This window comes from Gluconobacter sp. OJB (assembly GCF_039638275.1).
GTDB lineage: Bacteria > Pseudomonadota > Alphaproteobacteria > Acetobacterales > Acetobacteraceae > Gluconobacter > Gluconobacter cerevisiae.
Map to the genome: position 1 here is coordinate 2,634,476 of NZ_JBDIWH010000001.1, position 56,104 is coordinate 2,690,579.

61 protein-coding genes (2 of these 61 cut by a window edge) are annotated in these 56,104 nt (G+C 58.2%); 54 read left to right on the top strand and 7 right to left on the bottom strand.

Going from position 1 to position 56,104, the window contains the following annotated elements:
• From ABDK74_RS12245 to holA, 5 genes are all read left to right on the top strand, one after another.
• Window positions 1-83, top strand: partial view of a hypothetical protein gene (locus ABDK74_RS12245; RefSeq protein ID WP_346004014.1) — the 3' portion only. Its footprint begins 2,026 nt before the window's first position; the window shows 83 of its 2,109 coding nt (coding positions 2,027-2,109); the start codon falls outside the window, past its left edge; its stop codon occupies window positions 81-83.
• A gap of 132 nt (window positions 84-215) precedes the next feature.
• Window positions 216-734 (top strand): DUF3576 domain-containing protein, encoded by a 519-nt coding sequence (locus tag ABDK74_RS12250; RefSeq protein ID WP_346004015.1) that lies wholly within the window; start codon window positions 216-218, stop codon window positions 732-734.
• Between the two features lie 7 nt (window positions 735-741).
• The gene (leuS, locus tag ABDK74_RS12255) at window positions 742-3,339 is read left to right on the top strand and encodes a leucine--tRNA ligase (protein WP_346004016.1); all 2,598 of its coding nucleotides are present in this window, start codon (window positions 742-744) and stop codon (window positions 3,337-3,339) included.
• Entirely contained in the window at window positions 3,339-4,010 is a 672-nt protein-coding gene (locus tag ABDK74_RS12260) for a hypothetical protein (RefSeq protein WP_194255042.1), read from the top strand. Before leuS ends, ABDK74_RS12260 begins: the two co-directional genes overlap by 1 nt.
• Window positions 4,011-4,013: 3 nt before the next feature.
• The gene (holA, locus tag ABDK74_RS12265) at window positions 4,014-5,015 is read left to right on the top strand and encodes a DNA polymerase III subunit delta (protein WP_346004226.1); all 1,002 of its coding nucleotides are present in this window, start codon (window positions 4,014-4,016) and stop codon (window positions 5,013-5,015) included.
• 55 nt (window positions 5,016-5,070) lie between these two features.
• Here the strand turns inward: holA and ABDK74_RS12270 are convergent, their stop codons facing one another.
• Window positions 5,071-7,509: a TonB-dependent receptor plug domain-containing protein gene (locus ABDK74_RS12270; RefSeq protein WP_408874510.1), complete on the bottom strand. Its 2,439-nt coding sequence runs from the start codon at window positions 7,507-7,509 to the stop codon at window positions 5,071-5,073.
• A 257-nt stretch (window positions 7,510-7,766) separates the two neighbouring features.
• Here ABDK74_RS12270 and ABDK74_RS12275 point away from each other — a divergent pair, with 257 nt between their 5' ends.
• Window positions 7,767-8,963, top strand: a complete 1,197-nt coding sequence (locus ABDK74_RS12275; RefSeq protein ID WP_346004018.1) for an L-dopachrome tautomerase-related protein — start codon at window positions 7,767-7,769, stop codon at window positions 8,961-8,963.
• A gap of 75 nt (window positions 8,964-9,038) precedes the next feature.
• On the opposite strand, the gene ABDK74_RS12280 is transcribed toward ABDK74_RS12275, so the two are convergent.
• The 4 genes from ABDK74_RS12280 to minC form a co-directional block, all read right to left on the bottom strand.
• Window positions 9,039-9,398: a YidB family protein gene (locus ABDK74_RS12280; RefSeq protein WP_062027250.1), complete on the bottom strand. Its 360-nt coding sequence runs from the start codon at window positions 9,396-9,398 to the stop codon at window positions 9,039-9,041.
• Between the two features lie 54 nt (window positions 9,399-9,452).
• A complete protein-coding gene (gene minE / locus ABDK74_RS12285; protein ID WP_194254977.1) occupies window positions 9,453-9,734 on the bottom strand; it encodes a cell division topological specificity factor MinE in 282 nt (93 codons plus the stop codon).
• Window positions 9,735-9,738: 4 nt separating this feature from the next.
• Window positions 9,739-10,551, bottom strand: coding sequence for a septum site-determining protein MinD (gene minD / locus ABDK74_RS12290; RefSeq protein ID WP_346004019.1), 813 nt, complete (start codon window positions 10,549-10,551; stop codon window positions 9,739-9,741).
• Window positions 10,552-10,700: 149 nt separating this feature from the next.
• The gene (gene minC, locus ABDK74_RS12295; protein ID WP_346004020.1) at window positions 10,701-11,429 is read right to left on the bottom strand and encodes a septum site-determining protein MinC; all 729 of its coding nucleotides are present in this window, start codon (window positions 11,427-11,429) and stop codon (window positions 10,701-10,703) included.
• A gap of 77 nt (window positions 11,430-11,506) precedes the next feature.
• Here minC and ABDK74_RS12300 point away from each other — a divergent pair, with 77 nt between their 5' ends.
• The 48 genes from ABDK74_RS12300 (at window position 11,507) to ABDK74_RS12535 (ending at window position 53,884) form a co-directional block, all read left to right on the top strand.
• Window positions 11,507-12,175 (top strand): glutathione S-transferase family protein, encoded by a 669-nt coding sequence (locus ABDK74_RS12300; protein ID WP_099286929.1) that lies wholly within the window; start codon window positions 11,507-11,509, stop codon window positions 12,173-12,175.
• An 11-nt stretch (window positions 12,176-12,186) separates the two neighbouring features.
• Window positions 12,187-13,362, top strand: a complete 1,176-nt coding sequence (locus tag ABDK74_RS12305) for an aminoacetone oxidase family FAD-binding enzyme (RefSeq protein ID WP_346004227.1) — start codon at window positions 12,187-12,189, stop codon at window positions 13,360-13,362.
• 124 nt (window positions 13,363-13,486) lie between these two features.
• Window positions 13,487-13,732, top strand: a complete 246-nt coding sequence (locus tag ABDK74_RS12310; protein ID WP_062027258.1) for a hypothetical protein — start codon at window positions 13,487-13,489, stop codon at window positions 13,730-13,732.
• A 46-nt stretch (window positions 13,733-13,778) separates the two neighbouring features.
• Window positions 13,779-15,011, top strand: a complete 1,233-nt coding sequence (locus ABDK74_RS12315; protein WP_346004021.1) for a DNA recombination protein RmuC — start codon at window positions 13,779-13,781, stop codon at window positions 15,009-15,011.
• Window positions 15,012-15,072: 61 nt separating this feature from the next.
• Window positions 15,073-15,804 carry a response regulator transcription factor gene (locus ABDK74_RS12320; protein ID WP_346004022.1) on the top strand — a complete coding sequence of 244 codons (732 nt, stop codon included), beginning with the start codon at window positions 15,073-15,075 and terminating at the stop codon, window positions 15,802-15,804.
• Between the two features lie 16 nt (window positions 15,805-15,820).
• Window positions 15,821-17,221 (top strand): HAMP domain-containing sensor histidine kinase, encoded by a 1,401-nt coding sequence (locus ABDK74_RS12325; protein ID WP_346004228.1) that lies wholly within the window; start codon window positions 15,821-15,823, stop codon window positions 17,219-17,221.
• 170 nt (window positions 17,222-17,391) lie between these two features.
• Window positions 17,392-20,559 carry an efflux RND transporter permease subunit gene (locus tag ABDK74_RS12330; protein ID WP_346004229.1) on the top strand — a complete coding sequence of 1,056 codons (3,168 nt, stop codon included), beginning with the start codon at window positions 17,392-17,394 and terminating at the stop codon, window positions 20,557-20,559.
• A gap of 77 nt (window positions 20,560-20,636) precedes the next feature.
• Window positions 20,637-21,848 carry an efflux RND transporter periplasmic adaptor subunit gene (locus ABDK74_RS12335; RefSeq protein WP_346004230.1) on the top strand — a complete coding sequence of 404 codons (1,212 nt, stop codon included), beginning with the start codon at window positions 20,637-20,639 and terminating at the stop codon, window positions 21,846-21,848.
• Entirely contained in the window at window positions 21,848-23,503 is a 1,656-nt protein-coding gene (locus tag ABDK74_RS12340; protein WP_346004023.1) for an efflux transporter outer membrane subunit, read from the top strand. The genes ABDK74_RS12335 and ABDK74_RS12340 overlap by 1 nt, the downstream gene beginning before the upstream one ends.
• Window positions 23,504-23,603: 100 nt before the next feature.
• Complete coding sequence (gene rplK, locus ABDK74_RS12345) at window positions 23,604-24,038, top strand: 50S ribosomal protein L11 (RefSeq protein ID WP_346004024.1); 435 nt, start codon at window positions 23,604-23,606, stop codon at window positions 24,036-24,038.
• Between the two features lie 4 nt (window positions 24,039-24,042).
• Window positions 24,043-24,735, top strand: coding sequence for a 50S ribosomal protein L1 (gene rplA / locus ABDK74_RS12350; protein ID WP_211558504.1), 693 nt, complete (start codon window positions 24,043-24,045; stop codon window positions 24,733-24,735).
• Between the two features lie 305 nt (window positions 24,736-25,040).
• Window positions 25,041-25,565, top strand: a complete 525-nt coding sequence (rplJ, locus tag ABDK74_RS12355; protein ID WP_062029280.1) for a 50S ribosomal protein L10 — start codon at window positions 25,041-25,043, stop codon at window positions 25,563-25,565.
• Window positions 25,566-25,632: 67 nt separating this feature from the next.
• A complete protein-coding gene (rplL, locus tag ABDK74_RS12360) occupies window positions 25,633-26,007 on the top strand; it encodes a 50S ribosomal protein L7/L12 (protein WP_194254962.1) in 375 nt (124 codons plus the stop codon).
• A 240-nt stretch (window positions 26,008-26,247) separates the two neighbouring features.
• Window positions 26,248-30,420 (top strand): DNA-directed RNA polymerase subunit beta, encoded by a 4,173-nt coding sequence (gene rpoB, locus ABDK74_RS12365; protein WP_346004025.1) that lies wholly within the window; start codon window positions 26,248-26,250, stop codon window positions 30,418-30,420.
• 80 nt (window positions 30,421-30,500) lie between these two features.
• Complete coding sequence (rpoC, locus tag ABDK74_RS12370; protein WP_346004026.1) at window positions 30,501-34,820, top strand: DNA-directed RNA polymerase subunit beta'; 4,320 nt, start codon at window positions 30,501-30,503, stop codon at window positions 34,818-34,820.
• Window positions 34,821-35,198: 378 nt separating this feature from the next.
• The gene (gene rpsL, locus ABDK74_RS12375) at window positions 35,199-35,570 is read left to right on the top strand and encodes a 30S ribosomal protein S12 (RefSeq protein WP_011251969.1); all 372 of its coding nucleotides are present in this window, start codon (window positions 35,199-35,201) and stop codon (window positions 35,568-35,570) included.
• A gap of 12 nt (window positions 35,571-35,582) precedes the next feature.
• On the top strand, window positions 35,583-36,059 hold the full coding sequence (rpsG, locus tag ABDK74_RS12380; RefSeq protein ID WP_011251968.1) for a 30S ribosomal protein S7: 477 nt from the start codon (window positions 35,583-35,585) through the stop codon (window positions 36,057-36,059).
• Window positions 36,060-36,174: 115 nt separating this feature from the next.
• Window positions 36,175-37,365 (top strand): elongation factor Tu, encoded by a 1,191-nt coding sequence (tuf, locus tag ABDK74_RS12385; protein WP_194254957.1) that lies wholly within the window; start codon window positions 36,175-36,177, stop codon window positions 37,363-37,365.
• A 120-nt stretch (window positions 37,366-37,485) separates the two neighbouring features.
• The gene (gene rpsJ, locus ABDK74_RS12390) at window positions 37,486-37,794 is read left to right on the top strand and encodes a 30S ribosomal protein S10 (protein WP_007282720.1); all 309 of its coding nucleotides are present in this window, start codon (window positions 37,486-37,488) and stop codon (window positions 37,792-37,794) included.
• 10 nt (window positions 37,795-37,804) lie between these two features.
• Window positions 37,805-38,488 (top strand): 50S ribosomal protein L3, encoded by a 684-nt coding sequence (gene rplC / locus ABDK74_RS12395; RefSeq protein ID WP_041110841.1) that lies wholly within the window; start codon window positions 37,805-37,807, stop codon window positions 38,486-38,488.
• 11 nt (window positions 38,489-38,499) lie between these two features.
• Window positions 38,500-39,114 (top strand): 50S ribosomal protein L4, encoded by a 615-nt coding sequence (rplD, locus tag ABDK74_RS12400; protein ID WP_062029295.1) that lies wholly within the window; start codon window positions 38,500-38,502, stop codon window positions 39,112-39,114.
• 41 nt (window positions 39,115-39,155) lie between these two features.
• Window positions 39,156-39,452, top strand: coding sequence for a 50S ribosomal protein L23 (locus ABDK74_RS12405; RefSeq protein ID WP_194255033.1), 297 nt, complete (start codon window positions 39,156-39,158; stop codon window positions 39,450-39,452).
• Between the two features lie 16 nt (window positions 39,453-39,468).
• Window positions 39,469-40,299 (top strand): 50S ribosomal protein L2, encoded by an 831-nt coding sequence (gene rplB / locus ABDK74_RS12410; RefSeq protein WP_099286917.1) that lies wholly within the window; start codon window positions 39,469-39,471, stop codon window positions 40,297-40,299.
• 16 nt (window positions 40,300-40,315) lie between these two features.
• Complete coding sequence (gene rpsS, locus ABDK74_RS12415) at window positions 40,316-40,594, top strand: 30S ribosomal protein S19 (protein WP_011251962.1); 279 nt, start codon at window positions 40,316-40,318, stop codon at window positions 40,592-40,594.
• 2 nt (window positions 40,595-40,596) lie between these two features.
• The gene (gene rplV, locus ABDK74_RS12420) at window positions 40,597-41,025 is read left to right on the top strand and encodes a 50S ribosomal protein L22 (protein ID WP_346004027.1); all 429 of its coding nucleotides are present in this window, start codon (window positions 40,597-40,599) and stop codon (window positions 41,023-41,025) included.
• Between the two features lie 3 nt (window positions 41,026-41,028).
• Window positions 41,029-41,706: a 30S ribosomal protein S3 gene (gene rpsC, locus ABDK74_RS12425; protein ID WP_011251960.1), complete on the top strand. Its 678-nt coding sequence runs from the start codon at window positions 41,029-41,031 to the stop codon at window positions 41,704-41,706.
• A gap of 57 nt (window positions 41,707-41,763) precedes the next feature.
• Window positions 41,764-42,180 (top strand): 50S ribosomal protein L16, encoded by a 417-nt coding sequence (gene rplP, locus ABDK74_RS12430; protein WP_011251959.1) that lies wholly within the window; start codon window positions 41,764-41,766, stop codon window positions 42,178-42,180.
• Window positions 42,180-42,413 (top strand): 50S ribosomal protein L29, encoded by a 234-nt coding sequence (gene rpmC / locus ABDK74_RS12435; protein ID WP_062029304.1) that lies wholly within the window; start codon window positions 42,180-42,182, stop codon window positions 42,411-42,413. Before rplP ends, rpmC begins: the two co-directional genes overlap by 1 nt.
• A 13-nt stretch (window positions 42,414-42,426) precedes the next feature.
• Window positions 42,427-42,699, top strand: coding sequence for a 30S ribosomal protein S17 (gene rpsQ / locus ABDK74_RS12440; protein WP_062029305.1), 273 nt, complete (start codon window positions 42,427-42,429; stop codon window positions 42,697-42,699).
• Between the two features lie 12 nt (window positions 42,700-42,711).
• On the top strand, window positions 42,712-43,080 hold the full coding sequence (gene rplN / locus ABDK74_RS12445; protein WP_011251956.1) for a 50S ribosomal protein L14: 369 nt from the start codon (window positions 42,712-42,714) through the stop codon (window positions 43,078-43,080).
• Window positions 43,080-43,400 carry a 50S ribosomal protein L24 gene (gene rplX, locus ABDK74_RS12450; protein ID WP_086648726.1) on the top strand — a complete coding sequence of 107 codons (321 nt, stop codon included), beginning with the start codon at window positions 43,080-43,082 and terminating at the stop codon, window positions 43,398-43,400. The genes rplN and rplX overlap by 1 nt, the downstream gene beginning before the upstream one ends.
• A gap of 11 nt (window positions 43,401-43,411) precedes the next feature.
• Window positions 43,412-43,975 (top strand): 50S ribosomal protein L5, encoded by a 564-nt coding sequence (rplE, locus tag ABDK74_RS12455; RefSeq protein ID WP_194254954.1) that lies wholly within the window; start codon window positions 43,412-43,414, stop codon window positions 43,973-43,975.
• 132 nt (window positions 43,976-44,107) lie between these two features.
• Window positions 44,108-44,413 carry a 30S ribosomal protein S14 gene (rpsN, locus tag ABDK74_RS12460; RefSeq protein ID WP_194254952.1) on the top strand — a complete coding sequence of 102 codons (306 nt, stop codon included), beginning with the start codon at window positions 44,108-44,110 and terminating at the stop codon, window positions 44,411-44,413.
• A 12-nt stretch (window positions 44,414-44,425) separates the two neighbouring features.
• Window positions 44,426-44,824: a 30S ribosomal protein S8 gene (rpsH, locus tag ABDK74_RS12465; RefSeq protein WP_011251952.1), complete on the top strand. Its 399-nt coding sequence runs from the start codon at window positions 44,426-44,428 to the stop codon at window positions 44,822-44,824.
• 10 nt (window positions 44,825-44,834) lie between these two features.
• Window positions 44,835-45,371 carry a 50S ribosomal protein L6 gene (gene rplF, locus ABDK74_RS12470; protein ID WP_346004028.1) on the top strand — a complete coding sequence of 179 codons (537 nt, stop codon included), beginning with the start codon at window positions 44,835-44,837 and terminating at the stop codon, window positions 45,369-45,371.
• Complete coding sequence (gene rplR / locus ABDK74_RS12475) at window positions 45,371-45,733, top strand: 50S ribosomal protein L18 (RefSeq protein WP_011251950.1); 363 nt, start codon at window positions 45,371-45,373, stop codon at window positions 45,731-45,733. Before rplF ends, rplR begins: the two co-directional genes overlap by 1 nt.
• Before the next feature lie 12 nt (window positions 45,734-45,745).
• Entirely contained in the window at window positions 45,746-46,321 is a 576-nt protein-coding gene (gene rpsE, locus ABDK74_RS12480) for a 30S ribosomal protein S5 (RefSeq protein WP_194254947.1), read from the top strand.
• A complete protein-coding gene (gene rpmD / locus ABDK74_RS12485) occupies window positions 46,314-46,502 on the top strand; it encodes a 50S ribosomal protein L30 (RefSeq protein ID WP_194254946.1) in 189 nt (62 codons plus the stop codon). The genes rpsE and rpmD overlap by 8 nt, the downstream gene beginning before the upstream one ends.
• 1 nt (window position 46,503) lies before the next feature.
• Window positions 46,504-46,992, top strand: a complete 489-nt coding sequence (gene rplO / locus ABDK74_RS12490) for a 50S ribosomal protein L15 (protein WP_194254945.1) — start codon at window positions 46,504-46,506, stop codon at window positions 46,990-46,992.
• Window positions 46,993-47,089: 97 nt separating this feature from the next.
• Window positions 47,090-48,463: a preprotein translocase subunit SecY gene (gene secY / locus ABDK74_RS12495; protein ID WP_346004029.1), complete on the top strand. Its 1,374-nt coding sequence runs from the start codon at window positions 47,090-47,092 to the stop codon at window positions 48,461-48,463.
• The gene (locus ABDK74_RS12500; protein WP_346004030.1) at window positions 48,460-49,041 is read left to right on the top strand and encodes an adenylate kinase; all 582 of its coding nucleotides are present in this window, start codon (window positions 48,460-48,462) and stop codon (window positions 49,039-49,041) included. Before secY ends, ABDK74_RS12500 begins: the two co-directional genes overlap by 4 nt.
• 216 nt (window positions 49,042-49,257) lie before the next feature.
• The gene (gene rpsM / locus ABDK74_RS12505; RefSeq protein ID WP_062029339.1) at window positions 49,258-49,635 is read left to right on the top strand and encodes a 30S ribosomal protein S13; all 378 of its coding nucleotides are present in this window, start codon (window positions 49,258-49,260) and stop codon (window positions 49,633-49,635) included.
• Window positions 49,636-49,692: 57 nt separating this feature from the next.
• Window positions 49,693-50,085, top strand: a complete 393-nt coding sequence (rpsK, locus tag ABDK74_RS12510; protein ID WP_011251943.1) for a 30S ribosomal protein S11 — start codon at window positions 49,693-49,695, stop codon at window positions 50,083-50,085.
• A gap of 132 nt (window positions 50,086-50,217) precedes the next feature.
• Window positions 50,218-51,237 carry a DNA-directed RNA polymerase subunit alpha gene (locus tag ABDK74_RS12515; RefSeq protein ID WP_011251942.1) on the top strand — a complete coding sequence of 340 codons (1,020 nt, stop codon included), beginning with the start codon at window positions 50,218-50,220 and terminating at the stop codon, window positions 51,235-51,237.
• Window positions 51,238-51,264: 27 nt separating this feature from the next.
• Window positions 51,265-51,687, top strand: a complete 423-nt coding sequence (gene rplQ, locus ABDK74_RS12520) for a 50S ribosomal protein L17 (RefSeq protein WP_194254942.1) — start codon at window positions 51,265-51,267, stop codon at window positions 51,685-51,687.
• A gap of 336 nt (window positions 51,688-52,023) precedes the next feature.
• Window positions 52,024-53,334, top strand: a complete 1,311-nt coding sequence (locus tag ABDK74_RS12525; RefSeq protein ID WP_346004031.1) for an MFS transporter — start codon at window positions 52,024-52,026, stop codon at window positions 53,332-53,334.
• 116 nt (window positions 53,335-53,450) lie between these two features.
• Window positions 53,451-53,651, top strand: coding sequence for a hypothetical protein (locus ABDK74_RS12530; protein WP_346004032.1), 201 nt, complete (start codon window positions 53,451-53,453; stop codon window positions 53,649-53,651).
• Between the two features lie 62 nt (window positions 53,652-53,713).
• A complete protein-coding gene (locus tag ABDK74_RS12535) occupies window positions 53,714-53,884 on the top strand; it encodes a DUF1328 domain-containing protein (protein WP_007282750.1) in 171 nt (56 codons plus the stop codon).
• Between the two features lie 64 nt (window positions 53,885-53,948).
• Here ABDK74_RS12535 and ABDK74_RS12540 read toward each other — a convergent pair whose 3' ends face one another.
• Both ABDK74_RS12540 and ABDK74_RS12545 read right to left on the bottom strand, forming a co-directional pair.
• Window positions 53,949-55,493, bottom strand: a complete 1,545-nt coding sequence (locus tag ABDK74_RS12540) for an efflux transporter outer membrane subunit (protein WP_346004033.1) — start codon at window positions 55,491-55,493, stop codon at window positions 53,949-53,951.
• A protein-coding gene (locus ABDK74_RS12545; RefSeq protein WP_346004034.1) for an efflux RND transporter permease subunit crosses the window boundary here: on the bottom strand, window positions 55,493-56,104 show its end. It continues 2,667 nt past the right edge of the window; only the last 612 of its 3,279 coding nucleotides appear in the window; the start codon falls outside the window, past its right edge; the stop codon is at window positions 55,493-55,495. The genes ABDK74_RS12540 and ABDK74_RS12545 overlap by 1 nt, the downstream gene beginning before the upstream one ends.

Here is a 56,104-nt window from a genome sequence, read left to right on the forward strand (position 1 = left end):
TCAGCCGGTTCGCATTTGCAAAACCTGTGCAGCAGGCAAGACTGGCTGAGGTACTGAGCAAGGCAGGTGTGGCTGCCGGATAGGAACATCTTCCGTCAGGTGCTTGGCCTTGCGCCGTCGGCGCGATATGAACACTCAAGAAGTTGCCGGCTACAGGCCTCGCCAGTCTGTATCCTTGCTTGTGACCGGCCCTGGCGCGGCCCGCAGGACCACCCATGATGTCTCGCATCCAGTTGACCGTTCTTCGACCCTTTCACCGACCAGCGGCCCGTCTTGCCCTTGGGTGTCTGGCTTTCAGTGCGCTTTCCGCCTGCGGCGGTGGACGCGATCCCAGCACTCTGACTGCCCCGCGCAATCATCTTCTGGGTGTGGATCGTGGAGCCGAAGGCGGCGCCGACGAGCTTCGTGGCGGGGTGAATGCCTATTTGTGGCGCGGCGCGATCGATACGCTGTCGTTCATGCCGCTGGCGTCTGCCGATGCCGTGGGTGGTGTCATCCTGACGGACTGGTACCAGCCTTCCGCCACTCAGAACGAGCGTTTCAAAATTGCGGCCTACGTTCTGGACCGCCGCCTGCGTTCGGATGCCCTGCGGGTTTCCGTCTTCCGGCAGGTTCTTCAGGATGGCCAGTGGGAAGATACCCCGGTCTCCGCCACCACAACCTCCGACATCACCACCCGTATCCTGACGCGCGCGCGTCAGTTGCGTGCCGAAAATGGCGAGCGGGACAACTGAGCCAGACATGAACGATACCCCAGCCCCCGCATTCGATTTCCAGAACCGCGAGCCCTTCTGGCAGAACGAATGGAAGCGCCGGAATACCTTTGCCGTTCCTGACGTCCCTCCGGCCGACCGTCCGAAATACTACGTGCTGGAAATGTTTCCGTATCCGTCCGGGCAGCTTCACGTCGGACATGTGCGGAACTATACGCTCGGGGACGTGGTTGCGCGTTACAAACGGGCCCGCGGCTTTGCCGTCATGCACCCGATGGGTTGGGATGCCTTCGGTCTTCCAGCAGAAAATGCGGCACGTGAGCGAAATGTTCATCCCGGCAAATGGACGATGGATAACATCGCGGCCATGCGCGGCACGCTCCAGCGTCTTGGTTTTTCGCTGGACTGGGATCGTGAAATCGCAACCTGCCTCCCCGAATATTACGGTAAACAGCAGAAGCTGTTCGTCGACATGCTGTCGGCTGGACTGGTTGAGCGCCGTGCTTCCTTGGTCAACTGGGACCCGGTTGACGAAACAGTTCTTGCGAACGAGCAGGTCGTAGATGGCCGCGGTTGGCGCTCGGGAGCACTGATTGAGAAAAAGAAGCTCTCCCAGTGGTTCCTGAAGATTACAAAATTTGCCCAGCCGCTGCTGGATGATCTCAAAACGCTGGATCGTTGGCCAGAGCGCGTGCGGACGATGCAGGAGCGCTGGATTGGCCGCTCCGAAGGCGCGCGGGTTCGTTTTGCCTTGCATCAGCCACCTGGTGGCTATGACGCGGATCTGGACAGCATCGAAGTCTTCACGACGCGCCCTGACACGCTGTTCGGTCTCAGCTTCGTCGGAATTTCGGCGGAACATCCTCTGGCGCGCAAGGTTGCCGAGAGTAACCCGCAGGCAGCCGCCTTTATCGAAGAATGCCGTCGTCTCGGAACGTCGGAAGAAGTCATCGAAGCTGCGGAAAAACGTGGTTTTGATACCGGACTACGTGTCGCAAATCCTCTGGACCCGGAAAAGACGGCTCCCGTCTGGATCGCCAATTTCGTCCTGATGGATTACGGAACCGGCGCCGTCTTTGGCTGCCCCTGTGGCGACCAGCGCGATCTTGATTTTGCCCGTAAATACGGCCTGCCTGTTCCGCAGGTCCTGCTGCCTGCGGGGCAGGATGCCGAGACCTTCGTTTTGGGTAAGAAGGCTGTTTCTGGCGATGCGGCCTTGTTCAATTCAGGTTTTCTGGATGGAATGGACCCGGCGACCGCCCGCACGAAGGTGATCGAGCGTCTCGAAGGTCTGGGAGCCGGAAAAGGCGTCGTGAACTGGCGTCTGCGTGATTGGGGCATCTCCCGCCAGCGCTACTGGGGCTGCCCGATCCCCGTCATTCACTGCGAGACTTGTGGTCCGGTTCCTGTTCCCGACGACCAGCTTCCCGTCATCCTGCCGGAAGACGTGACCTTTGACCGCCCCGGGAATCCGCTCGACCATCACCCGACCTGGAAGCAGGTAAACTGTCCGCATTGCGGCAAGCCTGCTGTTCGCGAGACTGATACGTTCGACACCTTCGTTGACAGTTCCTGGTATTTTGCCCGTTTCACCAGCCCCCATGCCGAGACCCCGACGGTGCCGGCGGCGGCGAATGGCTGGCTGCCCGTTGATCAGTATATCGGCGGCATCGAGCATGCGATCCTGCATCTGCTCTACGCACGGTTCTTCACCCGAGCTATGCATGAAACCGGCCATCTGGATGTGGACGAACCGTTTGCGGGTCTCTTCACTCAGGGCATGGTGACGCATGAAAGCTACCGTGACGAGAGCGGCTGGCTGTATCCTGAAGAAGTCGAGCGTCGTGGTGACACGGTTGTGCGGCGGGACACGGGTGCGGCTGTTCAGATCGGCCGTTCCGAAAAAATGTCCAAATCCAAGCGCAATACGGTGTCGCCCGTCGACATCATTGAACACTATGGCGCCGACACGGCCCGATGGTTCGTTCTGTCTGACAGCCCGCCTGAAAGGGATATGGAGTGGACGGCCTCCGGTGTCGCGGCGGCGGCCCGTTTCGGTCAGAGACTACACCGATTGGTCGCTTCTGTTGCGGGTCGTGATGCTGTCGAGAGTGTCCATGGCGTTGCGGGGGAAGATCTGCGTCGTATCACACATCGGACCATCGCCGCTGTAGGTGAAGCGCTCGAAGCCTTTACGCCGAACGTTGCCGTGGCGCGTCTGCATGAACTGACCTCGGCACTGGCTGAGGCCGAGCGTCTCGAGGGAGACGGTATCGCTGCGGCCCGTCGAGAAGCCGCGCGTGTCCTGTGCCTGCTGACCGCGCCGATGATGCCGCATCTTGCGGAAGACATGATGGCAGTTCTCGAGCCGGGAAGTGCGCTGGTTGTGGATCGCCCCTGGCCTGAGCCGGAGGAGCAATGGCTTGCCGTCCAGAGCGTGACGATTGGCGTGCAGATCCTTGGCAAGCTGCGTGGGACTATCGAAGTCCCGCCAGATGCACCGAAGGACGAGGTGCTTGCCGCAGCTAAAAGCGAGCCAAACGTGGCCCGTCTTCTTGAAGGAAAGCGTCTGGTAAAGGAAATTCATGTCCCGAACCGGATCGTCAACTTCGTGGTTGCCGGATGATGTCTGACCGTCGCGGTACTTTTCTGCTCACGGCTTTCCTTTTGTTAGGGGGGTGTGGTTTCTCACCCCTCTATGGAAAGCTGACCCCGAAATCCGATATGTCGGAAGAGTTGGCCCAAGTTTATGTGGACAACATTCCGGGGCGTTATGGCCAGCTGCTGCGTCTGGCTTTGCAGAAAAATCTGGCGGGTGCCGGGCCGGAAGATCCTCATAAGTACATGCTGAAAGTCTATTCCGGCATGAATGAGGAAGCGGTCGACATCCATCAGGACAATACGTCCGGCCGAACGCGAAGCACAGGGTCGGCGCACTGGGTTCTTATAACGGTGGAGCAGAATCCGCGCATGCTGGCGCAGGGGGATGCGACGACGCTGGACGGTTTCAACACAAGTTTCGAGCAGTATTTTGCCCAGACCCTGAATGACGAAACCCTTCAGGCGCGTGTTTCCGACACGTTGGCCCAGACCGTGACGCAGCAGCTCGCGATCTGGTTCCGTAATCATAACATGCCCGAGAAAGCCGCTCCTGACGAACTGCCGCGTTATCTGAATACAGACCGGATGCCAGACGACAACGGCAACGCAGCGACGGATCGAACGGGCGTTGACGGCTTCCCGGCATCTGCCACCGGTCGTCTTTCCCACAGCACGACCAGCACTTCCGCCCAGTAAGTGGTGAAGATTGACGCACGGAATATCGGGCGCACACTGGACGATGCCGGTTCTTGGCGGGCCATCGTGCTTCATGGGGAAGATACGGGTCTTATTCGGGAACGGGCCGCGCAGGCGGTCAGAGGGGTGGCAGGAACAACGGATGATCCGTTTCAGGTGGCGCAGCTAGACCGGGAAACGCAGGATCGTCTTGAAGAGGAAGCCACCGCGCTTTCGCTGATCGGGGGGCGGCGTGTCGTCTGGGTGCGTGATGGGCAGGACAGTCTGGCGCCTCTGTTCAAGCGTGTGCTGGATGCGACAACAGATGCTCTGGTCGTTATTGAAGCTCCGGGAATCACGGCCCGCTCGAAGCTCCGCGCATTGGCTGAAGCCCACAAGCAGGTTGCGTCCATCGCCTGCTATCCTGAAGAAGGCCGGGCTCTTTCCCAGACCGTGACAGAAGCACTCGCGCAGGCGGGTGTCACAATCGATCGCGATGCCCTCATCTGGCTACTGGGTGTGTTGGGCGCTGACCGCAGTGGTGTTCGAGGCGAAGTCGAAAAACTTCTGCTGTATGCCGGTCCCAATGGTCGTCTTGATCTGTCGTCTGTTCAGGACTGTGTTGGCGATGCCGGTGGAAATTCACTGGAAGATGCCGCGTTTTCAGCTCTGTGCGGAAATCGCATGATGGCCGATCAGGCGCTCGAACGGGCGTTGGCCGATGGTGCCAATCCCGTAGCGGTGGCGCGAACTGTTCTGGGCGTTCTGGTGCGGCTCCAGAAAGTTGCGCAGGCTGTACAGGACGGGCAGGGGCGGGCCGAAGCCATGAAATCCCTGAAGCCACCTGTGTTTTTCAAACGTACGGCCGCTTTCGGTCAGGCGCTGGATCGCTGGCCTCTCGCGGCACTTGAACAGGCAGCACGGGAAACGCAGGCTTTCGAACTGGCCTGCAAACAGAGCGCATCTCCCGATATGGCATTGTGCAGACGCCATATCGCTTCTCTCTGTACAATCCGCAAAGTCTGATTTTCACAGATTGGGTTGGGCAATGCGGCATACTTTCCGCATTGCCCAAGGACGATCAGAAGCGCGCTGAAACGTCCAGATAATAATAGCCACCATTCATGCCGAGCTGCGATGTGCTCATGTAGTACTTGGGTACGCCGAGATAGCGGTTTCCTTCAGGAACAACTGACGGGAACTTGGCGAAGATGTTGTTCCCCCCGATGGTAGCACTCCATTTGGGCGTGATATTGTAAGTTACGGAGGCGTTCGTCGTCCATTTCGGCAGATTTGGGAACTCCCGATAGTGGCTTGAGGAAAAGCTATAAGGACCCGTGTAATAGGTCAGCTGAGACGTCGTCTCGCCGTAACGGATCTCATGAACCGAGACTGCCCATTTGTTGGCGGCAGAACGCCAGGTGCCACCGAAGATGATCTTGCTGCGCGGATAAGCCGTGGTGATATAAGCGATCGACTGTGCGGTCAGAAGTGGTGCTCCGGTCGAACTGCTGGCCTGATGACGCAGGCGCGTGCGGTTCAGATTGATGGCGACATCCCAGTCCGCATGGCCATAACGCCCAAAATCGGTCGGATAGGTCGCACTCAGATCAAGTCCCTGCGTCCTCGTATTGGCGACATTGGCAAACCAGTGTGTGGCAAGCTGGCTACCCGTCCAGCTTCCAGATCCCGGGGGAAGATTGAACCCGTCCATCTCAAGCGCGCTATGAGCCTGAGATCCGTAGATGGACCCACCCGGCATAATCCGGTTCCGCAGGTCGATCTGATACACATCGACAGTGACGTGCAGCTTCTTGACCGGCTCGACGATGATACCGCCTTCGGCACTCGTGGAGGATTCTGATTTTAACGCTGATGCGCCGTTGGCGAGTGCTCCGGGGGAGTTTGCTGCAATAATGCCGCTGGCAGCGGTCGGCGAGACGGACAGCGCGGAATAATGCTCCTGCGCCAGCGTCGGGGCATGGAAGCCGTTGCTGAACGTGCCGCGGATCGCAAAGCGCGGGCTGAAATCGTAACGGGTCGAGACCTTGCCGGTCTTGGTGTTGCCGACATCCGTATAGTGCTCGACGCGTCCGGCCAGATCGACCTGCCAGTGCTTCATCAGGTTGGTAGAGATGTCGAGATAGCCCGCCGCAACGTCACGGGACCATTTTCCAGCATTGGCCGGGTTGGTACCGGGAAAACCATCAGAACTGGAGTACTTGTAGCTGGCCGGAGAGCCGGTTCCGATTGCATAGGCTTCATAGCGATAGGACGCACCGCCTGCGACGTTGATGGCATATGGCCAGAACGACGTACGGAACTTACGGCTCAGATCCACGCTGTTTGTCCACTGCGTGTTGTTATAGGACTGCGCTGCGAACGATGTCGGGGTCTCGCCCGTCGCTGTGTACAGCCCCACATTCGTGGTGCTGTCGGCGTTCAGGGCATCGTAATCGCGTCCGAAAACGGACGATACATCCCAGCGCCAGCCTGCCAGAGTGCCTTTCAGACCAGCCGTCAGCTCATAATCGTCTTCTTCCAGAGCCTCGATGGGGGAATAGCCATAAGGATAGATTGCCGCGTAGCCCGGATATTTGGCGAGCGAAGAGGGCAGGCGGTAGTTCTGATAGGATTCCGCATGACGATGCGCATAGGTCGCACCGGCATAGGCCTGGATATCATCGGTGATGTCATAGCCGGCATTGATGGCGACGCTTTCACGCGTCTGCTCGGGCTGTCCCAGAAGCTGGTTGACGTCGGTGTTGGTGCGGTTGTCGTTTCCGGAGCGGAAGGTGTGGTCCTGATGAACGAAATCGCCGCCGATATGGACAAAACCGCGATTGTTCAGGTTCAGGCCGCCATCAATGAACACGCCCTGCTGGAAACCATCGCCTTCGCTCGTGATCCCGGTGTTCGAGCGCATGGTCAGACCATGGTTCTGCTTCTTGAGGATGATGTTGACTACACCCGCAATGGCGTCAGATCCATACTGGGCGGACGCACCGTCGCGCAGGACTTCGATATGGTCGATCATGGCCATGGGGATCATGTCGATATCGACAGGTGTGGACCCCTGCGCCGGTCCGCCATCGGCGTAGATATTGGCCGTGGTGTGGCGCCGCTTGCCATCCACAAGTACGAGCGTCTCGTTAGGGTTAAGGCCACGCAGCGAAATGCTGTCGGTCAGGGCACCGGCATCGAATCCTCCCGTTGGCACTGTCAGGGAGGGGAGCAGGAGTGCCAGAGAGTCACGCAACGTGGGCTGACCCGTCCCCGTCAGCTGACGATTCGTGACGATATCCACAGGAGCGATCGAATCCCGTGCCTTTTTGCCGAACTCGCGTGTTCCCGTCACGACAAGCGCTTCTGTGCCCCCTGAAACCTCGGTCTCGTGCTTTGGCGTCCGAGCGGGTTTCGCCTTTACGAGCGCAGGAGCCGGGCGAGAGTGTTTGTGTGTGGCTGGAGCTGAGTGTGCCGGAGCAGGCTGTGTTGTTGCAGCCCGGCTTTCCGCCGTCATGAGAACGAACGTGGAGCCAAGGAGGGACGTACCCAGAAGGGTCAGATGACGAAGGGAAAGCTGGGTCAGCACTTTTACCACGCAATATGTTAGTAATTTATACGAAATACAAAATTGGTTCGTATTTGCGGAAGGTCAATATAATTTTCCGGTTCCGGGAAAATTATGAGCACATTTTTCAAGGTCTGTGGCGTTCCTTACACGGATCGGGCGTTATGGAAACGATTTGTTTTGAAAATGAATTTTGGAGAGAGCGCATGAAGCGACGTCATTTCCTGCAGGCAGCGTCGGTAGGTCCGACATCTCTGGCTGTCTCGGCAGCTCTGCCGACCGGTCAGGCGCGGGCTGCTGGAAACGAAGACAATGGAACTGGCCCATACGGCGCCCTTGACGTTGTCGCCGAGTTCAACGGCCCCGGTCCGTCGGGGATCGTAGTGCTGCCGGATGGCCGAACCTTTGTAGGCTTTCCGCGCCACGCAGTGGATCACAAGGGCGCCACGCTCGGCGAACTGCTGGACGGAAAGGTCGTGCCTTATCCCAGTGCGAAGATGAGTCTTCCGGCAAATGTTCCGGCAGAGTGCCTTGTCTCTGTCCACGGCATGACGACGGATCGTCAGGGACGCCTCTGGGTGATTGATGACGGCAAGCGTGCCGGGCACCCTCTTCAGCCCGGAGCCGCGAAGATCGTATGTATCGACCCGACGACAAACCAGGTCGCTCACAAGATTATCCTCAAAGCGCCCGCCCTGATGCCCGATAGTCATATGAATGATCTACGGGTGTCGTTGTCACATGGCGCTCAGGGGACGGTTTTCGTAACGGATTCGTCTTTCGGAACAAGCCCCGCTCTCGTGGTTGTCGATGTCGCCACCCAGCAGGCTCGGCGGCTCCTGACCAAACATCCCGCCATTCTCCCGGAGGAAGGCTTTTTGGCTATCGTCGAGGGAGAGCCCCGTCGCTATATCCCCGGACATCCCCAACTAGTCTCGGGAGGCGTGGACGGTATCGCCCTGACCAAAGACGAAAAAACTCTCTATTTCGCTCCCTTGACCAGCCGCCGTCTCTACAGCCTGCCAGTGGATCTTCTGGCAGATCCGACGTCTGACGACACGGTCTTGTCGCCTGCAATCCACGACGAAGGCGAAAAAGGGGTGGCGGACGGACTGGCTCTGGACGACCATGACCGGCTTTACACGACGAATTATGAGCATGACTGCATCCTGAGGCGCGATCAGGATGGCTCTTTCAAAATGATGCTCCGCGACCCACGCGCCCTGTCACCCGACGGGATTTTTGCAACTGCGGACTATGTTTATTGCACGTTCGGGCAGTGGAACCGTCTGGCGTCTTTCAATGAGGGTAAGGATCGCCGGGTCACGCCCTATCTGCTGATCCGCTTCCCGATCGAACAGCCTCAGTCCTATGATGCGGTGCCAAGCGGCCAGAAAGCCTGAACCCAAATACGCAAAACGCCCCGGTGGATAGGTTCCACCGGGGCGTCTGAAGGCCTGGTACGCCTAAACCGGGTGTCAGGCCGTCGTTGATGGTGCCTGACCTTCCGGGGTGTGCTTGTCCACGGCAGCTGGGAGAAGCTGTGCCAGCGCAGGCAGGATCGTCCCGGCGGGCAGGCCCGTCTTGGCTACGATCGTCTGGATCTGTTGGTCCGTCAGAAGGCTGCGCAGCTCGTCAGTGGTGATGGGCAGGTTCTCGCCATTGCCGATCCATGAATGGATCTTGTCCGTCAGGCCAGCGCTCTGGGCTTGGCTGAGAAGCATGTTGAGGCCATCGCCCTTGAGAAATTCGCCAATGCTGCCGCCGAACTTGTCGCCAAGCTGGCCACCGATCGCGCCTACAGCCTGATTCATGAGGTTTCCGAGAAAGCCGCTCATCCGTGTTATTCCGTTCTTTCAGACGCGGCGTTTCGGGCCGCAGTTGGTGCAGAGTTACGAAGCCCGCTTGCCGCTGAGTTCCTGCGGAACTTCGACGTCGATTTCGAGCATGGAACAGCCGCTGCCACGATCAACCTTGATCTGGACCTTGTCCTGATCGACGGCAACATGGCGCGCGATGACTTCCATGATTTCCTTGTGAAGCTGGCGGATCAGATCGGACTCGCCGCTCTCCCCGCCAGAGCTGCGTTCATGGGCGAGCAGGATCTGAAGCCGATCCTTGGCGACGCTGCTGGACTGCTGACGCCGGGCGAAGATGTTTGCGAGAAAACTCATGAATTCATGCGTCCCTCTTGAAAAGCCAGTCAAAGAAACCGCGCTTTTCGACTGGAACCGAGACTTCGAGCTTTTCACCGCTCAGGCGGCGGGCAGCTTCGAAATAGGCGCGGGCAGGAAGGCTCGTGGGCGCAGCCAGAGTGACCGGCGCGCCGACGTTGGATGATTTCAGCACATCCTCGCTTTCCGGCACGATGCCCAGAAGCGGGATGGAAAGGATTTCGAGCACGTCTTCGACGCTCAGCATTTCCTTGCGTGCCGCACGGGCCGGATCGTAGCGGGTCAGGAGCAGGTGCTTCTCGACCTTCTCACCCTGTTCGGCCTTCTTGGTCTTGCTGTCGAGCAGGCCGATGATCCGGTCAGAGTCACGCACCGAGCTGACTTCAGGATTGGTTACGATCACGGCCATATCGGCATGATACATGGCCAACTGCGCGCCACGCTCGATGCCAGCCGGGCTGTCGCAGATCACCCAGTCGAACTTCTCGCGAAGCTCGTCCATCACGCGGGCGACACCCTCGGAGGTCAGAGCGTCCTTGTCCCGGGTCTGGGAGGCCGGAAGGATCGACAGGGTTTCGCAGCGCTTGTCGCGGATCAGCGCCTGCGACAGGCGGGCATCGCCCTGCACGACATTGATAAGATCGAAAACCACCCGGCGCTCGGCGCCCATGACCAGGTCGAGGTTCCGAAGCCCGACATCGAAATCAACCACCACCACATTCTGTCCGCTCTGAGCGAGAGCGGCACCGAGCGCGGCGGTCGATGTCGTCTTGCCGACGCCACCCTTGCCGGAAGTGACAACCAGAACCTTGGACATGAATACTCCAGAAAAACGTCTCTCCGGTCTGCGCCTGCCCGTAACAGGTCAACGCGGGCCGATTTCTTATTCTATGAATGTTTTATGCCCTGCGGCAACCTGCGAATAGGGGTGCTTTCATGGCAGCCCCTGTCACGTTATTGCCCGGATCACGCAGGGAGTGGCAGAACGCGGACCCGGTCTTCATCCAGAGCGGCCTGTGCGGGCTGTCCCAGAAGTGCAGGGTCGATGTCTTCCGTGACAGCATAATAGCCATCAAGAGCCAACAGTTCAGCCTGCATGCGGCTGGCGAAAATACGACTCTGGGACTGTCCGCCTACACCCGCAATCGCGCGTCCACGGAGTGTTCCATACACATGAATGGAGCCCGCAGCCACGATTTCAGCCCCTGAAGATACCGAACCGAGGATAATTACGTCGCCCTGCATATGCTGGATGCTCTGACCCGAACGCACGGTCTGATCGATAATGAGCGTTCCACCGCCCGAAACCGGCCCTGCAGCACTGGTGGACGGGTCTTCCGGAATTTCGACTTCCCCGGCAGGGCGGCCACCGTCCAGCATTTCCGGCCAGTCCCAGTGCGCGACAGCCGGCCAGTGACGGCTTCCTCCTTCAAGACCGATAATCCGGACACCCCGCCCCCGGATATCGTCCAGCAGCGTCGCAAGACCCGGCGTGTTTTCATCAAGAAGGCCCAGATCCAGAATGATCGGTTTTCCGGTGAAAAGTCCGCCAGATCGAGCGACCTGATAGTCCAGACCGTCCAGCCAGAGAGGGAGGGGCGCTTCGGGTGACAGGACGAGCGCGAGGAAGGAACGGCCACGGGCACGGATGCGCATGGGGGCGGTTGAGGAGGGTACGGAAACGGGATCGGGCATCGTGAAAATCGTCGGACCTGTGTCGGGCAGTCGGTGAGGCTCTTGTGAGCGGGTATCGGCTGACTTAGAAAGTGGCAATGCGTATCCTGCATCACCTTCCACTTTCTCCGCAATGCCGTCTCGTGAGGCTTGCCCTCACCGAGAAGCGACTCCCGTTTGAACCCGTCATTGAACGGGTGTGGGAGCAGCGTGAGGAATTTCTGCATCTCAACCCCGCAGGTGAAGTGCCTGTGCTGGTTGAGGAAAATGGTCTGGCCGTGCCTGGCGGACGTGTCATCTGCGAATATCTGGAAGACGCCTATCCCGATACGCCGCTTCTGGGGCGGACCTTTGCCGACCGTGTCGAAACCCGGCGGCTCGTGGACTGGTTCGATACCCGTTTCGCACAGGAGGTCACCCGGAACCTTCTGGGCGAGAAGGTGGACAAGCGCCAGTTCGGGCGTGGCCATCCGGACGGTAATGCGCTTCGGGCCGGTTATGCGAACATGCGTTTTCATCTCGATTATATCGGTTGGCTGGCGGAAACGCGGTCCTGGCTGGCGGGGCCTGCGCTGTCACTGGCGGATTTCGCGGCTGCGGCGCATCTGTCGGCGCTCGATTTCATCGGCGATGTAAACTGGTCCAAGGCGCCCGCCGCGAAGGACTGGTATGCCCGCGTGAAATCACGGCCCTGTTTCCGGGGTCTGCTGTCTGACAAGGTCAGTGGCATCACGCCGCCCGCGCATTACGCCAATCTGGATTTCTGAGAGCCGCTATGATGAACCCCGATGTGATTGTGCTCGGAGCCGGTGCAGCGGGGCTGATGGCGGCGGCTGTTGCAGGGCAGAATGGCGCAAGGGTTCTGGTTCTCGATCACGGGCCGGAACCGGGGCGCAAGATCCTGATCTCGGGCGGCGGGCGGTGCAATTTCACGCATCTCGAAACCGGCCCGAACTGTTTCATTTCCCAGAACCGTCATTTCGCCCGCTCCGCGCTGGCGCGCTATACGCCGCAGGATTTTCTGAAACTCGTGAACCGCTATGGCATTGCCTGGCACGAGAAAGCGCGTGGACAGCTTTTCTGTGATGGCTCGGCCGGGCAGATCGTGGACATGCTGGTTTCGGAGTGTCGGGCCGCTGGGTGCGAATTTAGGATGCAGACGCGGATTCTGGATGTCCGCCGGGCCGAGCATGGATTTATTGTCGTCACGGATGGCGGCGAGATCCGCACGGGCGCCGTGATCCTTGCGACGGGTGGGCTGTCCATTCCCAAGCTCGGGGCGTCAGACTTGTCACTGCGGCTGGCGCGGAAATTCGGACTGCGCGTGGTGCCGACGGCCCCGGCGCTCGTGCCGCTGGTTCTGGAAGATGCCGATCCAGAGCTTGCTGGCGTTTCGCTGCCGATCGTGGCGCGAGTGGGCAAGAAAGGCCCGCGGTTTGAGGACGGGATGGTCTTCACTCATCGCGGCGTGTCAGGCCCGGCGATTTTGCAGATTTCGTCCTATCTGGAAAGCGGCGATGCGGCGCAGATTGATCTGCTGCCGGGACAGAATGCGCTGAGCGTGCTGCTGAAGGTTAAAAAAGACCGTCCGAAAGCGCTCCCGCCGAGCCTGCTGGAAGCTCTGCCCCAACGGCTAGCGCGTGCTTTGGCGGTGGGAATGGGCGATACGATGCTGGCGAACCAGCCGGACCGTGCGATCAAGGTACTGGCCGAGCGGATTTCGAACTGGCAGCTCCGTCCAGCCGGGACGGAGGGATATGCCAAGGCTGAAGTCATGCGCGGCGGGATCGACACACGAGATCTGTCGTCCCAGACGCTGGAAGCCCGGGAAGTTCCCGGCCTTTACGCGATCGGAGAGGCCGTGGACGTGACAGGCTGGCTCGGCGGGCATAATTTCCAGTGGGCCTGGGCGAGCGGTGTTGCAGCGGGGCAGGCGGCAGCCGGACATCGCTGAGGCAGCGTCGCCACAGGATTGCCACGCTGCCGTTCGATCACGCGGAAACCGATGACGCGGCAATTCGTTTTCGCTTTTCTAAGATCCGGTTTTCAATCCGGCCGAATTTAAGGACACATCCATTATGTCTCGTTCCGTTTTCCGTCATGTTCTGCGTACTGCGGCAGGTCTGTCTTTTCTGGGACTGGGAGCATGTGTCGGGACAGCGGCGCCCGGGCCGATTCCGCCGGGAACGCCCATCGCGGGATATGGCTACACCTGCAAAGCCGGGATCTATACCTGCAAGATGCCGACACAGGTTCCGCTCGGCGCGCCGTGTTCCTGCCCCGGTCTGGGAGCAGCGTCTTACGGAAATATCCACCAGCCGTAAGACGCGCGGCATTGGCCGCTCTGCGCTGAACGGCTAGGACTGCGCCATGCAGGAGAATATTTCCGGAATGGCGCAGTTTCTTCCCTGGATCGTGGCGGCAGTGGCGCTTCTGGTCGCTCTGCTTGCGATCCTGCGGAGCGGTAACGGAAGCGGACGGTTCGAGCATCTTCTCGAGCGTGAAGCACAGGAGCGCTCGCAGGATGTCGAATATCATCGGGCCCATCTGTCGGAAGTCGAGCGTGTCCTGTCGGGGCGGCTGGACCAGTTCCGGCTGGAAACCAGCGAACGGCTGAGTCTGCTAGCCCGCAATCTGGGGCAGGATCAGGCGGAGGGGCGGCTTCTGCTATCAGATGCGCTGCGTGAGATGGCGCAGAGTCAGAACGAGCAGATCGAGCGTATCCGGGCGACAGTAAACGAACAGCTTCATGGTGCCGTTGAAAAACAGATGCAGACCAGCTTTCAGCGCGTGGTGGAACAATTCAGCGCCATGCAGAAAGCACTGGGTGAAGTCACGAGTGTGACGGCGCAGATTGGCGATCTGAAGCGTCTGTTCTCCAATGTGAAAACACGTGGAGGATGGGGCGAGGCGCAGTGTCGCTCCATTCTGGACGATATTCTCCCCGAAGGCAGTTACGATACGAATTTCCGTCTTGGAACGGCAGGCGAGAACGTCGAATTTGCAGTCAAAATGCCGGTGCGTGGCACGGAAACGCCACCACGACTGGCGATTGACAGCAAATTCCCGACGGAAGCCTATGAAAGGCTGTTGAACGCCTCCGAGGCGGGGGATGCGCTGGCAGAACGTCAGGCGCGGCGTGAACTGGAAAACGTGATCCGGTTCGAAGCCAAGAAAATCGCGTCGAAATATATTCTTCCGCCTGTGACAGTTGAATTTGCCGTGCTGTATCTGCCGACGGATGGACTTTATGCCGAAATTGCCCGGATCCCCGGCGTGATTGACGAGATCGGACGTCTGCATCGCGTGATGGTGATGGGGCCGTCGCTCTTGCCGGCGATGCTGCGGACCGTGCATCTGGGATATGTCACGCTCACGCTCGAAGAACGGGCCGAAGCGATTGCCGGGCTTCTGGGGGCGACGCGGCAGGAAATGCTGCGGATGGATCAGGTGCTGGAAAAACTGCACCGAAATGCGGGGACGATGGGCAACACAATCGAGGAGGCCCGTCGGCGTACGCGTGTTCTGGGGCGGCGTCTGCGGGCGTTGGACGGAACAACCGACGACATGGAAGAGGCGCTGGACGAACCGCCTGCCCCCTGAAGGGCCACCCTTAAGACCGATTTTAATTGGATGACATGGGGGCCTGCCCCATGTGAAGATCATGACCATGACGTCCGCACATGACTCCGGGGCGCCTGAGCGCCTTTCCGAACCCTGTCCCCGGCTTCTGCTGATTGAGGACGATGACAGTATTGCGGCCGAAGTTGTGGAGGAACTCACGACACGCGGCTACGACGTTACGCGGGCTGCGACGGGTGTTGAGGGACTGGACCATGCCTGTACCGGACAGTTCGATCTGATGATCGTGGACCGGATGTTGCCGGAACTGGACGGGTTGACCGTGATTGAGAGTGTGCGGGCGCAGCGGATCACCATTCCTGTTCTGGTGCTTTCGGCCCTTTCGGCGGTAGATGATCGTGTTAGCGGCCTCAAGGCAGGGGGGGATGACTATCTGACCAAGCCTTTCGCAATGGAAGAGCTTGCTGCCCGTCTGGAGGCTCTGCTGAGGCGTCCGACGGACAGCCGTGTGACGGTTCTTCGCGTTGGTCCGCTTGAAATGGATCTGATCGAGCGCCGGATCTTTCGCAACGGGCAGGAAATCGAACTGCTTCCACGGGAATTCCGCCTTCTGGAATACATGATGCGTCGCCCGGACACAGTGCTGACGCGGACGATGCTGCTGGAAGATGTCTGGAATTACCGTTTCGTTCCGCAGACGAATCTGGTGGACGTGCATATCGGAAAGCTGCGTCGCAAGATTGATCTGCCCGGCGAGCCGCCGCTCATTCACAGCATTCGCGGTGCCGGGTTCAGTCTGCGTGTCACGGGCTGAACTGCGCTTTTCCGAACTGTTCCGGGCTGATTTGTTCCGCACCGCGACGTTCCGCCTGACGCTGGCCTTTGTCGTGGCGATCATCGCCGCAATGGCACTGCAGTTCGGCCTCGTTTACGAACAGATGAACGGATACGAACAGCAACGCTCGACGGACCTGCTTCAGCGTGAGGCGGATCAGCTTGTTCAGGAAAGTCCGGCCCAGCTTGAGTACGAGGTTCGTGAGCGTAGCAAAACCGATCTGCGCGTAATTCTCAACGGCGCCGCGCTGTTTGACATGAACCGCAACCGGATTGCGGGTGACATCAAGAAATGGCCTGTCGGGCTGGAAGTTTCCCCTAAAACGCAGCGTCTGTGGGACGCGCCTCCTGGCGATACGCCCTATGAAATGCGCTATCTCGCCGTCGAGGTGGAAGGCGTACAGGGGAACCGGGACCGCATTCTCGTTCTGGCGCGTTCGCTGCATATGGCCAATGAGCTGCGCTACATCACCAAGCGCGCGGCGCTGATGTCCGTGGTGCCAATCGTGGTGTTTGCCCTGATGGCGGGGATTTTTCTGAGCCATCGGGCGCTGGGCCGCGTCAAGGACATGCATGAGGCGATCGACCGCATTATGGACGGAGACCTGCACGAGCGCCTGCCGACCGGGCGTGAACGCGATGACATCGAACGGCTGGCCGTGTCGGTCAACCGGATGCTGGATCGGCTGGAGCATCTGCTCGACGAAATCAGGGACGTGGGGAACGACATTGCTCATGATCTGCGCACGCCGCTGGCACGGGTAAAAGCCCGGCTGGAGCGCGTGTCATCCGTTACGAACGATCCTGCAGCGCTTCAGGGCGCGATCGAGCGTGCCACGCTGGATCTGGAGCAGTGTTTCTCCGTCATTACGGCCCTGCTGCGGATCGGCGAGATCGAGAACGGTCGTCGCCGGGCCGGCTTTGCAATGCTCGATCTGCGGGAGCTGCTGGCCGGAGTGGTGGATCTGTATGAACCGATCGCCGAGACGGAAGGTATTCTGCTGGAGGTCGTGGACTCGGATAAAGCGGTCCCACTGTTCGGAGACATGGACCTGTTGAACGAGGTTCTAGCCAATCTTGTGGACAATGCGATCAAATTCACGCCCGCCCCGGGAACAGTCCGGCTGAGTGCGGGGCAGGGAGCAGACGGATCGAGCTGGCTGCGTGTCAGCGATACGGGAATCGGTATTGCCGAAGACGAGCGCAAGGCCGTCATGGGGCGCTTTTATCGTTCGGATAAAAGTCGTCATGTTCCGGGGAGCGGGCTGGGACTGAGCCTTGTGTCGGCAATCCTGCGGCTGCATGGAGCATCGGTGGAGATCGTGTCCGCAAGGCCCGGTCATACGCTGCCTGGAGCGGTTTTCACCATTCATTTCGCGCCCGCGACAGCAGTCTGAAAAGACACGAAATGTTGCGCAACGTGTCAATGTTTGCCGTGTGTCTTGATATTTAAACAGAATTTTCCTTGTCGTCTGAGTCTCGATGGATATGACTCGGATCAATTTGCAAGGGGACACCCGTTGAGAATGACCGGACCAGGAAGAGCCCCAAGGGGTTGTCTGACCGCATGAATGCCATTGTCGTTACCGCGCTGAAGCGGCCTTATACTTTCGTCGTCCTGTCGATCATGATCCTGATCTTCGGGGTCCGGGCTATCGTTTCGACGCCGACAGACGTGTTTCCTTCGATCAAAATTCCGATCGTGGCTGTCATCTGGTCCTATACGGGCCTGATGCCTGAGGACATGTCGGGGCGTATCGTCTATTATTACGAGCGTTCGCTAACGGCGACGGTCAGCAATATCGAACATATCGAGAGCTCGTCCTATTACGGACGCGGCATCGTGAAGGTGTTCTTCCAGCCGGGAACCAATACGGCGGTTGCGCAGACGCAGATCACGTCGGTGTCCCAGACTGTTATCAAACAGTTGCCGAACGGTTCGACGCCACCGCTGATTCTGGCAATGGATGCGTCGTCGGTTCCGGTTCTGACGTTGCAGGTTAACAATCCGACCATGTCCGGGTCGGAAATCTACAACATGGCCTCCAACCTGATCAGGCCGGAACTGATTTCCGTGCCCGGGGCGGCGATCCCCAATCCCTATGGTGGTCTCGCTCCGGACATCATGGTGGATATCGACCCGATCAAGCTGCTGGCACACCGTTTGTCCCCGGAAGACGTGGCGACGGCGCTTAATCTGCAGAATATCGTTCTTCCAGCGGGCGACCAGAGGATTGGTCAGCTCGACTGGATGGTGAAGACGAACTCAACGCCCCTTGATCTTGAAGTCTTCAACAAGATGCCGATCAAGCAGGTTGGCAATTCCGTGATCTATCTGCGTGACGTCGCATGGGTGCATCGTGGAGGGCCTCCGCAGATCAACGCGGTCCTTGTGAAAGGCCAGCAGGCAGTCCTGATCGTCATCCTCAAAAGCGGCGATGCTTCCACGCTTTCCGTTGTGAGCGGCATCAAGAAACTTCTGCCGCAGGTTGAAGCAACACTGCCAGCCGGAACGACTGTAAATGTTCTGACGGATGCTTCGAGCTTCGTGAAAGAATCGGTCGTGGACGTGGTGCGTGAAATGATCACGGCCGCGATCCTGACCAGTCTGACGGTTTTGCTGTTCCTTGGTTCGTGGCGCTCAACCATCATCGTGGCGACGTCTATTCCGTTGGCAATGCTGTGTTCGATCATCGGGCTGAGCATGGCGGGACAGTCCATCAATGTCATGACGCTGGGCGGTCTGGCGTTGGCGGTCGGTATTCTCGTCGATGACGCGACGGTCATGATCGAAAACATCGATGCGCATCTCGAGACCGGCAAGGATCTTGAGGATGCCATCATTGATGCTGCCAACCAGATCGTCATTCCGACTTTCGTCTCGACGACCTGTATCTGCATCGTGTGGTTGCCGCTGTTCGAACTGACGGGAATTTCCGGCTGGCTGTTCATGCCGATGGCTGAAGCCATCATTTTTGCCATGATCGCCTCCTTTATCCTGTCGCGAACTCTGGTGCCGACAATGGCGAACTGGATGCTGGCGGCTCAGGTGCGGATGCATCGTGATCCCGAGTGGCACAATCGGAAGCCCGGCATATTCGGACGTTTCCAGCGGGGATTTGAGGCGCGGTTCACCAGCTTCCGCGAGAATTACAAGGTCGTTCTTGAAAACCTGATTGCGATCCGTGGGCGCTTCGTCATGCTGTTCCTGCTGGCGGCAGTGTCATCCATGGCGCTGATTCTCTTCATCGGTCAGGATTTCTTCCCCGAGATCAAGTCCGGAACGATGCAGATGCACATGCGTGCGCCGATCGGCACGCGGCTTGAGGAGACGGGTAAGATCGCAGGGCTGGTTGAGCGCAGGATCAGGAGTCTGTTGCCGGGACAGGTGGTCAATGTCGTCAATAACTGTGGTCTGCCGTTCAGTCAGCTCAATCAGGCGATGATCCCGTCCCCCACCGTGGGCTCACAGGACTGCGACATCACCATCCAGCTTCGCAATTCTGAAAGCCCGATCCCGGAATATCGCCGCAAGCTCCGCAAAGGTCTGACGAACGATTTCCCGGGAACAATCTTCACGTTCCAGCCGGGCGATCTGACAGCCAAGATCCTGAATTTCGGTCTTCCATCTCCGATCGACGTGCAGGTGGTGGGCCGTAATCTGAGCGAGAACTTCAAGTTCTCTACGGAACTCGCCCAGAAACTGCGGCATATTCCGGGGATAGCGGATGTCTCCATTCAGGAGCCCATGACGCAGCCGACGATCCTGATAAACAACCGCCGCAGCTTTGCGCTCGGGACGGGTATTACTGAGCGGGACGTCGCGCTGAATGCTCTTGTCACGCTCTCTGGTAGCGGGCAGGTCGGACAGACCTATTACCTGAACGCACAGGGAACGTCGCAGCTCATCGATGTGCAGACCCCCGCGAACTATCTGCAAACCATGAACGATCTGGAAATCCTCCCGATCGACAAGGGAGATGGCAACCCGACCAACCAGACGCCGCAGCTGCTGGGAGGGTTGAGCGCCCTGGTCCAAACCGGTACGCCAGCGGAGGTGGCGCACTACAACATCATGCCGGTGTTCGACATCTACGCTGCGCCGGAAGACATGGATCTTGGGACGGTTTCAAGGGCTGTGAACCGGGTCGTGGATGAAGAACGCAAGCTGCTGCCTCATGGCTCGACCCTGGTGGTTCGCGGACAGGCCGTGACGATGAATGATGCCTATGTCCAGCTTGTGGGCGGCCTCGGGCTATCGATCGTGCTGGTCTATCTGATCATTGTCGTGAATTTTCAGTCCTGGCTTGATCCGTTCGTCATTATCTCGGCGCTTCCCGGCGCTCTGGGTGGCATTGCATGGAGCCTCTTCCTGACGCACACCCCGATGTCGGTTCCGGCATTGACGGGAGCAATCATGTGCATGGGAACGGCCACGGCCAATGCCATTCTCGTGGTGGCGTTCGCCCGTGAACGGATGGAGGAGCACGGCGATGCTGTTCTTGCGGCTCTTGAGGCGGGATATGAGCGTATCCGGCCTGTCCTGATGACAGCGATGGCCATGATCATCGGTATGATCCCAATGTCCATCAGCAATTCCGACAATGCCCCGCTGGGCAAGGCGGTGATCGGTGGCCTGCTGGTCGCGACCGTTGCCACCCTGCTTTTTGTTCCCTGTGTTTTTGCCCTTATGCACTACAAGCGGCCTGCTGGGCCTGAAGGAGACCGCGCGTGAGCCATTCTACGGATCAGGGGCACGTGCCTCCGACAAACCCTCCGGCCCGTACGGGTTCAGGCGCGCGCGGCAAGCTCATTCTGCTGGTGGTGATTCTGCTGGCGATTGCTCTGGCGGCTTGGGGAATCGTTCAGCGTGGAACGCATTACCATTCCTTGAGGGGTGCGACCGAAGAGGCGGCCATTCCGCCGGTCACGCTGATTACGCCGCAGCCGGGACCGAAAACGCGACAGGTCGATCTGCCAGCCAATCTTGCCGCATGGTACGAGGCGCCGATCTACGCGCAGGTCTCGGGCTATGTGAAGATGTGGTACAAAGACTACGGCGCGCATGTGAAGCGCGGAGACGTTCTGGCGGAAATCAGCACACCGAGCATCGACGCCCAGTTCGAGGCTGCCAAGGCGCATTACAACGTCATTCTGGCACGCTATAATCTGGCCGTGATCACGACCCAGCGCTGGACGGCTCTGAAGGGCACACAGGCGGTGTCGCGTCAGGAAGTTGACGTACAAGCCGCGAATGCCGCCGCCCAGAAGGCCGAGCTTGAGGCCGCACGTCATGAGGTGGACCGTTTTCAGGCGCTTGAGGACTTTAAAAAGATCGTCGCACCCTTTGACGGGATCGTAACGTCCCGTCTGGTGAATGTGGGCGATTATGTGAACGCGGGTGGTGGCAACGTGAATTCCCACGGTGCCGCATCCGAGCTGTTCTCCGTGGCGGACGTGCACCGGATGCGTGTGTTCGTCTCAGTGCCCCAGGATTTTGCGAGCGTTATCTCTCCGAAGATCGAAGCCGAACTGACGGTACCGCAGTATCCGGGAAGCCGCTTCCGGGCGACGTTCCTCGCGACCGCCAATGCGTTCAATGCTGCAACCCGCACTGTAACAACCGAACTGACGCTGGATAACGACGATAATCTGTTGTGGCCGAATTCCTATGCGACAGCGCATATCTCGGCCCCCGGCAACCCGAATATCCTGATCCTGCCGGAAGGCTCGATTATCTACAGGGCCGAGGGGACGCAGGTGGCAAAGGTCATCAACAATCATGCACATCTGGTGAACGTCACCGTGGGCATCAATTTCGGCACGACAGTCCAGGTCCTCAGCGGTATTACAAAAGACGACCGCGTGGTTGCCAACCCTACGGCTGATCTGCTGGAAGGGGACGAAGTCAGGATCGTCCCGACCACACCGGGATACAACACGCCAGGCAAGGCGCAGCAGGAAGCCGATCAGCAGCCTGTCCGCCAGCATGACGCAAACCCCGAAGAGGCCGGATCGCGCTGATGAAACCGGAAAGTTCCCAGTCATCCCCCACCCAGACAAACGTGACAGGCCGTAATCGTTCGATCTGGCGGATCACGACAGCTCTGGCTGGCGTCCTGTCGATCGGGCTTGCGTCCTGCGATCTGGCTCCGGACTACCACCCCCAGAAATTCCTTTATCCTGAAGGATGGGAAGGGAAGGGGCTGATGGTCAACGCGCAGCCTGCGGATGGTGTCGTCCGGAGTGACTGGTGGACTATGTTCAACGACCCCATTCTCAATGGGCTCGAACAGCGTATGCTGGCCGTTAATCCTGACTTGCAGGCTCAGGCGGAAGCCTTCACGCAGGCCCGGGACGTAGCGCGCGAGACCGAAAGCCGTCTGTACCCGCAGCTTACGGGTGGCTCTCACATGAGCTACAACAAGGGCTCTGTGGGAAGGCTGTATAACAATCCCGCAACCAGCAGCAGTCTCGTCTATGAATCCAATCAGGCGTATAGCGGCGCTGCGACGTGGGAGCCGGATTTCTGGAATTCCATTCGCAACACGACGCGAATGCAGAAAAATCTCGCTCAGGCGTCAGCCGGACAATACGCGCTGGCGCGATTGAGTCTGGAAGCCGAACTAGCATCGGATTATGTCGCCCTGCGCGGTCTCGATGCCCAGAACGCGGTCTATGATGACTCCATCCGTTACTTCCGGGCAGCCGTTGAGATCACAGAACTGCGTCAGGCCGGCTCGATCGGCGCAGGTCTGGACGTTTCGCGTGCCGAGACGCAGCTTTATTCAGCGCAGGCCGCAAAAAGTAATCTGATTGCCCGGCGCAATGTCATGGAACATGCGATCGCAGTTCTGTTGAACACTGCTCCGGCAGGCTTTCACGTTGCGCCCGTCAAAGACGTGAAGATGCATTTCGCGGCTGTGAAGATCAACGCCGGACTGCCTGCATCTCTGCTGGAACGTCGCCCCGATATCGCGATTGCCGAACGCCAGATGGCGGCGTCGGCGCGTGCAATCGGTGTCTCGCGTGCGGCCTTCTATCCGCACATCACCTTCAGCGCGGAAGGTGGCTTCGAGGATGGTGGCTTTGATCTGGCCAGTATCTCCCACGCATTCTGGAAAATTGCCGTGCAGGCGGTCGAACCGGCCTTTACGGGTGGCCTGAGGCGCGCGGCATTGCAGCGCTCCTGGTCGCAGTACCGGGGTATGGTAGACAATTACCGTTCTGTCGTCCTGTCCGCCTTTCAGGACGTCGAGGATGGTCTGACGCAGACCCGGCAGTTCAAGACGGCTCAGGATCAGCAGCAGAAAGCCGTGGAGGCCGCACTGCGGACGCAGAACATGACAATGGCCCTCTATACAGGCGGCCTGTCGAACTATCTTGATGCGCTCGTGGCGCAGCAGGATGCGCTTCAGGCGCGTCTGGCGGAAGTCGAGGTGCAGACGGCGCAGGTCCAGTCTTCCGTGCGTCTGGTGCGTGCTCTGGGCGGCGGCTGGAGTGCCAGCGATCTGCCGGGCATCAAGCAGATCGATCCGTTTGGTCCGCTGCAGTATAAGGATTTGCGGACTCCGCAGCCGATCAGCGGTATCGACAATCATGCTTCGCCTCTGGACAATGATCTGCGAGGCAATCAGGTGTCTGCTGTTACTTCACAAGACTTGACGGGACGGCCTTAACTGGTCTAGGGGTCCGCCTCACTTCGAACGCGGGAGGAGAAGGCATGGCCGACTCCGTTGAACCGCGGTTCGGGAACGACAAAACAGGGGAGTCCCGGATATGGCCAAAAAAGTTGTTGGCTACATCAAGCTTCAGATCCCGGCTGGTAAAGCCAATCCTTCTCCGCCGGTAGGTCCGGCTCTGGGTCAGCGCGGCCTGAACATCATGCAGTTCTGCAAGGAGTTCAACGCCAAGACCCAGCAGCTCGAGCCCGGCATGCCGATCCCGGTGGTCATCACCGCCTATGCGGATCGCACGTTCTCCTTCATCACGAAGACGCCGCCGAACACGTATTTCCTGCTGAAGGCTGCCAAGATTTCCAAGGGCAGCCAGACGGTCGGCAAGTCCGCTGCGGTTGGTTCCGTGACGACGACTCAGCTCCGTGAAATCGCGGCCGAGAAGTTCAAGGACATGAACGCCAACGATCTTGATGGCGCCGTGCGCATGCTCGCCGGTTCCGCCAAGTCGATGGGCCTGAACGTGGTGGAGGGCTGATATCATGGCCAAGAACAAGCGTCTGAACGCCGCACAGGCAACTGTCGAGCGTAACAAGCCGTACGGCCTGACCGAGGCTGTCGCTCTCGTAAAGAGCAACGCCAAGGCGAAGTTCGACGAGACGATCGAAATCTCGCTGAACCTCGGCATTGACCCGCGTCATGCTGACCAGATGGTCCGTGGTCTGATCTCCCTGCCGAACGGCACGGGCAAGACCCTTCGCGTTGGCGTGTTCGCCCGTGGCCCCAAGGCTGAAGAAGCCCTGGCCGCTGGTGCGGAAGTCGTCGGTGCGGAAGATCTGGCTGAAAAGATCCAGGCTGGCGAAATCAATTTCGACCGCTGCATCGCGACGCCGGACATGATGGCTCTCGTTGGTCGTCTGGGTAAGATCCTCGGCCCGCGTGGTCTGATGCCGAACCCGCGTCTCGGCACGGTGACCATGGACGTCAAGGGTGCCATCACGGCAGCCAAGTCCGGTCAGGTTGAGTATCGCGCCGAGAAGGCCGGTATCATCCATGCAGGCGTCGGCAAGGCGTCCTTCGGTGAAGACAAGCTGGTCGAGAACATCAACGCTCTGGTCGATGCCGTTCAGAAGGCTCGTCCGACGGGTGCCAAGGGAACGTATCTGAAGAAGGCAGCTCTGTCTTCCACGATGGGTCCGGGCGTTCGCGTTGACGTTTCGAGCTTCGAAGCCTGATTGACAGGAGGTCTTCCTTCTGGGAAAGACCTCCACGAAATGACGTCACGCCTTCGGGTGTGATGGCTGAGGGGCGACCTGCTCGCAGGTCGTTTCCAAACCTGTCCAAGACCGCACGTGGACCTTCGGGACCTTAAGGATCTTTCGGGATCGCGGGCGTCAGACGGGGCGACAGTATTCAGTGGCTCTGCTGCGATGTGCTGGGTTCGCTCACTTCTGTGGACAGGCGAGCGGAACTGCTTCGAAAGAGGTGGTTCCATGGGTAACCTGGTCCGGCGCAAGTCGGACTGACGAGGAGACAGGTTTTGGACCGTACGGAAAAACGGGCCTTTGTTGAGTTCCTCGCCGATGTGTTTGGCAGCACGTCCATGGTTGTCGTCACCCAGAACAAGGGTCTGACGGTTGCCGATGTGACGGAACTGCGTCGACGCATTCGTGCGGCAGGAGCGACATACAAGGTTGCGAAGAACCGGCTGGCCAGCCGTGCTCTGGATGGGACCCAATTCGACGGCATCGCGCCGCTGCTCAAGGGACCGACCGCGCTTGCGTGGTCTGAGGACCCTGCATCAGTAGCAAAGGTGATCGTCGAGTTCGCCAAGACGAATGACAAACTGGTGGTGCTTGGTGGCGCCCTGGGTTCCCAGACGCTTGGCGTCGACGGAGTCAAGGCCCTCGCCGAGCTGCCGTCGCTGGACGAGCTGCGTGCGAAGCTGGTGGGTATGATCAATACCCCTGCAACGCGTATCGCAGGCGTTGTCCAGGCGCCGGCTGGCCAGCTTGCTCGCGTCTTTGGCGCCTATGCCAAGGCCGGCGAAGCAGAAGCCGCCTGAGAATGAAGGCCCGCGCCGCGGCGTAGGCCTGAACCTGATCAACAGTACATCAATTTAGGATAAGACCATGGCCGATCTGGCAAAGATTGTTGAAGAGCTCTCCGCTCTGACCGTTCTGGAAGCTGCAGAACTTTCCAAGATGCTCGAAGAGAAGTGGGGCGTTTCCGCTGCTGCTCCGGTTGCAGTTGCTGCTGCTGCTGGTGGCGCTGCTGCCGCTCCTGCTGAAGAGCAGACCGAATTCACGGTTGTCCTGGCTGACGCCGGTGACAAGAAGATCAACGTGATTAAGGAAGTCCGTGCGATCACGGGTCTGGGTCTGAAGGAAGCCAAGGACCTGGTCGAAGGCGCTCCGAAGACCGTCAAGGAAGGCGCGTCCAAGGACGAAGCTGCCAAGATCAAGAAGTCTCTTGAAGACGCCGGTGCCAAGGTCGAAGTCAAGTAATCTACTGATTTCGGGCTGCGTCGTTCACGTCGCAGCCACTGCCTGGCAGACAGATGGGGCGGGGATCGCATGCGGTTCCCGCCCGATTTGCCGTTGGAGCAGAAGAGGCGTATAGTACGCGGCTCGCCACGTACTGAAAATTTCATAATGGCCGGTCGTTCCGGTCGTCCGCAATGCAGGAGCCAGTTCTCCGGCGTAGTTTACGGGCGACTCGAAGGTCTGGTGCAGAGGGCAGAATAGATGAACGCGATCACCAAATCGTTCACGGGACGCAAAAGGATCCGCAAAAGTTTCGGGCGTATTCCCGAAATTGCGCCGATGCCCAATTTGATCGACGTGCAGCGCGCCTCTTATGAGGCATTCCTGCAAATGAACGTAAGCCCTGACAGCCGGCAGGATGCCGGGCTTCAGGAAGTCTTCCGTTCAGTGTTTCCGATCAACGATTTTGCGGGTCGCGGCCGTCTGGACTTCATGTCCTACGAATTCGAAGATCCGAAATATGATGTTGAAGAGTGCATTCAGCGTGGTCTGACCTATGCGGCGCCGCTGAAGGTCATTCTCCGCCTGACGACGTGGGATATCGACGAGGACACCGGTTCGCGCTCGATTCACGACATGAAGGAACAGCCGGTTTACATGGGCGACATGCCGCTCATGACCGATAACGGTACCTTCATCATCAACGGCACCGAGCGTGTCATCGTCTCCCAGATGCACCGCAGCCCGGGCGTGTTTTTTGATCACGACAAGGGCAAGACGCATTCTTCGGGCAAATATCTGTTTGCTGCTCGTGTCATTCCGTATCGCGGTTCCTGGCTCGATTTTGAGTTCGATGCCAAAGACCTTATTTACGTTCGTATTGACCGCAAGCGTAAGCTCCCGGTCACGACGCTTCTTTATGCGCTTGAAGGTTCAAACTACCTCGCGCAGCGTGAACAGAAGATCGTCGAGGGCGGTGACGTCGAGGGGCTCGATATCCGTGGAATGGATCAGGATGAAATCCTGTCCTATTTCTACCAGACTGTCCCATTCACCCGTCTGGGTGGCGAATGGGCCCGTCCGTTCGATCCCGACGCATTCCGAGGCCTGAAGCTGCTCAGCCCGCTTGTGGACGCCGATACGGGCGAAGTGGTTGCCGAGGCCGACGCGAAGCTGACCGCTCGTATGGTCCGCAAGATTGCGGAGAAGACCCGTGTCGTGCAGGTCGGTCGTCTCGATATTCTCGGACGTTTCCTTGCTTATGACCTCGTCAACGAAAATACGGGCGAGATCTACGGTGAAGCAGGCGAAGAGCTGACCGAAGACCGTCTGGCTGCGCTTGAAGAAATGGGCATTACGGAGCTTCCGCTCCTGTCCGTGGACGGCTCGCACGGTCCGTGGATCCGCAACACGCTGGCTGCCGACAAGAATAGCTGCCGCGATGAAGCTCTGATCGACATCTATCGCATCATGCGTCCCGGCGAGCCGCCGACCAAGGAAACGGCGGAAGCCATGTTCCGTGGTCTGTTCTTCGATCAGGGTCGTTATGATCTTTCCGCTGTTGGTCGTGTGAAGATGAACATGCGTCTTGATGTGGACGCACCGGATACCCTGCGCGTTCTGCGTAAGGAAGACATCCTGCGCACGATCAAGATCATGTGCGAACTAAAAGATGGCCGCGGCCAGATCGACGATATTGATAACCTCGGTAACCGTCGTGTCCGCTCCGTCGGCGAGTTGATGGAAAACCAGTATCGCGTTGGTCTGCTCCGTATGGAGCGTGCCATCCGCGAGCGTATGGGATCTGTCGACATCGATACGGTCATGCCGCATGACCTGATCAATGCGAAGCCTGCTGCCGCTGCTGTGCGTGAGTTCTTCGGCTCCTCGCAGCTCAGCCAGTTCATGGATCAGACGAACCCGCTTTCCGAAGTGACGCACAAGCGTCGTCTTTCGGCGCTTGGCCCGGGCGGTCTGACCCGTGAGCGCGCAGGCTTCGAAGTCCGTGACGTTCACCCGACGCATTACGGTCGTATCTGCCCGATCGAGACGCCGGAAGGCCCGAACATCGGTCTGATCAACTCGCTGTCGACCTATGCCAAAGTGAACAAGTACGGCTTTATCGAGACGCCGTATCGTCTGGTGGAAGAAGGCGTTCTTCAGGATGGCTGGAAATATCTTTCCGCCATGGAAGAAGAAAAGCTCGTCGTCGCCCAAGCAGATGCCAAGCAGGACGAGCAGGGGCGTCTGACGGACGAGCTGGTTTCTGTTCGCCGCTCGGGTGATTTCCGCGTTGTCCCGCCGGAGCAGGTTACGGCCTGTGACGTTTCGCCTAAGCAGCTTGTCTCTGTTGCTGCCGCGCTCATTCCGTTCCTTGAGAACGATGACGCCAACCGCGCACTGATGGGCGCGAACATGCAGCGTCAGGCTGTGCCGCTGGTGAAGGCTGACGCCCCGCTGGTCGGTACCGGCATGGAAGCCGCGGTTGCGCATGACTCTGGTGCAACCATCGTTGCCAAGCGTCGCGGTGTGATTGATCAGATCGACGGTGCCCGTATCGTGGTTCGTGCCACGGATGAAGCAGGTGCCACGCAGGGCGTCGATATCTATCGTCTGCGCAAGTATATGCGTTCCAACCAGTCCACCTGCATCAACCAGCGTCCGCTGGTGAAGGTTGGGGACACGGTTCATGCTGGCGACATCATTGCCGATGGTCCGTCCACCGAGCTCGGTGAACTGGCTCTGGGTCGTAACGTGCTCGTCGCGTTCATGCCCTGGAACGGTTACAACTTCGAAGATTCCATTCTGATCTCCGAGCGTATTGCTCGCGATGACGTCTTCACTTCGATCCATATCGAAGAATTCGAAGTCATGGCCCGTGATACGAAGCTTGGTCAGGAAGAAATCACGCGCGACATTCCGAATGTCGGCGAGGAAGCTCTGCGCAACCTCGACGAAGCCGGTATTGTGTATGTCGGCGCCGAAGTGAATCCGGGTGACATTCTTGTTGGCAAGGTGACGCCGAAGGGTGAGAGCCCGATGACGCCGGAAGAAAAGCTTCTGCGCGCCATCTTCGGTGAAAAAGCTTCCGATGTTCGTGACACGTCCCTGAAGCTGCCGCCTGGTACGACGGGCACTATCGTTGACGTCCGCGTCTTCTCCCGTCGTGGCGTGGACAAGGACGAGCGCGCCATGGCGATTGAGCGCGCCGAAATTGAGCGCCTCACCAAGGATCGTGATGACGAGCGCGGTATTCAGGAGCGCAGCTTCTACAACCGTCTCCGTGAACGTCTGGTTGGCCAGACGGCTGGTGCAGGCTTCAAGGGTATCCGTTCGGGTACGCCGATCACGGAAGAAGTTCTGGACGAACATCATCGCGCGACCTGGGCTAGCATTGCCGTCACATCTGATGATGTCATGGCGGAGCTTGAAAAGCTGCGTGGTGAGTTCAAGGAAGCAACCCGCCGGATCGATGCGCGCTTTGACAGCAAGGTCGAGAAGCTCCAGCGCGGTGACGAGCTGCCGCCTGGCGTGATGAAGATGGTCAAGGTCTTTGTTGCCGTGAAGCGCAAGCTTCAGCCGGGTGACAAGATGGCCGGTCGTCATGGTAACAAGGGTGTCGTCTCCCGCGTCGTTCCCGTCGAGGACATGCCGTTCCTTGAGAATGGTCAGGCCGTTGATATTGTTCTGAACCCGCTGGGTGTGCCGTCGCGCATGAACATCGGTCAGATCCTCGAAACCCATCTGGGCTGGGCCTGTGCCAATATCGGCGCAAGCATCGGCGATATGGTTGACGAGTATCAGCGTAATGGCGAGCGCAAGCAGGACCTGCTCGACCGTCTGCGTGAGGTCTATGGTGATGTGGTCTATAATGACGACATCACGACACTTCCGAACGAACAGCTGATCGAGCTTGCGAACAACCTTCGCAAGGGTCTTCCGATCGCAACGCCGGTGTTTGATGGCGCTTCCATTCCCGACATCGAAGAGATGCTCGAGAAGGCCGGTGTCAACAAGTCGGGGCAGTCGCAGCTGATTGACGGTCGTACAGGTGAGCTATTCGAACGTCAGACGACGGTTGGCTACATCTACATGCTGAAGCTGCATCACCTTGTCGACGACAAGATCCATGCCCGTTCGATCGGTCCTTACTCGCTCGTCACGCAGCAGCCGCTGGGTGGTAAGGCTCAGTTCGGTGGTCAGCGCTTTGGTGAAATGGAAGTGTGGGCCCTTGAAGCATATGGTGCAGCCTACACGCTGCAGGAAATGCTGACGGTGAAGTCGGATGACGTGTCCGGCCGTACCAAGGTCTACGAGGCAATCGTTCGCGAACAGGACGATTTCGAAGCCGGCATTCCGGAGAGCTTCAACGTTCTTATCAAGGAACTGAAGTCTCTCGGCCTGAATGTCGAACTCGAGCAGAGCGGGCTGTAATTGCCCGCTCCCTCCTTCTCGCTACGGTTCATTTTTAAGGTGTCCGCGGTACGCCGCGGGGCACATTGGGGTTTCGGCGCATGAACGAACTCATGAAGATCCTGGGTCAGACCGGTCAGTCGGTGACCTTCGACCAGATCAAAATCCAGCTTGCCTCCAGCGAGCAGGTGCGGTCTTGGTCTTACGGCGAAATTAAGAAGCCGGAGACCATCAACTATCGTACGTTCAAACCTGAGCGTGACGGCCTGTTCTGTGCGCGTATCTTTGGCCCGATCAAGGATTACGAGTGCCTGTGCGGCAAGTACAAGCGGATGAAGTTTCGCGGTATTGTCTGCGAAAAATGTGGCGTTGAAGTCACGTTGGCCAAGGTGCGTCGCGAACGCATGGGTCATATTGAACTGGCTTCGCCTGTCGCACATATCTGGTTCCTGAAGTCGCTGCCGAGCCGTATCGCGACGATGCTGGACATGCCGCTCAAGGACGTCGAGCCGGTTCTGTATTTCGAAAAGTTCTTGATTCTCGACAAGGGCGTCTGTGAATCGGATCAGATCGACTCTTATAAGAACGGCAAGAAGCGCGACCAGTATCTGCTGGACGAAATCCGTTGCGAAGACCTGCTGGATGAATATCCGGATGCCGGTATCGACGTTGGAATCGGTGCGGAAGCCATCAAGCGCGCGCTCTCCAGCTACGACTGGGGTATCCCGAATGATCAGGAACGCGACCTGAGCCTTGCGGCAAAAGAAAAGGGCCTGCCGGATCCGTTCGACTATGACGCTGAAGTCATGGAAGGCGATTCCGAGAAGACCATGATGCGCAAGAAGTTGCGCAAGGCCACTTCTGAAGCTGCGCGCAAGAAGCTCGTCAAGCGTCTGAAGTTGGTCGAAGCCTTCGTGGAAAGCGGCTCGCGTCCGGACTGGATGATCATGGACATCGTGCCGGTTATTCCGCCGGAACTGCGTCCGCTGGTGCCGCTCGATGGCGGCCGCTTCGCAACGTCCGATCTGAACGATCTGTACCGTCGCGTCATCAACCGTAACAACCGTCTGAAGCGCCTGATCGAGCTGCGTGCGCCGGATATCATTGTCCGTAACGAAAAGCGCATGCTGCAGGAAGCTGTCGACGCCCTGTTCGATAACGGCCGTCGTGGCCGTGCCATCACGGGTGCCAACAAGCGTCCGTTGAAATCGCTGTCCGACATGCTGAAAGGCAAGCAGGGACGTTTTCGTCAGAACCTGCTCGGAAAACGCGTCGATTATTCCGGTCGTTCGGTTATCGTGGTCGGTCCGGAACTGAAGCTGCATCAGTGCGGTCTTCCAAAGAAGATGGCGCTCGAACTTTTCAAGCCGTTCATCTACTCGAAGCTCGAAAAATACGGTCACGCCACTACCATCAAGGCTGCAAAGCGCATGGTGGAAAAAGAGCGTCCGGAAGTCTGGGATATCCTCGAAGAGGTCATCCGCGAACATCCGGTCATGCTGAACCGCGCGCCGACGCTTCATCGTCTGGGTATTCAGGCGTTCGAGCCGACGCTGATCGAAGGTAAAGCCATCCAGCTTCACCCGCTGGTCTGCACCGCGTTCAATGCCGACTTCGACGGCGATCAGATGGCCGTCCACGTGCCGCTGTCGCTTGAAGCTCAGCTTGAAGCCCGCGTTCTGATGATGTCCACGAACAACATCCTCAGCCCTGCGAACGGTAAGCCGATCATCGTGCCGTCCCAGGATATCGTTCTGGGCTTGTATTACCTGAGTCTTGAAGTTCCGGAATATCGCGAGACGCCGGACGCAGCCGTCATTAAGGATGGTAAAGTCGTTACGGCCGCTCCGCCGGCCTATTCGGACGTTGCCGAAATCGAAAGCGCCATGCTGTCGGGTTCGCTGCAGTTGCACGACAAGATCCGTCTGCGTCTGGCGACGATCGATGCTGACGGCAAGTCCGTTCGCCAGACGATTGTCACGACGCCGGGTCGTGCGTTGATCGCGCAGATTCTACCGAAGCATCAGGCCATTCCGTTCAGCCTCATCAACAAGCAGCTGACAAAGAAGAACGTGTCTGACGTGATCGACACGGTCTATCGTCACTGTGGTCAGAAGGAAGCTGTGATCTTCTGTGACCGTCTGATGGGCCTCGGTTTCCGTCACGCTGCCCGCGCCGGCATTTCCTTCGGCAAGGATGACATGATCATCCCGGAAGCCAAAGCAACGCTGGTCGGTAAGACATCGGAAGAAGTTAAGGAGTTCGAACAGCAGTATCAGGACGGTCTGATCACGGCTGGCGAGCGCTACAACAAGGTCGTCGATGCCTGGTCACGCTGCACGGACGAAGTCCAGGCTGCGATGCTTAAGGAGATCTCCAAGCAGGTCATCGGCAAGCCGACGAACTCGGTCTGGATGATGAGCCACTCCGGTGCCCGTGGGTCGCCGGCCCAGATGAAGCAGCTCGCGGGTATGCGCGGTCTGATGGTGAAGCCTTCGGGCGAGATCATCGAGCAGCCGATCATCGCGAACTTCAAAGAAGGTCTGTCGGTTCTCGATTACTTCACGTCCAGCCACGGTGCCCGTAAGGGTCTTGCGGATACAGCGCTGAAGACGGCCAACTCGGGTTACCTGACCCGTCGTCTGGTTGACGTGGCGCAGGACTGCATCATCGTCGAGCCGGATTGCGGTACGGAACGTGGTCTGACGGTTCGCGCTGTCATGGATAGCGGTGAGGTCGTTTCTTCGCTGTCCGAGCGTATTCTGGGCCGTACCCTGTCCAAGGATGTGCTGCATCCGGTTACGCAGGAGATCGTCCTGCCGCGCAACACGCTGATCGAGGAGCCTGAAGCTGAGCTTATCGAGAAGTCCGGAGTGGAAAGCGTGGATATCCGCTCTGTTCTGACCTGTGACAGCCGCGTTGGTATCTGTGGTCACTGCTATGGTCGTGATCTGGCACGCGGTACGCCGGTCAACATTGGTGAAGCTGTCGGCGTTATCGCTGCGCAGTCCATCGGTGAGCCGGGAACCCAGCTGACAATGCGTACCTTCCATATTGGCGGTGCTGCAACGCGTGGTGCCGAGCAGTCCATGGTCGAAGCGTCCCGCGATGGCATCGTGACGATCAGGAACCGGAACGTCGTCGAGAACTCCCAGAAGGTTCTGGTCGTGATGTCGCGTAACTGCGAGATCCTTCTGACCGACGAAAACGGGGTCGAGCGTGCCCGCTATCGTGTGCCTTACGGTGCGCGACTGATGGTCTCGGAAGGTGAAGCGGTGACGCGGACCCAGAAGATGGCCGAGTGGGACCCGTACACCCTGCCGATCATCACCGAGCAGGCAGGTACCATCGAGTATCTCGACCTGATCGACAGCATCACGCTCGTCGAGCGTATGGATGAAGTCACCGGTCTGAGCTCGAAGGTTGTCGTTGACTACAAGCAGGCAGCCAAGGGTGTCGATCTGCGTCCGCGTCTGCAGATCAAGGATGCTGCTGGTAACGTCGTCAAGCTCGCCAACGGTAATGATGCCCGTTACTTCCTTTCCCCTGACAGTATTCTGTCGGTGGAGAACGGAGTGGAGGTTAATGCCGGTGACGTGCTGGCCCGTATTCCGCGTGAAGGCTCCAAGACACGTGACATTACGGGTGGTCTGCCGCGTGTGGCCGAACTCTTCGAAGCGCGTCGTCCGAAGGATCATGCGATCATCGCCGAAGGCGAGGGACGTATTGAATTCGGTAAGGACTACAAGTCCAAGCGCTGCGTTATCGTCAAAAATGACGATACGGGTGAAGAGACCCAGTATCTGATCCCGAAGGGCAAGCACGTTTCCGTTCAGGAAGGCGACTTTGTCCAGAAGGGAGATCCGCTGGTCGACGGTCCGCGCGTGCCGCATGACATTCTCAAGGTCATGGGCGTGGAGGCTCTGTCCGACTATCTCGTGAATGAGATTCAGGACGTCTATCGACTGCAGGGCGTGAAAATCAATGACAAGCATATCGAAGTCATTGTTCGTCAGATGTTGCAGAAGGTGGAAATCCTCGAGCCGGGTGATTCGACCTATCTGATCGGTGAGACGGTGGATCGCATTGAATACGAGGGTGAAAACCAGCGTCTGCTTGAGAACGGGGACACGCCTGCGAAGGCCATGCCGGTTCTGCAGGGCATCACAAAGGCTTCGCTGCAGACGCAGTCCTTCATCTCTGCGGCCTCCTTCCAGGAGACCACACGTGTCCTCACGGATGCAGCAACGTCGGGCAAGGTGGATACCCTCAACGGTCTCAAGGAGAACGTGATTGTCGGGCGTCTGATCCCGGCAGGAACGGGTAGTGTGATGAACCGTCTGCGGGGAATTGCCGCCAGTCAGGATCGTCAGCGTGTTGGCGGGACGTCTCAGGCAGCCGTTGAAGACGCAGCAGAATGAAAACGGGATCTCCACTTTTGAACAAGGTGGGGATCTTCTTGTCTCGATTCTGGAAACTTTCAGCGCAGAATCGGGTCATTTCAGCTGAACCACTTGACTTGGCGTCGAACCCTTCGTAGGTTCCGCGCCCTCGGCACATGCCTTCTCGGAAGGCTGAAAAAGCCGACGAAGTTTAAAGAATCGCATGCGGTGCCGCTATTTTCCTTATGGGAGAAAATGCCAAGGCCGCACGCTGTAGAGAGAGGGGAACAGTTCAGGCTGTTTCCTTTTCACGATGTGGAAATGGCAGGCGGTCCTACCGCATGTCGGTTGGAACAAATGTCAAGGCAGGAACAGTAATGTTGCTGTCTGAAATAGGACAAGGATTGGGAAGGGCGCATGCCGACCATCAACCAGTTGATCGCGAACGGCCGTGAGCCGGCCGCAAAGCGGAACAAGGTCCCCGCACTGCAGGGCTGCCCGCAGAAGCGCGGCGTTTGCACGCGTGTGTATACCGTAACGCCGAAGAAGCCGAACTCCGCTCTGCGTAAGGTCGCCAAGGTGCGTCTGACCAACGGGTATGAGGTCGTGAGCTACATTCCGGGCGAAGGTCATAACCTTCAGGAACACAGCGTTGTTCTGATCCGCGGTGGCCGCGTAAAGGATCTTCCTGGCGTCCGTTATCACATCCTGCGTGGTGTGCTTGATACACAGGGTCTCGCCAAGCGTCGTCAGCGTCGTTCGCTGTATGGCGCGAAGCGTCCGAAGTAAGAGGTATTTGGAATGAGTCGCCGTCACCGCGCTGTAAAGCGCGAGATCCTTCCCGATCCGAAGTTCGGAGATGTCGTCATTACGCGCTTCATGAATGCGCTGATGTACGATGGTAAGAAATCCACTGCCGAGGGCATCGTTTACGGTGCACTCGAAGTCATGCGCCGTCGCGGCGGCACGACTGCAGATCCGGTGGCCATGTTCCACTCGGCTCTGGACAACGTGAAGCCTGCGGTAGAAGTCCGCTCGCGTCGCGTCGGTGGTGCAACCTATCAGGTTCCGGTTGAAGTCCGCGCCGAGCGTCGTCAGGCCCTCGCGATCCGCTGGCTGATCGATGCCTCCCGCAAGCGTGGCGAGAACACGATGCAGGAGCGTCTGTCCAACGAACTGATGGATGCGGTCAACAATCGTGGCTCCGCTGTCAAGAAGCGCGAAGATACGCACCGTATGGCTGAAGCCAACAAGGCATTCAGCCACTATCGCTGGTAATTAGAACCGGTTAAAGGGCTTCCGGCAGTGTTGCGATCTCGGGATCGTGCACTGACCGGTTTGAACTTTCAGTCTTACTCCCGTTCCAGGTGGAGCGGGGTTTTGGAGAAAGACGATGGCAAAGGCTAAATTTGAGCGGACGAAGCCGCACTGCAACATCGGCACCATCGGTCACGTCGATCACGGCAAGACCTCGCTGACTGCTGCAATCACCAAGGTGCTGGCAAAGACCGGCGGCGCAACGTTCAGCGCCTACGACCAGATCGACAAGGCTCCTGAAGAGCGCGCACGTGGCATCACCATTTCCACGGCTCACGTCGAGTACGAGACGGCCAACCGTCACTATGCTCACGTCGACTGCCCGGGCCATGCTGACTACGTGAAGAACATGATCACGGGTGCAGCTCAGATGGACGGCGCGATCCTGGTCGTGTCCGCAGCTGACGGTCCGATGCCGCAGACGCGCGAGCACATCCTGCTTGCACGTCAGGTCGGCGTTCCGGCTCTGGTTGTGTTCCTGAACAAGGTCGATCAGGTTGATGATCCGGAGCTGCTCGAGCTCGTGGAAATGGAAGTTCGCGAACTTCTGTCTTCCTACCAGTTCCCGGGCGACGATATCCCCATCGTCAAGGGCTCTGCTCTTGTGACGCTGGAAGATGGCGACGCAGCAATCGGTGAAGACCGCGTTCTCGAGCTGATGACGCAGGTTGATGCCTACATCCCGCAGCCGGAGCGTCCGGTTGACCGTCCGTTCCTGATGCCGATCGAAGACGTGTTCTCGATCTCGGGTCGTGGCACGGTTGTTACGGGTCGTGTCGAGCGCGGCGTTGTCAACGTTGGCGACGAAGTCGAGATCATCGGCCTGAAGGACACCATTAAGACGACCGTTACGGGCGTTGAGATGTTCCGCAAGCTGCTCGATCGCGGTGAAGCTGGTGACAACATCGGTGCACTGGTTCGTGGCACGAAGCGTGAAGACGTCGAGCGTGGCCAGGTTCTGGCAAAGCCGGGTTCCATCACGCCGCACAAGAACTTCAAGGCTGAGGCTTACATCCTCACGAAGGAAGAGGGCGGTCGTCATACGCCGTTCTTCACGAACTATCGCCCGCAGTTCTATTTCCGTACGACCGACGTCACCGGCGTCGTGACGCTGCCGGAAGGCACGGAAATGGTCATGCCGGGTGATAACGTTGCCATGGACGTGGAGCTGATCGCTCCGATCGCCATGGACGAAGGCCTGCGCTTCGCGATCCGCGAAGGTGGCCGTACCGTGGGTGCCGGTGTGGTTTCTTCCATCACCGCCTAAAGTCCTGCGTTTAGCTGTTGGCTTTGACAGCCCCGGTCAGATTTTTTCTGACCGGGGTTCCCTTTCAGGGGCAATGGCAGTAGGACGACACCCGAATTTTTGAGTTGGACGAACAAGAACATGGACAACCAGAACATCCGCATTCGCCTTAAGGCGTACGATCATCGCGTGCTGGACAACAGCACCAAAGAGATCGTAAACACGGCGAAGCGTACGGGTGCGCGGGTTCGGGGTCCGATCCCGCTGCCGACGCATATCGAACGGTTCACGGTGAACCGCTCGCCACACGTGGATAAGAAAAGCCGCGAACAGTTCGAAATTCGGACTCACCGCCGGCTGCTCGACATTGTCGAGCCGACCCCGCAGACCGTGGACGCCCTCATGAAGCTCGACCTCGCCGCTGGCGTGGACGTCGAGATCAAACTCTAAGGTCCAGACGATGCGAACCGGATTGATTGCAAAGAAGCTGGGAATGACCCGGCTGTTTAAGGAAGATGGCACGCATGTGCCTGTGACGGTCCTTCACCTTGACAATGTCGAGGTTGTGGATGCCCGCACGAACGAGCGCGATGGCTATACTGCCATTCAGCTCGGACTTGGTAATGCCAAGGTGAAGAATGTCACCAAGGCGAACCGTGGCCATTTCGCCCGGACCAAGGTCGAGCCAAAAAAGCATCTGGCAGAGTTCCGCGTCTCTGAAGACGCCCTGCTGGAAGCTGGAACCAAGCTGTCCGCTGCTCACTTCGTTGTGGGGCAGAAAGTTGACGTCACGGGCCAGAGCAAGGGCAAGGGTTTTGCGGGTGTTATGAAACGTCATAACTTCGCAGGTCTCGAAGCGTCCCACGGCGTCTCCATCAGCCACCGTTCCCATGGTTCTACAGGCCAGCGCCAGGATCCTGGCAAGGTCTTCAAGGGAAAGAAGATGGCAGGTCACATGGGTGACGAGCGTGTTACCACGCTGAACCTTGAGATCGCTGCCGTGGATGAAGAGCGCAACCTGATCATGGTCAGGGGTGCAATTCCTGGTGCGAAGAACGGCCTTGTGCTGATTCGCGATGCAATCAAGAAGGCTCGCCATGCTGATGCGCCGTACCCGGCAGCAACAGTGGCGGCCGCCGGTTGAGGACGAGGGGCATGGAATACGATATCAAGACCCTCGATAATGGTAGCGCAGGCTCTGTCGCGCTTCCGGAAGAGATTTTCGCGGTCACTCCGCGCTCGGACATCATGGCGCGTGTTGTGCACTGGCAGCTCGCAAAGCGCCGTGCCGGTACGCACCGGACCAAGGGCATGGGTGAAGTTTCTGGCACGACCAAGAAGCCTTTCCGTCAGAAGGGCACGGGTTCTGCCCGTCAGGGCTCTCTGCGTGCACCGCAGTTCCGTACGGGTGGCGTTGTTCATGGTCCGGTCGTTCGCGATCACGGCTATGACCTTCCCAAGAAGGTCCGTCGTCTGGGCCTGATTTGCGCCCTGTCACAGAAGGCTGCCGAGGGCAAGCTGATCGTTCTCGATGCAGCCAACGGTGTCACTAAGACCCGTGAAGCCGCAGCGAAGATCAAGGCTCTGGGCTGGACGTCCGCGCTGATCGTTGATGGCGCTGTTGACGAGCAGTTCGCTCGCGCAATCGCCAATCTGCCGAAGATCGACGTTCTGCCGACCATTGGTGCAAACGTCTACGACATCCTCAACCACGACGTGCTGGTCATCACCCGCGCCGGTCTTGAGGGTCTTAAGGAGCGTCTGGCATGACCACCAATACCGTCATGAACGCACACAAGACTGCACAGAACATGTCTCAGGAAACCCTGTATGACGTGATCCGTGCACCGCTGATCACCGAAAAGGCTACGCTTCTCTCCGAGCGTAACCAAGTGGTGTTCAAGGTCGCTCCTGGTGCGACGAAGCCTCAGATCAAGGTCGCGGTTGAGAAGCTCTTCAATGTAAAGGTGACCGGCGTGAGCACGCTGGTCCAGAAGGGTAAAGTCAAGCGCGTCAAAGGTCGTCCCGGCCGTCGCTCGGACATCAAGAAGGCGTATGTACAGCTTGCTGAAGGTCAGTCCATTGACCTTACAGCCAAGCTGGGCTGACGCGGGGTAGGATACCATGGCACTCAAGCACTTTAATCCCACGACGCCGAGCACACGCGGCACCGTGCTGATTGATCGTAGCGAGCTCTTCAAGGGCAAGCCGATCAAGCAGCTGACGGAAGGCAAGAACAAGTCCGGCGGCCGTAACAATCACGGTCGTACGACAGTTCGTTTCCGTGGCGGCGGGCACAAGCAGTCCTATCGTTATGTCGATTTCAAGCGTCGCAAGTTCGATGTGGCCGCTACGGTCGAGCGTCTCGAATACGATCCGAACCGCACGGCATTCATTGCGCTGATCAAGTATGAAGATGGCGAACTCGCCTACATCCTTGCTCCGCAGCGCGTGAAGGTTGGCGATCGCGTCATCTCCGGCGCCCACACGGACGTCAAGCCTGGCAACGCCATGCCGCTGGGTGCAATGCCGGTCGGAACGATCGTGCATAACATCGAGCTGAAGCAGGGCGCCGGCGGCAAGCTGGCCCGTTCAGCTGGCACATATGCGCAGCTCGTCGGCAAGGATGCTGGCTATGCGCAGATCAAGCTGCAGTCCGGTGAGCTGCGTCTTGTTCGTGGTGAATGCATGGCAACCGTCGGTGCCGTGTCCAACCCGGACAACATGAACCAGCACATGGGCAAGGCCGGTCGTTCGCGCTGGCTCGGACGTCGTCCGCATAACCGTGGCGTTGTCATGAACCCGGTTGACCATCCGCATGGTGGTGGTGAAGGTCGGACCTCTGGTGGCCGTCACCCGGTTACACCGTGGGGTGTTCCGACCAAGGGTTACAAGACGCGTGTTAACAAAAAGACGGATAGCCTGATCATCCGTCGCCGTAAGTCCGGCAAGTAAGAGGGGGCAAACAGAGATGGCACGTTCCGTCTGGAAGGGCCCGTTCGTTGACGGGTATCTGTTCGGCAAGGCCGAAGCGTCGCGCGCTTCGGGTCGTAATGAAGTGATCAAAATCTGGTCGCGTCGTTCGACGATCCTTCCGCAGTTCGTTGGACTTACGTTCGGCGTCTATAATGGTCACAAGTTCCTGCCAGTGCAGGTCACGGAGAACATGGTCGGTCACAAGTTCGGTGAGTTCTCACCGACACGGACCTACACCGGTCATGGCTCTGACAAGAAGTCGAAGCGGGGCTGAAAATGAGCAAGCCAAAGCATATCCGCACGCTTGCTGACACGGAAGCGCAGGCTATTGCCCGCAACATCCGCGTCAGCCCGCAAAAGCTGAACCTGGTTGCGGCGATGATCCGCAACCAGCCGGCTGACAAGGCTATCGCCGCTCTTGCCTTCTCGCGTCGTCGTATCGCGCAGCAGGTCAAGAAGACTCTTGAGAGCGCCGTGGCCAACGCTGAGAACAACCACCAGCTCGACGTCGATCAGCTGGTGGTCAAGACTGCAGAAGTCGGCAAGTCCATTGTCATGAAGCGTTTTCACGCACGTGGCCGTGGTCGCTCTTCTCAGATCCAGAAGTTCTTCAGCCACCTGAAGATTGTTGTTGCCGAGCGTGCGGAAGCACCGGAAGAGACGAAGCCGTCTCGCGCAACCAACAAAGAGCAGAAGGCAGCCTGATCCATGGGACACAAGGTCAATCCGATCGGGCTTCGGCTCGGCGTCAACCGTACCTGGGACAGCCGCTGGTACGCTGGTCAAGATTATGCACGTCTGCTGCATGAAGATCTGAAGCTTCGCGCGTTCCTGCGTCGCAAGCTGTCCGGCGCAGGCGTGTCCCGCGTTGTTATCGAGCGTCCGGCAAAGAAGCCCCGCGTGACGATCTACGCTGCCCGTCCGGGCGTCGTGATCGGCAAGAAGGGCCAGGACATCGACGCGCTCCGCAAGGAACTGAGCCGTATGGCGAAGACCGACGTGGCGCTGAACATTGTCGAGATCCGTAAGCCGGAAATCGATGCCACTCTCGTTGCCGAGAATATCGCTCAGCAGCTGGAGCGTCGCGTTGCGTTCCGTCGTGCCATGAAGCGTGCGATCCAGTCCGCAATGCGTCTGGGTGCCCAGGGCATCCGGATCACCTGTGGTGGTCGTCTGGGTGGTGCTGAAATCGCTCGTGCAGAAAAGTATCGTGAGGGACGCGTTCCCCTGCATACGCTTCGCGCCGATATCGATTACGGTACGGCAACTGCCAAGACAACGTATGGTACCTGCGGTGTGAAGGTATGGATCTTCAAGGGTGAGATCCTGGCTCATGACCCGTTGGCACAGGATCGTCGTGCTGCGGAGCAGGCTCCCCAGCGCTAAGACTGTGAGCGAAAGCTCACAGTTCCTTTGCTGGTGCTGATTTGAGGATTTAACAACATGCTTTCCCCGAAGCGGACAAAGTTTCGTAAGGCCCACAAGGGCCGCATTCACGGTCTGGCGAAAAGCGGAACCCAGCTGAACTTCGGTGCCTTCGGCCTGAAGGCGCTGGAGCCGGAGCGGATTACCGCTCGCCAAATCGAAGCCTCCCGTCGTGCGATCACGCGTGCCATGAAGCGTGCCGGTCGTGTGTGGATTCGTATCTTTCCGGATACTCCGGTCTCGACAAAGCCTGCAGAAGTGCGTATGGGCTCCGGTAAGGGTAACCCCGAGTACTGGGCCGCACGTGTCAAGCCGGGTCGTATCCTGTTCGAGATCGAAGGCGTTCCGCCTGAGGTTGCCAAGCTGGCCCTGAGTCTGGGGGCTGCAAAGCTTCCGATCAAGACCAAGTTCGTTCAGCGTATCGGAGACGCGTAATGGCCGACACGTACAAGCCTGCCGATCTGCGTGCGAAGAGTGAAGATGAGCTGAATGCTCTTCTGCTCGACCTCAAGCGCGAACAGATCAACCACCGTTTTTCGGCTGCCACGGGGCAGTCGGAGAACACAAGCCGCGTCAAGGTCGTGCGCCGTGCAGTAGCACGTATCAAGACACTGGCTCACACATCGAAGAACCGTGCGGGCGCCAAAACGTCCGCCGCTAAGTCCTGAGAGGAGACGGACGATGCCAAGGCGCGTCCTGACGGGTCGGGTCACGAGCGATAAGATGGACAAGACGGTTACCGTTCTTGTTGATCGTCGCATCATGCACCCACTCTACAAGAAGTTTATTCGCCGCTCCAAAAAGTATGCGGCTCATGACGAAGAAAACGTTTGCCAGACGGGTGATCTGGTTCGCATTGAAGAATGCGCACCAATCTCCAAGCGCAAGACGTGGTCTGTCGTGTCGCGCAACGGAGAGGAGCTGGCTTCAGCATCCTCTTCCGTCAGCGCATAAGGGGGTAGGCACATGATTCATCCCGAGACCAACCTTGACGTTGCCGACAATTCCGGTGCGCGTCGGGTGCAGTGCATCAAGGTGCTGGGCGGCTCCAAGCGGAAGACTGCCTCGGTCGGCGACGTCATTGTCGTGTCCGTCAAGGAAGCAATTCCTCGCGGCAAGGTTAAGAAAGGTGACGTCCATCAGGCCGTTATCGTTCGCACCTCCTACCCGGTTCGTCGTGCAGATGGCTCCGCCATCCGCTTCGATAAAAATGCCGCTGTTCTTCTGAACAAGCAGCAGGAGCCGATTGGTACGCGTATCTTTGGTCCGGTGGTTCGTGAACTGCGCGCGCGCAAGTTCATGAAGATCATCTCGCTGGCTCCGGAGGTGCTGTAATGGCTGCTCGTATCAAGAAGGGTGACCAGGTTCTGGTCCTCTCCGGCAAGTCCCGTGGCGTTCGCGGCGAAGTTCTCGCTGTGATGCCGAAGGCCGAGAAGGCTGTTGTGCGCGGCGTGGCTATTGCCAAGCGTCACACGAAGCCCAACCGCACAGGCGGCGAAGGTGGAATCATCGAGCGCGAAATGCCGATCCATCTGTCCAACCTGAAGCTGGTTGATCCAAAGAGTGGCAAGCCGACGCGTGTTGGTTTCCGCATTCTGGAAGACGGTCGCAAGGTTCGTGTTGCCAAGGCAACCGGCGAAGTGATCGAAGGCTGAGGAACGCAACAATGAGCGAACATAAGAACGCTTTGCCGCGTCTGCACCAGCGCTACGAAGAACTGCTCAAGAAGCAGCTCCGTGAGCAGTTCGGTTATGCTAACGAACTCCAGGTTCCCAAGCTCGAAAAGATCGTGCTGAACATGGGTGTTGGCGAAGCCGCTGGTGACCAGAAGAAGCTTGATGCTGCTTTTGCGGAAATGACCGTGATTTCGGGTCAGAAGCCTGTCAAAACCCTTGCTCGCAAGGCTATTGCTGGCTTTAAGATCCGCGAAGGTCTGCCCATCGGCTGCAAGGTCACGCTTCGTCGTGCCCGGATGTACGAATTTCTTGACCGTCTGGTGACGATCGCCATGCCACGTATCCGCGATTTCCGCGGTCTGCCGGCAAACAAAGGCTTTGATGGACATGGCAATTTTGCCATGGGTATCAAGGAACAGATCGTGTTTCCTGAAATCGAATATGACAAAATCGATGCCGTCCGCGGCATGGACATCATCTTCGTGACCAGCGCCAAGTCTGATGCTGAAGCAAAGGCCCTGCTGAAGGCCTTTGATCTGCCGTTCAACGGCTGATCAATAATTTTTCAGACCGATCACGGTTAAAATCAGGATTCGGCCTTCCATTGGAAGGCCGCTTTCCTTTATAGACACGCTGATTGGAAAACCGTCGGGATAGGCCTGACAGGTTCCGGGAGAAAATTCGAGATGGCGAAGGTCTCAGCGGTAAACCGTAATAACCATCGTGCTGACTTAGTGAAGCGCGATAAGGAAAAGCGGACCGCTCTCAAGAACATCATCAAGGATCGTACACTGTCGGTTGAAGACCGCTTTGATGCGACCCTTAAGCTGGCCCAGATGCCACGCAATGGATCCGCGACACGCGTCCGTCTGCGTTGTAAGCTTTCTGGTCGCCCCCGTGCCAACTATCGCAAGTTCGAACTGAGCCGTATTGCTCTGCGCGATCTTGCCTCCGCCGGCCAGATTCCTGGCATGGTCAAGTCGAGCTGGTAAAGGGTAGATCGAATGTCTTTGTCTGATCCACTGGGCGATATGCTGACCCGGATCCGCAATGCGCAGCGTGCCCGTCATGCTGTCTGCGTTGCGCCTGCATCCAAGCTGCGCGCAAGCGTTCTGGAAGCTCTCAAGCGTGAAGGCTACATCCGTGGTTTCGCTGCTGAAGAGCTCCGCAAGGGTGTCGCACAGCTCCGTATCGAGCTGAAGTATGTAGAAGGCCAGCCGGTCATCAAGGAAATCCATCGCGTTTCCAAGCCCGGCCGTCGCGTCTACTCGAAGATCAAGGAACTTCCGCGCGTTTATGCCGGCCTTGGTGTGTCGATCCTGTCCACCCCGCGTGGCGTCCTGTCGGACGTCGAGGCTCGCGCTGCCAACGTTGGCGGCGAGGTCCTCTGCCGCGTCTTCTAAGGAGGATCGCATGTCTCGCGTAGGTAAATACCCCGTCGAAGTTCCGGCTGGCGTGCAGGTTTCCGTTGCTGATGGCATCTTTAAAGCCAAAGGCAAGCTCGGTGAGCTGAGCGTTCCGGTTTCCCGTCATGTGGAAGTCAAGATTGACGGTAGCAATGTTTCCGTTGCTCCTATCGGTCGTCGCTCTCGCGAAAACTGGACCATGTGGGGAACCACCCGCGCCCTGATCGCCAATACGGTCAAGGGTGTGTCGGACGGCTTCACCAAAGGGCTTGAAATTCAGGGTACGGGTTTCCGTGCCGCTGTTCAGGGCTCTAACTTGGTGATGAACCTCGGCTTCTCGCACGATGTTGTCTATCCGATCCCGGAAGGCATCAAGATCACCACTCCGCGTCCGACCGCAATTGTTGTTGAAGGTAATGACAAGCAGCGCGTTGGTCAGGTTGCGCTCGATATTCGCAGCTTCCGTAAGCCTGAACCTTATAAAGGTAAGGGTGTTCGGTACGAGACCGAGGTTCTGCGTCGTAAGGAAGGTAAGAAGAAGTAATGGCATCGCAGCAAGGATTGCAGGAACGCCGCCGCCAGCGGCTGCGTTTCCAGCTTCGTCGCAAGAGCGGCGGCCGGCCGCGTTTGTCGGTCTTTCGTTCCAGCAAGCATATTCATGCCCAGATCATCGACGATGCACAGGGCCGTACGCTCGCCAGCGCATCTACGCTGGAAAAGACGCTTCGCGATGCTGGCAAGACCGGCGCGGACGTCTCTGCAGCGACAGTGATCGGCAAGCTGATTGCCGAGCGTGGCGTTGCGGCTGGCGTCAAGACCGTCGTGTTCGACCGCGGCTCTTATCTGTATCATGGCCGGGTCAAAGCCCTGGCAGAGGCTGCCCGTGAGGGCGGACTCTCGTTCTAAGGAGGATCACACATGGCACGTGAGCCAAGAGAAGGCGGCCGTGGTGGTCGTGAGCGCGAGCAGGGCGATGATCTGGTCGACAAGCTCGTCACCATCAACCGTGTTGCCAAAGTCGTAAAGGGTGGTCGCCGTTTTGCGTTTGCTGCCCTCGTTGTTGTCGGTGACCAGAAGGGGCGCGTTGGTTACGGAGCGGGCAAGGCCCGTGAAGTTCCCGAGGCAATCCGCAAAGCAACCGAGCGTGCAAAGCGCACGATGATCCGCGTGCCGATGAAGGAGGGTCGTACCCTTCATCATGACACTTTCGGTCACTACGGTGCTGGCAAGGTTGTCGTCCGTGCGGCTGAAGCCGGTACGGGTATCATTGCCGGTGGTCCGATGCGTGCAGTGTTCGAAAGCCTTGGCGTCAATGACGTTGTGGCCAAGAGCCTGGGAACGCGGAATCCGCACAATATGATCAAGGCTACGTTTGCTGCGCTCGAAAAGGCCAGCAGCCCGCGTCATGTTGCGTCTCGTCGCGGCAAGAAAGCTGCTGAACTGTTTGGTAAGCGCGAGCAGGGCCAGACAGAAGCGGAGGCAGCAAATGGCTGAGAATGGCAAGACCGTTCAGGTTACGCAGATCGCTTCGGTCATCGGTCGCAAACCGGGCCAGGCTGGGACCATCACTGGTCTCGGTCTGCGTGGAATTGGTTCCACGCGTACGCTGGAGGACACTCCGGCCGTGCGTGGAATGATCCGCAAGGTTGCCCACCTCATCAAGGTGGAGGATTGAAATGAACCTCAACGAACTGCGTGACAACGAGGGTTCTCGTTATCGCAAGAAGCGTCTTGGACGTGGCATCGGGTCCGGTAAGGGCAAGACGTCAGGCCGCGGCGTCAAGGGTCAGAAAGCTCGTGAAGGCGTTTCGCTCAACGGCTTCGAAGGTGGTCAGCTTCCGCTGTACCGTCGTATGCCGAAGCGCGGCTTTGTGAACATTTTCCGCAAGGAATATGCTCCGGTGAATCTCGGCGCGATCTCCAAGGCCATTGAAAGCGGAAAGCTGGATAAGGCTGCAACCGTTACTGAAGAGACCCTCCGTCAGGCTGGTCTGGTCAACGGAAGCAAGCTGGCCGGTGTCCGTCTTCTTGCCCATGGCGAACTTTCGCATGGCGTGACCATCGAAGTTGCTGGCGCTTCTGCTGCTGCTCTGGCAGCCGTCGAGAAAGCTGGTGGTACTGTCAAGGTACTCGAGACCAAGAAGGAAGTTCAGGCTGAGGCCTGAGTTATCTTCTCCCGGGCCTTGCCTGGGTTAGGGTTGGATAGTGAACAGCGTCCCGTGCTTATGTGCGGTGGCGCTGTTTTCATGAAAGGACAGGTGGATGGCTTCCGCAGCAGAGCAGCTCGCCGCCAATCTCAATATGAGTTCGTTTTCTAAGGCGACCGAACTCAAAAAGCGTATCTGGTTCACACTTGGTGCGTTGATTGTCTATCGGCTTGGCACCTACATTCCGGTTCCCGGTGTCGATGCGACCGTGATGGGGCAGCTTCTTGCCCAGCATCAGGGTGGCATTCTGGGAATGTTTGACATGTTCACTGGTGGTGCGCTTGGGCGTATGACTGTGTTCGCGTTGAATATTATGCCGTATATCAGTGCTTCGATCATCATCCAGCTTCTTTCAACGGCGCTTCCGTCCATGGAAGCGATGAAGAAAGAAGGTGAGGCAGGTCGTAAGAAGCTTAATCAATATACGCGCTATCTTACGGTCTTTATTGCCCTTTTTCAGGCTTATGGCATCGCTGTTGGTCTGGAAAACATGACGGCACATGGTGCGAACGCTGTGGTGGCTCCCGGTGTCTTCTTCATCATATCCTGTGTCGTAACGCTTGTTGGCGGCACGATGTTTTTGATGTGGCTGGGCGAGCAGATTACGTCCAGAGGCGTCGGAAACGGGATTTCCCTCATCATCTTTGCAGGCATTGTCGCCAATCTACCAAATGCTCTAGCCAGTCTTTTTGAACTCGGACGGACAGGCGCGCTTTCACCCATTTTCGTGGTGATTTTCCTTGTTCTGGCGATTGCCGTTATCGGCTTTATCGTCTTCATGGAGCAAGCACAGCGCCGTGTTGTGATTCAGTATCCGAAGCGTCAGGTTGGAAACCGTATTTTCGGTGGTGACTCTACCCATATGCCGCTGAAGGTGAATACCGCCGGCGTAATCCCACCGATCTTCGCATCATCCGTGCTGCTGATTCCAGTGACGATCTCCGGTTTTATGAACGGACATTCGATGCCGGGATGGCTGTCCATTCTGGGGCAACAACTCGGACAGGGACAGCCGCTTTACATGCTGTTCTATGCGGCGATGATCCTGTTCTTCTCCTATTTCTACGCGGCGATTACGTTTAATCCCGAAGAAACAGCAGAAAACCTACGCAAACAGGGTGGGTTCATTCCAGGCATCCGGCCAGGTGCGAGTACAGCGACGTATTTCGACAAGATCCTGTCTCGTCTGACAGCGATCGGCGCGTTGTATTTGGTCTTGGTCTGTCTTTTGCCGCAGATCCTGATCAGCAAATATAATGTCCCCTTCTATTTTGGTGGCACCAGCCTGATCATTATCGTCTCGGTCACGATTGATACAGTCACACAGATTCAGTCTCATCTGGTGGCTCATCAGTATTCTGGACTGATCCGCAAACAACGCAGTCGCGGAAGCCGTGGCGGTCTACAAGGGGGCACGAGACGTCGATGAACATCATTCTTCTTGGACCTCCCGGAGCAGGTAAAGGCACGCAGGCCAAGCGGCTTGAAGCCCTTTACGGTTTCAAGCAGATCTCAACTGGCGATATGCTGCGTGCCGAAGTGGCTGCGGGTTCGCCAATCGGCAACGAAGCCAAAGCGATTATGGAGCAGGGACAGTTTGTCCCTGATCCCATCATTGTCACAATGATCCAGAACCGTATCGCACAGCCGGACTGCCAGCGTGGATTTATCCTCGATGGCTTCCCCAGGACCGAAAGCCAAGCTGAGGCCCTGGACGCCATGCTGTCTCAGCGTGATCTGACAATCGGTGCGGTCATTCTTCTGGATGTGAACGAAGACGAACTTGTAGACCGTATCGCCAGTCGTAGGGGCGAGGACGGAACCCGGCGTCCGGACGACAACCCCGAGGTTGTTCGCGCGCGTCTTGACGTTTATCGCAAGCAGACCGCTCCTATCCTTCCTTATTATGAGAAGGCAGGACGACTGCTTCATGTTGATGGCATGAAAGACGTTGAAAGCGTTGGCAAAGAGCTTGATGCCATCGTTACGGGCGCCGTAAAAAACTGAGTTTCACGATGAGATCACGAAAAAGTGATCTCTATTATTTGACTCAGGTAGGGTGAGCAGTCTATTGCGCGCCCTCGACATAGGTGTAGCCAGACCGTCTAGACGTCTTCCGGAATCGGTTGACGGCAGATGTGGCTGCAAGATCATCGACCTGGCTATGGCCGGGGATATAACAGTCTGAGGCGGCTTCGAGCCGCTTCAATAGGAGTAACAGGCGTGGCACGTATTGCCGGCGTAAACATTCCGACCAACAAGCGGGTCGTCATTGCCCTGCGTTATGTCTATGGCATTGGTCCGGCGACAGCGCAGTCCATCTGCAGCAAGCTCGAAATCCCCGATGCAAAGCGCGTCAACGAGCTGTCTGACGATGAGATCGTCAAGATCCGCGAACTGATCGATTCCGAACTGCGCGTCGAAGGTGACCTTCGTCGTGAAACCGCAATGAACATCAAGCGTCTGATGGACCTCGGTTGCTACCGCGGCCTTCGTCACCGTCGTGGCCTGCCGGTCCGCGGTCAGCGTACGCACACCAACGCCCGCACCCGTAAGGGCAAGGCTGTGGCGATTGCAGGTAAGAAGAAGGTTACGCGCTAATCCGCGCCTGATTTTTTTCATCGACGTTTTGCTTAAACTTTTAGGACGACCTCTCTCATGGCGAAGGCCGCTGCTCCGCGTATCCGTAAAAAGGAACGCAAGAATATCATTTCCGGTGTTGCTCACGTGCTCTCCACGTTCAACAACACCATGATCACCATTTCTGACGCACAGGGCAACGCGATTGCCTGGTCGTCGTCGGGTGCGCAGGGCTTTAAAGGCTCCCGTAAGTCCACGCCGTATGCTGCTCAGGTCGCCGCAGAAGATGCAGGCCGCAAGGCACGCGAGCATGGCATGGAAACGCTTGAGATCGAGGTCTCCGGTCCGGGTTCGGGGCGTGAAAGCGCACTTCGTGCCCTTCAGGCCGTAGGGTTTAACATTACGTCCATCCGCGACATGACGCCCGTGCCGCACAATGGCTGCCGTCCCCGGAAGCGTCGTCGCGTCTGAGTGATGCTGTGCTGCGTATCGCGTGCGATACGCAGCATCTGTAAGTGATTGCATCTTTTACCGCACCGCTGGTGCGGGCCCAGGTGCCGCCAATTTCCCTTGGCGTGCTTCGTTGTTTGAAAGGCCACGACCTTGGTTCTCCAGAAAAACTGGCAGTCCCTCATCAAGCCGGAGAAGCTTGAAGTCGAGCCCGGACCGGTTGCCTCGCGCATCGCCACTGTCGTGGCCGAGCCTCTGGAACGCGGCTTCGGCATGACGCTTGGCAATGCACTGCGTCGTATTCTCCTGTCGTCGCTGCAGGGCGCTGCCGTGACCGCCATCCAGATCGATGGCGTGCTGCATGAGTTCTCCGCCGTACCGGGTGTGCGCGAAGACGTCACGGACATCGTCCTGAACGTCAAGCAGCTTGCTCTTCGCATGCATGGTGAAGGCCCCAAGCGCATGATCCTGACGGCCACTGGCCCGGGTGAAGTGACGGCTGGCCAGATCCAGGCAGGTCATGACATCGAGATCATGAATCCTGATCTCGTGATCTGCACGCTCGATGACGGCGTCAAGCTCGGCATGGAATTCACCGTCAATATGGGCAAGGGCTATGTTGCAGCAGCAGCAAACCGTCCGGAAGATGCTCCGATTGGCCTGATTCCCATCGATGCGATCTATTCGCCGGTGCGTCGGGTTTCTTACAAAATCGAGCAGACGCGTGTTGGTCAGGTCACTGACTATGACAAGCTGCTGCTGACGGTCGAGACCAACGGTGCGGTGACGCCTGAAGACAGCCTGGCTCTTGCGGCTCGGATTCTTCAGGACCAGCTGCAGCTGTTCATCAACTTCGATGAGCCGCGTCCGGTCCAGCATGAAGAACCGCAGGATGACCTGCCGTTCAACCGCAATCTTCTTCGCAAGGTTGACGAACTTGAGCTTTCGGTGCGTAGCGCCAACTGCCTCAAGAACGACAACATTGTTTACATTGGCGATCTGGTGCAGAAGTCCGAACAGGAAATGCTCCGTACGCCTAATTTCGGGCGCAAGTCGCTCAACGAGATCAAGGAAGTTCTCACCGGTATGGGGCTGTCGCTCGGCATGAGCGTCCCAGCCTGGCCGCCCGAGAACATCGAGGATCTGGCCAAGCGTCTCGACGAGACGTTCTGAGAACTTTCAAGGTAAGGAAAACTAGCAATGCGTCATGGTGTGAGCGGGCGTAAGCTCAATGTCACCTCTTCTCACCGCGCTGCCATGTTCCGCAACATGGCCGTGGCTCTCATCAAGCACGAGCAGATCACGACGACGCTGCCGAAGGCGAAAGAACTTCGCCCGGTCGTCGAAAAGCTGATCACACTCGGCAAGCGTGGCGACCTGCACGCCCGTCGTCAGGCATTCGCGCAGCTGCGTGACGATGCCGTCGTGACGAAGCTGTTCTCGGCTGTGGCCGAGCGTTACAAGGGACGTGCCGGTGGCTACTCCCGCGTTCTGAAGGCTGGCGTGCGTTATGGCGACAATGCCGATATGGCCGTGATCGAACTGATCGATCGCGATGTCACCGCCAAGGGCCAGGACAGCGGACCGAAGCAGAATGTTGCCGAGGAGCAGGAAGCCGCCTGAGGCTCCTGTTCTGAAGCATTAAAAAAGGCCGGGACAGGAATGTCCCGGCCTTTTTTGATTCGTGGTTTCTTGGTCACGCAAGTGTGTGATATGCAGGCAGCACTCTTTGCAGAATCTTTCCTGTCTCTTTCGGAGGCAGTCTGAATTTCCGTTCCTTCACAAGGAGCGGTTTCTCCCTTTTGAAGAATGTTCCGTCGTTCTTCTCATAGGGTCTGCATCATTCTGAGAAACAGGCCCGAGCACTCTCGTAGGGCCTGCCACGACGCATCGAATATGTATCCTGGCAATGAGGTCCGGATGGGTTCGTGATGCGTCCAGCGTTTGGAGAGCGTTATAATGTCTGAATCTTCCCCTCCAAAACATGGGTTGGCGGAAACCCTTGGAATACCCAGAGCCCTCTTCTGGGCGTTCGTGGGGCAGCTCCTGTTCATGGTCGGCGATGGTGTGGAGGCGGGGTATCTCGATACCTACATGCTTCATCACGGCCATACGCAGGGTTTCGTGAATGAAATGTTCACTTTCTATGGCATCACCGTGATGATCGCCGCCTGGTTCTCTGGGCCGCTTTCTGATCTCATGGGGCCAAAGAAAGTTATGTGGCTTGGTCTTATTTTATGGACCATCCTTGAAATTGGTTTTCTGTCTCTTGGGCTGGGACCAAATAGCGGACCCATGATCCTGCTGTTCTATACGTTGCGAGGGTTTGCATACCCGCTGTTTGCGTATGGTTTCCTTGTTTGGATCGCGGCCGCTACGCCAACCGCCATGCTGGGTTCCGCTGCGGGCTGGTTCTGGTTCTCATTTTCTGCAGGTCTCCCCACTCTGGGATCGCAGTTCGCACGATTTGCCATTCCCGCAATCGGTGAGCTTCGCACTTTCTGGTGTTCGCTTGGGCTTGTGATTCTGGGCGGCCTTGTTGCGCTGCTGTTCACGCATGAGCCTACAGGCAAAAAGCGTCTTCTGCCGGATCATATCCCGACCAAAGACATTTTCTTTGGCTCCATGAGCATCATGTGGCGCGAGCCGAAGACGCTGATTGCCGGTATCGTCCGTGTGATTGATACGTCTTCAGAATATGCGTTCCTTGCGATCATGCCCGCGTTTTTTGTGGATCATCTCGGGTTTTCCCTTGCCCAGTGGCTGAACCTCCTGTCGCTTATTTTCCTGAGCAACATCCTGTTCAATCTCGTCTCGGGCATGGTGGCCGATACGCTGGGACACCGGTTTGTCGTGGCGGTTTTTGGTGGGATTGGTGGTTTCGTAGCTATTCCGCTGTTCTATTATGTGCCTTTCTGGTTCCCGGGGAATTTCTGGGCTGTGGCTGCAGCAGGAATTTTCTATGGCGCAACGGTCGCGGCTTTCGTGCCGCTGTCTGGCCTCATGCCACAGATCTGCCCGCGTGAGAAAGCGGCTGCGCTCTCCATTCTTGGTCTGGGTGCCGGGGCATCCACATGGGTTGGACCAGCTGTTGTCGCTGGCTGTGAGGCGGTTTTCGGACCGGGCATGCAGTATGTGATCTGGACGTTTGCAGCGATCTATCTGCTGTCCGCTGGAATGACGATGGCTTTGACTATCTCCCCCGAAGCGCAGCGCTATAATGAAGAAGCCGCACGCCGGGGCGAGGACGCTCCTGCTGTCGGCCACTGAGTGGACGCCCTGATTTAGGGCATTCATTCGTCGCTCTGACGATGTAAAGGAAAAGGCAGTCCGCTACCGGGCTGCCTTTTCTGCGTTGGGAGAATGTCATGTCAGGGGAAAGACCTATGGACGCCAGTCTGGAACGTTTGCGGGAGGATGCCGATGGGTGTTCCGGGAAAGGCATTCTGGGAACAAAACTCTCTCGGGCGGCAAGAGAAACGGAAGCACTTGTCAGTGATCTGATGGTGGATCAGCCGCTGTTCTGGCTTCTGGCAGCATCTTTTATAGGTTTTTTGTTGGGAAAACGTCTTGTAAGGAAAAATTAAACTTCCGCAGCTGCGTGACGTTACGACATGACCACGAACTCTTGTCCAAGGGGACCACCGTCATGCTGCACTATGCGATTGTTTTCTTCATTATTTCCATCATTGCCGGTGTTTTCGGCTTTTCAGGCATCTCTGCCGCTACAGCAGGCATTGCCAAGCTGTTTTTCATTATCTTCCTGGTTCTGGCGGTGCTGGCCATTCTCGCAGGTGTTGCGGGACTGCACGCACTCTAATCGCCTGATACAAGGCTGATACGAAAAGGGCGGGTGCCAATGGCCCCGCCCTTTTTTATGGTCTTCAGTTCCCGTTCTTGTCCCTCTGGATGAAGGAGGGCAGGAACGGATTGTCCGTCTGAAGCGAGTTTTTGCTTGGAAGCTGTTGCGTCGTCCAGCCTCCGCCCAGATCCGTCATGAGTTTGACCTCGGCAAGAAACTGCTGCTGCCGCACGCTGAGCTGGGTTTCCTGATACTGAAGAGCATTCTGTTCGGCGGTGATGACCGTCGTGTAAATCTGCGTTCCGGCGAGATACTCGTTCATGGACACCTGAACGGCGCTTTCTGCGGTTTTCACGGCAGCATTTTGCAAGGCAAGCTGCTGATCGAGATAGCGCAGGCCGGACATCTGATCTTCGGTGTCCTGAAGAGCTGCCAGAACCGTCTGGCGGTAGGTGGCCACGGCATTGTCGTAATCGGCTTCTGCGCTGCGCACCGCAGCGGAGCGCGCCCCGCCCTGGAAAATGGTTTCGCTTGCAGCCGCACCGAGGCTCCAAGTGCGCGTAGCGGTCTGGATCAGCTGTTCGAGAGGATTGCCGCTATAGCCATAAGACGCGGAGAGCGTGACCTGTGGGAAGAACGCGCCGATCTCGTATCCGATTTCCGCATTATAGGCTTCCATGTTGCGCTCGGCCTGCGCCACGTCCGGACGACGCTGAAGCAGCATGGAGGGCACGGCGACGGGTGCGGCGGGGATCGTCTCGGGGAGGGGAGAGGCTGCCAGTGTGAGTTCTGCTGGAGCCCGGCCCGTCAGCATGGCGATGGCGTGTTCGTATTGCGCCCGGGCGATATGGGCGTTGGACAGGCTGGCCTGCGTCGATTGCAGCAGGTAGCGGGCCTGAAGGACGCTTGTTGGATCCGCGACACCAGCGTCGAGCTGGTTCTGGAGGATTTCCAGATTGTGGCGATAGAGATCCACGTTGCGGGCATAGAGCGCAATCAGGCTGTCCTGATAGCGCAGGTCGAAATAGTCCTGCGCGAGCTGAAGCTGATAGGACAGCCGCATGTTGGCGACGAGAGCAGCGTCGGCCTGAGTGGCGGCAACCTGCTGCTGAACCTGCCGGCGAATCATGCCCCAGACGTCGACGGTCCAGCTTGCGGATGGGCCGGTCGTCCATGTGTTGGATGTGTAGGACTGGCTGGAGGTATAGGTGAAGCCTCCGCTGGTATTTTCGGCGCTGCTTCCCTGTGAGTTGCGGTTGAAGCTGAACTTGCCGCTCAGGGTCGGGAAAAGCTGCGCGCGGATCGAATCAATCGTCGCGGCCGCCTTGCGATACTGCGCCTCATATTCCTTCAGGCTCTGGTTGGACGTGGCCACGCGTTCTTCAAGGTCGTTGAGAACGGGATCGTTGAAGATCGTCCACCAGTCTCCTTTGGGCATTTTCGCAAGATCGGGGGCAGCCATCTGCCAGCCCGGCGGCGGAGGCGCTTCCTTGAACTTGGCGGAGATGATGGCTTTCGGACGATGATAGTTCGGCCCGACCATGCCGCCGATACAGCCGCTCAGGAAAGGCAGGGTCGCCGCCCCCAGCAGGGCAGTGCGCAGGGTGGATTTACGGAGGGCGGGCATCAGGACTGTGTTCCCCGGGCTGAAAGATGGAAAAAGGAAGCGACGTGGGCACGCAGACGGCCCATGGCGCGTCCGAACCGGTCGAGATACAGGAAAATGACGGGCGTGCTGTAGAGCGTCAGCAACTGGCTGACCACGAGACCGCCGAGAATGGCGATCCCCAGCGGTCGGCGGAGTTCGCAGCCATATCCGTTGCCGATGATGAGGGGCACGGCACCGAATGCAGCGGCCAGAGACGTCATGAGGATCGGGCGGAAACGCAGATGGCTGGCCTGACGGATAGCCTCTCTGGCCGACAGCCCTTCACGCTGTGCCACGAGGGCGAAGTCGATCAGCATGATGGCGTTTTTCTTGACGATGCCGATGAGCAGGATCACGCCGATCATGGCCATGAGGGAGAATTCCTCTCCGCAGATCTGAAGTGCCAGAATGGCGCCAACGCCTGCGGATGGCAGCGTTGAAAGGATCGTCAGGGGATGGATCAGGCTTTCATACAGGACGCCCAGCACGATATAGACGGCGGCGAGGGCGGCGAGGATCAGCAGAACCTCACTCCCTGCGGATTTCTGGAAAGCGGCCGCATTGCCCGCAAACCCGCCGTGAATGTCTGA

Coding starts and splice junctions, on each gene's coding strand:
- ABDK74_RS12270 (WP_408874510.1), bottom strand. CDS start 7,509: ATGACGGCGGAAAGCCGGGCTGCAACAACACAGCCTGCTCCGGCACAC.
- rplX (WP_086648726.1), top strand. CDS start 43,080: ATGGCTGCTCGTATCAAGAAGGGTGACCAGGTTCTGGTCCTCTCCGGC.
- rpsN (WP_194254952.1), top strand. CDS start 44,108: ATGGCGAAGGTCTCAGCGGTAAACCGTAATAACCATCGTGCTGACTTA.
- rplO (WP_194254945.1), top strand. CDS start 46,504: ATGAACCTCAACGAACTGCGTGACAACGAGGGTTCTCGTTATCGCAAG.
- rpoC (WP_346004026.1), top strand. CDS start 30,501: ATGAACGAACTCATGAAGATCCTGGGTCAGACCGGTCAGTCGGTGACC.
- ABDK74_RS12405 (WP_194255033.1), top strand. CDS start 39,156: ATGTCTCAGGAAACCCTGTATGACGTGATCCGTGCACCGCTGATCACC.
- ABDK74_RS12525 (WP_346004031.1), top strand. CDS start 52,024: ATGTCTGAATCTTCCCCTCCAAAACATGGGTTGGCGGAAACCCTTGGA.
- leuS (WP_346004016.1), top strand. CDS start 742: ATGAACGATACCCCAGCCCCCGCATTCGATTTCCAGAACCGCGAGCCC.
- ABDK74_RS12535 (WP_007282750.1), top strand. CDS start 53,714: ATGCTGCACTATGCGATTGTTTTCTTCATTATTTCCATCATTGCCGGT.
- ABDK74_RS12305 (WP_346004227.1), top strand. CDS start 12,187: ATGAACCCCGATGTGATTGTGCTCGGAGCCGGTGCAGCGGGGCTGATG.
- rpsL (WP_011251969.1), top strand. CDS start 35,199: ATGCCGACCATCAACCAGTTGATCGCGAACGGCCGTGAGCCGGCCGCA.
- minD (WP_346004019.1), bottom strand. CDS start 10,551: ATGTCCAAGGTTCTGGTTGTCACTTCCGGCAAGGGTGGCGTCGGCAAG.
- rplL (WP_194254962.1), top strand. CDS start 25,633: ATGGCCGATCTGGCAAAGATTGTTGAAGAGCTCTCCGCTCTGACCGTT.
- rpsK (WP_011251943.1), top strand. CDS start 49,693: ATGGCGAAGGCCGCTGCTCCGCGTATCCGTAAAAAGGAACGCAAGAAT.
- minC (WP_346004020.1), bottom strand. CDS start 11,429: ATGCCCGATCCCGTTTCCGTACCCTCCTCAACCGCCCCCATGCGCATC.
- ABDK74_RS12540 (WP_346004033.1), bottom strand. CDS start 55,493: ATGCCCGCCCTCCGTAAATCCACCCTGCGCACTGCCCTGCTGGGGGCG.
- tuf (WP_194254957.1), top strand. CDS start 36,175: ATGGCAAAGGCTAAATTTGAGCGGACGAAGCCGCACTGCAACATCGGC.
- rpmD (WP_194254946.1), top strand. CDS start 46,314: ATGGCTGAGAATGGCAAGACCGTTCAGGTTACGCAGATCGCTTCGGTC.
- ABDK74_RS12330 (WP_346004229.1), top strand. CDS start 17,392: ATGAATGCCATTGTCGTTACCGCGCTGAAGCGGCCTTATACTTTCGTC.
- rplV (WP_346004027.1), top strand. CDS start 40,597: ATGAGCAAGCCAAAGCATATCCGCACGCTTGCTGACACGGAAGCGCAG.
- ABDK74_RS12300 (WP_099286929.1), top strand. CDS start 11,507: ATGCGTATCCTGCATCACCTTCCACTTTCTCCGCAATGCCGTCTCGTG.
- rplK (WP_346004024.1), top strand. CDS start 23,604: ATGGCCAAAAAAGTTGTTGGCTACATCAAGCTTCAGATCCCGGCTGGT.
- rpsH (WP_011251952.1), top strand. CDS start 44,426: ATGTCTTTGTCTGATCCACTGGGCGATATGCTGACCCGGATCCGCAAT.
- ABDK74_RS12260 (WP_194255042.1), top strand. CDS start 3,339: ATGTCTGACCGTCGCGGTACTTTTCTGCTCACGGCTTTCCTTTTGTTA.
- rpoB (WP_346004025.1), top strand. CDS start 26,248: ATGAACGCGATCACCAAATCGTTCACGGGACGCAAAAGGATCCGCAAA.
- ABDK74_RS12340 (WP_346004023.1), top strand. CDS start 21,848: ATGAAACCGGAAAGTTCCCAGTCATCCCCCACCCAGACAAACGTGACA.
- rpsS (WP_011251962.1), top strand. CDS start 40,316: ATGGCACGTTCCGTCTGGAAGGGCCCGTTCGTTGACGGGTATCTGTTC.
- ABDK74_RS12315 (WP_346004021.1), top strand. CDS start 13,779: ATGCAGGAGAATATTTCCGGAATGGCGCAGTTTCTTCCCTGGATCGTG.
- rplR (WP_011251950.1), top strand. CDS start 45,371: ATGGCATCGCAGCAAGGATTGCAGGAACGCCGCCGCCAGCGGCTGCGT.
- ABDK74_RS12530 (WP_346004032.1), top strand. CDS start 53,451: ATGGACGCCAGTCTGGAACGTTTGCGGGAGGATGCCGATGGGTGTTCC.
- rplD (WP_062029295.1), top strand. CDS start 38,500: ATGGAATACGATATCAAGACCCTCGATAATGGTAGCGCAGGCTCTGTC.
- ABDK74_RS12320 (WP_346004022.1), top strand. CDS start 15,073: ATGACCATGACGTCCGCACATGACTCCGGGGCGCCTGAGCGCCTTTCC.
- rpsE (WP_194254947.1), top strand. CDS start 45,746: ATGGCACGTGAGCCAAGAGAAGGCGGCCGTGGTGGTCGTGAGCGCGAG.
- secY (WP_346004029.1), top strand. CDS start 47,090: ATGGCTTCCGCAGCAGAGCAGCTCGCCGCCAATCTCAATATGAGTTCG.
- rplC (WP_041110841.1), top strand. CDS start 37,805: ATGCGAACCGGATTGATTGCAAAGAAGCTGGGAATGACCCGGCTGTTT.
- rplA (WP_211558504.1), top strand. CDS start 24,043: ATGGCCAAGAACAAGCGTCTGAACGCCGCACAGGCAACTGTCGAGCGT.
- rplP (WP_011251959.1), top strand. CDS start 41,764: ATGCTTTCCCCGAAGCGGACAAAGTTTCGTAAGGCCCACAAGGGCCGC.
- rpsC (WP_011251960.1), top strand. CDS start 41,029: ATGGGACACAAGGTCAATCCGATCGGGCTTCGGCTCGGCGTCAACCGT.
- ABDK74_RS12280 (WP_062027250.1), bottom strand. CDS start 9,398: ATGAGCGGCTTTCTCGGAAACCTCATGAATCAGGCTGTAGGCGCGATC.
- ABDK74_RS12500 (WP_346004030.1), top strand. CDS start 48,460: ATGAACATCATTCTTCTTGGACCTCCCGGAGCAGGTAAAGGCACGCAG.
- ABDK74_RS12275 (WP_346004018.1), top strand. CDS start 7,767: ATGAAGCGACGTCATTTCCTGCAGGCAGCGTCGGTAGGTCCGACATCT.
- rpsG (WP_011251968.1), top strand. CDS start 35,583: ATGAGTCGCCGTCACCGCGCTGTAAAGCGCGAGATCCTTCCCGATCCG.
- rplQ (WP_194254942.1), top strand. CDS start 51,265: ATGCGTCATGGTGTGAGCGGGCGTAAGCTCAATGTCACCTCTTCTCAC.
- rpsQ (WP_062029305.1), top strand. CDS start 42,427: ATGCCAAGGCGCGTCCTGACGGGTCGGGTCACGAGCGATAAGATGGAC.
- ABDK74_RS12250 (WP_346004015.1), top strand. CDS start 216: ATGATGTCTCGCATCCAGTTGACCGTTCTTCGACCCTTTCACCGACCA.
- rplE (WP_194254954.1), top strand. CDS start 43,412: ATGAGCGAACATAAGAACGCTTTGCCGCGTCTGCACCAGCGCTACGAA.
- rplB (WP_099286917.1), top strand. CDS start 39,469: ATGGCACTCAAGCACTTTAATCCCACGACGCCGAGCACACGCGGCACC.
- ABDK74_RS12310 (WP_062027258.1), top strand. CDS start 13,487: ATGTCTCGTTCCGTTTTCCGTCATGTTCTGCGTACTGCGGCAGGTCTG.
- rplF (WP_346004028.1), top strand. CDS start 44,835: ATGTCTCGCGTAGGTAAATACCCCGTCGAAGTTCCGGCTGGCGTGCAG.
- minE (WP_194254977.1), bottom strand. CDS start 9,734: ATGAGTTTTCTCGCAAACATCTTCGCCCGGCGTCAGCAGTCCAGCAGC.
- rpsJ (WP_007282720.1), top strand. CDS start 37,486: ATGGACAACCAGAACATCCGCATTCGCCTTAAGGCGTACGATCATCGC.
- rpmC (WP_062029304.1), top strand. CDS start 42,180: ATGGCCGACACGTACAAGCCTGCCGATCTGCGTGCGAAGAGTGAAGAT.
- rplN (WP_011251956.1), top strand. CDS start 42,712: ATGATTCATCCCGAGACCAACCTTGACGTTGCCGACAATTCCGGTGCG.